Here is a 44,195-nt window from a genome sequence, read left to right as displayed (position 1 = left end):
AAAATACATCATACCACGTGGGCTCTCGGCGTCTTCCATTTTGGCGAAAGTCGAGTTCAGTGGTCGTCTTGATCGTGGTATTGGGCGCCGCGCTCCTCATCGGGACATGTCCAGCGGCCCTGGCACCGGCGCGCGAGGACGCCAGGCGCATCCGGTGCAGGAATAACCTCAACGAACTCGCGAAGGGCATGGCGACCTACTCCGAGGGCCGTTACTACTTCCCTTGGCCCACGGGCCTCGCGGGTTGCGGGACCAGCCAGAGTCCCGACTTCGGCGGGGCCGAGTGGTTGGCGACTCTCTACTGGATCAGGATCATACCGGACCCCGGCGTATACATCTGCCCCTCGACAACCGACAACAATGAGAATGGTAAGCGCCTGGGCTCTTACGGTTGCCCCGGGGGCACGCCGCTTCCGGCGGACGCTGTGAGCTACGCAGGGATGCACGACGGAAGCATGGGCATCCATATGGCCTCAAAGATGGGCAAGGGGGCGAGCTATGCCACGTCGAAGCTGCCCATCCCCGAGTACTTCCCGCACGCCGTGCCGATGGGCTCCGACGACACAGAGGAGCCGATCAACCACGGCACGAAGGACAGCGGCGGGATGAGCGTGCTGTTCTTCGACTCCCACGTCGAGTGGTGGACCCACGAGAGGGTTGACCTGGAGCGCGGCGTGGGGATGGGGGAGCTGGTCCACTTGAGGAATTGAGGCGCCACTATCCTGTCATTCCGAGCCTGTCGAGGAACCTTTCAGGGGAGTCAGCTCACGTGATGGGAGCCACCGTGTTGCCAATGCCCATCCCCTTGAAAGGTGCTTCGACAAGCTCAGCATGATAGGTTGGCGGCGCGATGCCGCCCCAAGTGACCGCTGTGCAACAGGGGGACTGCGATGGGCAAGAGGGGCACGGTGACGCTGACGGAAGTGCTCGTCATCACATTGGTCGTGGGCATTGCGCTTGCGGCTGTGCTGCACGTCGTGACGTTGCGGCGGGAGGAATCGAGGCGGATCACGTGCCGCAACCACCTGAACTGCAATGCCAAGGCCATGGCCACGTATCTGAACTCGTACGGTGACGACAAGTGGTATCCCTGGCCGATGGGCCGTGGGCTGAGGCCCGACGGCTTCACGGGCGCAGAATGGTTCGCCACCAACTACTGGCTGGGCATCCACCCCAGCCCAGCCTGCTACCTCTGTCCCTCCTCAGGGGATACGAACCACGATGGCCGCGACCTGGGCACCGACCGCGCCGTGCCCGGCCTGTTCGGCTCGCAGACCGTGAGCTACGCCGCGATGGGCAACAGGAGCGTGGGCATCTATCTGGCTTCGAGAGTGGGCAAGGGGGCGAGCTATGCCACGTCGAAGCTGCCCATCCACGACGACTTCCCGCCGAACGAGGTGATGGCCTCCGACGACACGGAGGGCACGCCCAACCACGGCGGCCAGGGCATGGCCGTGCTCTTCTTCGACAGTCATGTGGAATACTGGACGCGCGACCGGATTGATCCCGAACTCAGCGTCGGGGTGTCGGGCACGGAGCCGGTCCACTTGAGGAACTGAGAGGTGCGGGCGGTTGCGCCGGCGCATCTGCCGATGCCTTGTGGAGGCGGCGTCTCTTCTCACCGACATATGGGGAGCACGAGGGTTGCAAGCCTGCGTTTTTCCTTGACTTGATGGGGGGATTTCGTATAATTAGGGACTTGGAGTTTTCCCGCAAGGGCGGGTCCCTGTACCGTTTCAGGCCACGTGCGGCACCATGCACAACCGACGAATGCTCGTCTTCAGCGGCAACGCGCACCCGGCGTTGGCGAGGGCCATCTGCGATTACCTCGACCTGCCGTTGGGCAACGCCTCCGTCAAGGAGTTCCCCGACGGGGAGCTGGACGTCAAGATCCACGATGACGTCCGCGGGGCCGACACGTTCGTCGTCCAGCCCACCTGCCACCCGGTGAACAAGAGCCTGATGGAGCTGTTGCTCCTGATGGACTGCCTGAAGCGCGCGTCGGCGGATCGCATCACGGCGGTGCTGCCCTACTACGGCTACGCCCGCAAGGACCGCAAGGACGAGGGGCGGGTGCCGATCACGGCGAAGCTCGTGGCCAACCTGCTCACCACGGCGGGCGCGGACCGCTGTCTCGCCCTCGACCTGCATGCGTCGCAGATTCAGGGCTTCTTCGATATTCCGGTGGACCACCTGAGCGCGTCGGCCGTGTTGGCGCGCTCGTTCCTGGACCCGAAGCTGCCCGACCTGGTGGTGGTGAGCCCCGACGTGGGCTCGGTGAAGCTGGCGCTGCCCTTCGCCGAGCGGCTGGGGGCCGACCTGGCCGTGGTCGAGAAGCGCCGCATCAGCCCCGACCAGACGGAGCCCGGCTTCCTCATCGGCACGGTGGAGAACAAGAACGTGCTGATGATAGACGACATCATCGCCACGGGCGGCTCGGTGTGCGCCGCAGCCAAGCTCCTCCGCCAGCACGGCGCCAAGTCGGTGCAGGTGGCTGCCACCCACCCCGTGCTGTGCGGCCCGGCCATCGCGCGCCTGGCCGCCGCCCCCATTGACCGCCTCGTCGTCACCGACACCATCCCGCTCCAGGAGGCCGCCAAGTGCCTGCCGGTGACCGTGGTGTCGGTGGCGGGCCTGCTGGGCGAGGCCATCAAGCGCATCCACTACAACGAATCCGTCAGTTCGCTGTTCCACTAGCCGGAGCCTGGGAGTTCTGCATGCAAACGACGACCCTGCACGCCTCGAAGCGAGATAACCTCGGAACGCGCGCCGTGCGGCGCCTGCGCCGCGAGGGGCAGGTGCCCCTCGTGCTCTACGGCCGTCGCCGCGACACGGTGCATCTGAGCGCCCCCCTCAAGGAAATCGAGCACCTGCTCCATACGGGCATGCGCATGGTCAACCTGGAGGTCGGTGGCGTCGCGGAAACGGCGCTGCTCAAGGAAATCCAGTACGACGCGATGGGCGACCATCTCCTGCACGTGGACCTCGCCCGCATCGACATGAACGAGAAGGTGACCGTGCGGGTGCCGGTGACCCTGCACGGCCTCGCCAAGGGCGTGGTGGCGGGCGGCACCCTGGAGCACGTGGTGCAGGACATCGAAGTGAACTGCCTCCCGGGCGACATCCCCGAGCGGATCCGTGTGGAAGTGGCGAACCTGGACATCGGCCAGATCCTCGCCGTGCGCGACATCACGCCGCCCGCGGGCGTGGAGTTTGTCCTCGACCCCGAGACTCCGATCGCCATCGTGCACGCGCCGGCCGCCGAGAAGGAGGCCGCCCCGGCAGAGGCCGCCGAGCAACCCGCGGAGCCCGAGGTGATCGGCCGCCACGCCGCCGAGGAGGGCGAGGGCGAGGAAAGCGAGGAGTAGCGCCAGCCGATGAAGATCGCCGTCGGCATCGGGAACCCGGGCAAACGCTACGAACACACGCGGCACAACCTGGGCTTTCGAGTCATTGGCCTGGTGGCCGCCGAGCACGGGATCAGCCTGAGCCGCCGGCGCTTCGATGCCCTCGTGGGCGAGGGCACGTTTGGAACGCGGCAGGCCCTGCTGGTCCAGCCGCAGACCTATGTGAACCTGACGGGGAGCTGTGTGGCCCCCCTGCTTCGGTGGTACCACTGCCCGATCGAGGACCTCCTGGTCGTCTGCGACGACCTCAACCTGGACCTCGGCAAGCTGCGGCTGCGGCGCCAGGGCTCGGCCGGGGGCCACAAGGGCCTCCAGTCGATCATCGAATGCCTGGGCACCGACGAGTTCGCCCGGCTGCGCATCGGCATCGGGCGTGGAACCGACAATGTGGCCCACGTGCTCGGCCGCCTCGAGCCCGCCGAAGAGCCCGTGATGGCCGAGGCCGTGGCGGCAGGCGCTCGCATCGTAGACACGTGGCTCCGTGAGGGCCTCGACGCGGCACTGACCGAACTGAACCGATGACCATTAGGAGGTCGCCCTTTTGAGACTTTACGAAGGCATGTTCCTGATTGACGACGCGCGCTGGAACGACAACCCCCAGGCCGCCGCCCGCGAGGCCCGGAACATCCTGGAGAAGAACCACGCGGAGGTCTTCGTCGCCGAGAAGTGGGACGAGCGGCGGCTGTGCTACCCGATCGCCGGCCGCAACCGCGCCGTGTATTTCCTCGCCCGCTTCTCCGCCAGCGCCGAGGGCCTCGTGGGCATCGAACGCGATTGCCGCCTCAACGACACGATCCTCCGCGTCCTCATCCTGCGCGACGAGCAGAGCGAGAAGCTCCACAAGGCCGGCCTGCTGGCCCTGCGCCCCGGCGAGCCCGGCGAGCCGATCCAGTCCCTCGGCAAGCCGCCCGCGCCCGAGCGGCCCGCCGCAGACGCCCCCGACAGGCCCGGCGGCCCGCGCGCCGACGCGTCGCCGGACGAGGCCGATTCCGACTCTCACGACGGGCGCCGCCGAGGCCGCGACACCGACGCCGACTAGCGAGGGCCGCTCATGCCGAACTTCAACAAAGTCATCCTGATGGGCAACCTCACGCGCGACCCCGAGCTGCGCTACACGCCCGGCGGACAGGCGGTGGCCGACCTCCGGCTCGCCATCAACCGCCGCACGCGCACCCCCGAGGGCGAGCGCCGCGACAGCACGACCTTCGTAGACGTCACCGCCTGGGGCCGCCAGGCCGAGGTGATCAACGAGTACGTGACCAAGGGCCAGCCGATCTTCATCGAGGGCCGCCTCTCGCTCGACGAGTGGACCAGCCAGGACGGGCAGCGGCGCTCCAAGCTCCGCGTCATCCTCGAGAACTTCCAGTTCGTCAGCCCGCGCGGCGGCGCACGGGGGCCCGCGGGAGCGCCGCCCGACGATGCCCCGCCGAGCCGCGGCCCGTCTCCTCAGGCCCCCGGGCCTTCCGCCGACGAGGCGGAGCCCTTCGACGACGTGCCCTTCTAGCCAGGAGCCCAACACCCTATGGCCAAACGCAAGTTCCGCCGTCCACGCGAAAAGTCCCGCTGCCGCTTCTGTCGAGAGGGGATCACCCAGCTCGATTACAAGGACGTGGGCGTCCTGCAGAAGCTGGTCACGAGTCAGGGCAAGCTCTTCTCCCGCAAGCGCTCGGGCAACTGCGCCAAGTGCCAGCACATGGCCCGGGTCGCCATCAAGCGGGCGCGGTTCCTCGCCCTGATGCCCTACGTTGCGCGCTGAGACCGCCCCCCGTCAGAGCTCCGGAGCCAACCGATGCAGATTCTGCTGCGCAAGGACCACGAATCCCTCGGCAAGGCAGGCGAAGTCGTCAACGTGAGCACGGGCTTCGCCCGCAATTACCTGTTCCCGCGCAAGATCGCCACCCCCGTCACTGCCGACAACCTCCAGCGCCTCGAGGCCGAGAAGCGCCGCGCCCAGCGCGAGGCCGAGAAGCGGCACCAGGCCATCGTCGAGGCAGGCAAGCGGCTCGAGGCGATCTCGTGCACCATCGCCGCGCAGGCCACCGAGACGGGCACGCTCTTCGGCTCGGTCGGCGCCGCCCAGATCGCCGCCGCCCTGCGCCAGGAAGGCTTCGAGGTGCCCGAAGACGCCGTGCGCCTCGAACACCCGATCAAGGAAACCGGCGTCTACGCCATCGAAATCCAGCTCGCCCCGGATGTGGTCGCCGCGACCCGCATCTGGGTGGTGGCAGACTGAACGGCCATGGCCGAGCCCGTCGCCCCAACGAAGGACCGCCTCCCTCCGCAGAACCCGGACGCCGAAATCGCAGTCCTGGGCTCTCTGCTGATTGACAACCAGACCATTCCCGAGGTGGCGCAGATCCTGGAGCGCGGCGACTTCTACTCGCGCGACCACCAGGCGATCTACGACGCGATCGTGGAGCTCTTCGACCAGGGCAAGCCGGTGGACCTCGTGCTGCTCACCGAGGCCCTGCGCCACCGGGACGCGCTGGACCGTGTGGGGGGGGCGCCCTACCTCGTCTCGCTGCTCGAGAAGGTGCCCTCGGCCGCCAACGCCGAGTACTACGCGGGCATCGTGCGGCAGGCCTCGCTGCGCCGCAGACTCATCCACGCCTGCACCGAGATTGCGCGCGACTCCTACGACGGCACGGTGCCTACCGACGCCCTGCTCGACAGGGCCCAGGCCGAAGTCTTCGCCGTCACCCAGGGCGACCGCTCCAACGAGCCGGCCGCCGTGCGCGACGTCCTCCAGGCCATCTTCGACGACATCGAGAACATCCGCGAGAACCGCATCACGGGCCTGCGCACGTTCTTCAACGACCTGGACGACCTGACCTGCGGCCTCCAGCGTTCCGACCTCATCATCGTGGCCGGGCGCCCCTCGATGGGCAAGACCACCTTCGCCCTCAACATCGCCATGCGCGTGGCCCTGGGCGGCTGGCCGCGGCCCAACAAGGCCGAGGCCAAGCCCGTGCTGATCTTCTCGCTCGAAATGTCCAAGCCCGTCATCGCACGCAACATCTTGTGCGGCTATGCGCGCGTGGACGCCCACCGGCTCCGGCGCGGCCTGCTCCCCCGCGAGGAAATCAACGCCCTCACCATGAAGGCCGGGGACCTCTACGAGGCCCCGATCTACATAGACGACACCCCTGGCCTCTCGCTGCGCGACCTGCGCACCCGCGCCCGCCGCCTGATGCTCACCGAGCCCCGCCTGTCGCTCATCGTGGTGGACTACCTTCAGCTCATGGAAGAGCGCCAGGCCGAGAACCGCCAGCAGGAGATCAGCATCATCTCGCGCGGCATGAAGGCCCTGGCCCGCGAACTCAACGTGCCGGTCATCGCGCTCTCGCAGCTCAGCCGCGCCACCGAGGCGCGCGAGGGACACGTCCCCCGAATGTCGGACCTGCGCGAGAGCGGCTCGCTGGAGCAGGACGCCGATCTCGTGATCCTCCTCTATCGCGAGGAGCCGTACAACCCGGGCAGCCGCCCGGGCGAGGCGGACCTCATCGTCGCCAAGCAGCGCAATGGCCCCACGGGGACGGTCACGGTGACCTTCCTCAAGAACTACTTGCGTTTCGAAGACCGGTCGCAGCAGGACCAGCCTCGCTTCTGAGACTCGGGAGTCTGGCGCGCCCTGGGCGAGCAACGGGCGGCTCCCCACTTCGTAAGGCGGCCGAATGAACGACCAGCTTCGATGCCTATCCCGTCGCGGGACTCTGCTGGCGCTCGCGCTCCTGGGGCTGGCGGCCCGGCCCGCGGCCGCCGAGCAGGTGCTCGTGCGCGAGATCGTCGTCCGGGGCTACACGGGCGACGCCGCGACGATCACGGACATCATGCGGACCAAGGTCGGCATGCCCCTGGACCACAACCGCCTGAACGATGATCTCATGGCCCTCTTCCGGGCCGGCCACATGGCCACCTACCAGCTCGTCACCGTGCCCGGCGGCGTGCGCATCCTCGTTGACATCAGCGAGGGCCCCCGCGTCCGCAGAATCGAGATCCGGGGCGCCGGACGCGACTGGGGGGCCAAGATGAAGGACGAGATCGTCACCCGCCCGAACGACCCGGTCTCCGCCGCCGTCCTCCAACAGCCCGAGGACCAGCGCTACCGCGGCGACAAAGAGCGCATCCGCGCCTACTGCCAGCAGCAGGGCTACAGGGCCGTCACCGTCGTGTCCGAGACGACGCCCGTCCCCAACACCAACCAGATTGACCTCCTCTTCAAGGTCAACCTGGGCCCGAAGTACCAGGTCTGGTGGCTGCGGTTCCAGGGCAACCGCTCGATCCGCACCCGCGAGCTGCGCGCCCAGATGCAGACCAAGCGCGACACCTTCTTCACCAGCCGCCGCTACTGCGACAAGGTGTTCGAGGAAGACATCGTGCGGCTGGAGGACTACTGCCGCTACAAGGGCTTCCCGAACGCCAAGGTCACGTACCGGCGGCGGTTCCTCGGGCCGCAGGGCAACCGGGTCGAGATCACGATCCTCGTGGACGAGGGGCAGCAGTTCCCCGTGGGCACCGTGGAGATCAAGGGCGCCACGCGGTTCGGCCAGGACACGCTGCTGGCGGCCATCCCGCTGAAACCGGCGGAGATCTACTCGGACCAGAAGCTGCTCGACTCGCGCGCGATCATCGAGCGCCTGTACCACGAGAACGGCTGCCCCGACATCGCCGTCTCCTACACGCGGCAGCTCAATGCGGCCGGCGACGCTTTCGACGTGGTCATCACCCTCGACGAGGGCGAGGTCGTGCGCATCAACACCATCCGCACGCGCGGCCACCCGCGCACCCGCCGCGACGTGATCCTGCGCGAGATGGAGCTGGAACCCGGCATGCTCTACAGCATCGAGGGCCTCGAACGGAGCCAGCGCGGCGTCGAGCGCCTCCAGTTCTTCGACACCGTGACGATGAAGCTCGTGCCCGCCGACCCGCCCGCCCCGGGCGAGCGCGACATTCTGGTGGAGGTCACAGAGGGGCGCACCGGCGTCTTCCGCTTCGGCATCGGCGCCTCGTCCACCAACGGCATCGTGGGCACCATCGAGATCGTCCAGCGCAACTTCGACTGGCGCGACAGCCCGAAGAGCTGGAGCGATCTGTGGAGCGGCAACGCCTACGTCGGAGCCGGCCAGACCCTCCGCGTGTCGCTCATGCCGGGCACCGTCTACAGCAACTACGCCCTCGCCTACGACAACCCGTACTGGCGCCGCGGCGGCCCCAACGCCCGCGACTCGGAGGGCCTGGCAGGGCCCCAGAGCTTCGGCTGGAGCGTCTACCACAGGACCCGCGACCAAGGCACGTGGGACGAGTCGCGCACCGGCCTGCGCGTCTACCGCGGCCTCCGCAAGTACAAGGGCGACCCGGATACCGACGTCACCTTCCACGCCCGCCTCGAGGCCGTCAACGTCTCGATCCACGACGAAGATGACGACTTCGACCCTGATGAAGAGGCACCAGACGATGCGAAGGACGAGAAGGGCACCCACCCTGTGTTCGGCGCGGGTGTCACCGTTCGCCGCGACCGCACGGACCGCCCGACCTTCCCCACCAAAGGCTATGAGTGGGAGATCGGCAGCGAACTCGTTGTGCCCCACGGCGTCACCCTGGGCGGCGGCGGCACCAAGTTCTGGACCCTGGGCACTCACCCCAAGGGCTACGAACGGGTGATCTCCTTGCGCGGCCGGATGGACTATGAGATCGGCTCGTTCCCCATCTATGAGCGCCTGTACGCAGGCGGCCAGAACCTGCGCGGCTTCGCCTATCGGGGGGCCTCGCCCCACGACAACGACGAGCCGATTGGCGGCAAGTACCGGGCCCTGGTCAGCGCCGAATACCGTTACCCCATCGCCCCGCCGAACTTCTACGGCGTCTTCTTCACCGATGCAGGCACCGTCACCAAGGACTTCACGCTCTTTGGCGACCCGCGCCTGGCCGTCGGCTTCGGCTTCCGGATCCTTGTCCCGGCGCTGTCGAACGTGCCGATCAGCGTGGACTTCTCTGCACCGCTCATCAAGCAGAGCGACGACGACACCGAGTTCCTCTACTTCTCCCTGAGCGTCGGCCGCTGAGCCAGGGAACCCGATCTGGAGGTCACATGCGCTGTTTCACCCACACACTGGCTATCCTGGCCCTCGCCATCGGCCTCGGCCCGGCCGCCGAGCCCGACGACCACCCGCTGCGCAAGGAGCTCGAGCAGCTCAAGCAGCAGCTTGCCGCGCTGGCGGCGGCCGGCCACGGCCGCGCCCTGCGCATCGGCGCCGTGGACATCGTGCGCGTCTTCGACGAACTCGAGGAGAAGGTGGACATGAACGCCGAGCTGCGCCAGGTGGAGGAGAAGCGCACCACGCGCCTCCGCGAGTTGGGCGACCGGGTCCGCGAGCTCGAGGAGAAGGGCAAGCTCCTGCGGCCCGAGAGCGAGGAAGCCAAGGCCAACGATAAGCTCCTCGAGGAGACCTCGCGCGAATTCCGCAGCTACCGCGACGCCACCGAAGACCACCTCTACAACAAGCTCTACGACTTCACGCTCGGCATCTACAAGAAGATCCGCGACGAGGTCCAAGCCTATGCGCGCGAGGCGGGCTACGACATCGTCCTCAGAACCCGCGACACGGATGTGGGCGACCTGGATCAGACCCTGCGTCCGCGCACGCGCTACATGGAACTCAACCGCCGGATTGACGGCCAGAACGTGCTGTTCAGCAACCCGGGGCTGGACTTCACCGATGCCATCATCAAGCGCCTGAACAGCCGGTATCAGAGTGCGAAGGCCGAGCGGGAGCGGCTGCATCCCTCGAAGCCGCCCGCGAAGCCTGAGGCCGGGGCCAAGGAAGGCGGGGACAAGCCCAAGGACCCCGGCAAGTAGCCGCCTGCACGCACAGGAGACTCTCGCAGTGGCCGCCACGCTAGCCGCCCTCGCTGCCCTCACGAAGAGCACCCTCAGGGGAGACCCTGAGACAGAGATCCACGGCGTTGCGGGCCTCCACAACGCGCGGCCCGGGGAGATCGCGCTCGTGGCCGACGCTCGCCACGCGCGCCTCGCCGCACGGACGGCCGCCTCGGCGCTGGTGGTAGGCGCCGCATTCGACGCCGCCGCCACCCCCCTGCCCCTGCTGATCGCCGCGCAGCCTGCCCAAGCCTTCGAGCAGATCGCCGACCACTTCTCCCCCGCCCCCGAGCCGGCGGAGCCGGGGATTCACCCCACGGCCATCGTGGCGCCGGACGCCGAAATCGGCGCCGGCGTGGCTATCCAGGCGCACTGCGTCGTCGAGGCGGGGGCCCGCATTGGCGCCGGCACGGTCCTGCGGCCTCTGGTGTTCGTTGGCCGCAGGGCGCGCATCGGTGCCCACTGCGTGCTGCACCCCCACGTGGCCGTGTGCGATCGCTGCATCGTGGGCGATCGCGTGATTCTGCACAGCGGAGTCGTCATCGGCGCGGACGGGTACGGGTATGAGACGCGGGACGGCATCCACCGCAAGATCCCCCAGCGTGGCATCGCCGAGATCGGCAACGACGTGGAGATCGGCGCCAACTCCACCGTGGACCGCGCCCGCTACGGCCGCACCGTGGTCGGCGCGGGAACCAAAGTTGACAATCTCGTGATGGTGGCGCACAATGTAGTGGTGGGCGAGCACTGCCTGCTCGTGGGGCAGTGCGGCATCGCGGGCAGCGCTGTGCTCGGGGACCACGTGACGGTGGCCGCCCAGGCCGGTCTGGCCGGCCACATCGAGTTGGGCAGCGGGGCCGTCGTGGGGGCCCGTGCCGGCGTGATGCGCGACGTGCCTCCGGGCCGCGTGGTGCTCGGGTCGCCCGCCCAGGATGTCGAGAAGGAGCGCCTGTGCCTCGTGCTGCATCAGAAGCTCCCAGAGTTCGTGCAGCGTATCCGCCAACTCTCAGCCGCCGTGGAGCAGCTCACGGAGAAGGTCGCACACCTTGAAGCCACTGCAAAGGACGATTCAGAAGCCCGTTGAGTTCACGGGCGTCGGCGTGAACGTCGGCCGCGAGGTCACCTTACGCCTCGTGCCCGGCACGCCGGGCGGCGGCGTGGTCTTCATCCGCACCGACTTGCCGGGCTCGCCCCGCATCGCCGCGGACCCGCAACACGTCGTGCCCAAGCTGCGCCGTACGGTGCTCCGCCAGGGCGAGGCCGAGGTGCAGATGACCGAGCACGTGTTGGCCGCCGTCAGCGGCCTGGACATAGATAACCTCATCATCGAGCTCAAGGGGCCGGAACTCCCCGCCTGCGACGGGAGCGCCCGCACGTTCGCCAAACTCCTCAACGAAGCGGGCATCGTGGAGCAGGAGCAGCCACGCACCTGCCTCACGGTGCGCGAGCCGGTCACGGTCGCCGACGAGGGCAGCACGCTCACGGCGCTCCCGAGCACCGGGGGCATCACCATCTCCTACACGCTCGAATACCCTCACATGTCCTTGCCCTCTCAGCATTTCGAGATCCGGCTGAGCCCTGCCACCTTCCTCAGCGAACTGGCGCCCGCGCGCACGTTCGTCTTCCAGCGTGAGGCGCCGGCGCTGCTCGCCAGCGGCCTCGGCCGTGGGGCGTCCCTGGAAAACACCCTGGTCCTGCGCGACGACGGCACCCCCGTCTATGGCCAGCTCCGCTTCCCCGACGAGTTCGCGCGCCACAAGGTGGTGGACCTGCTCGGAGATCTGCGCCTCCTGGGGAGCGGCCTGAGCCTGCGCCTGGTGGCCGAGCGCACGGGGCACGCCCAGAACTTCCAGCTGATCGCCAAGCTCCGCGAGAGCCTTGTCGAACTCCCCCCTCACCCCTGAGGCCCGCATGCCCCCACAGATCCACCCTACCGCGCTCGTGCACCCGAAGGCCGAACTCGCCGACGACGTCGTCGTGGGCCCCTGCGTGACCGTGGACGAGAACGTGCGCATCGGGCCCGGCGTGGTGCTGAAGACGGGCACCATCATCACGGGCCACACGACCCTGGGCGCCCGCAACATCATCGGCCCGTACGCCGTTATCGGCACCTGGCCCCAGGACCTCGGCCACCGCGGCGAGCCGACCCGCGTGGAGATCGGCGACGACAACACGCTGCGCGAATACGTCACCATCAATGCCGCATCCACCAAGCAGGACTGGGTTACGCGCGTAGGCTCGAGGAACTTCCTGATGGCCTACTGCCATATCGCCCACGACTGCGAGGTCGGCAACGACATCGTCATGGCCAACTACGTGGGCCTGAGCGGGCACTGCAAGATCGAAGACAAGGCGTGGTTCGGCGGCATGGTGGGCCTGCACCAGTTCGTCACGGTGGGCACGCACTCGTTCATCGGTGGCGGCTCGCGCATCGTGCACGACTGCCCGCCGTACATGATCACGGAGGGCAGCCCCGCCAAGGTCCGTGGCGTCAACACCATCGGCCTCAAGCGGCGCGGCTTTGCCACGCCGGCCATCGAGGCGCTCAAGGAGGCCCAGCGCCTCATCTACCGCTCGCACCTCACCGCGGCCCAGGCCGTGGACCAGCTCCTCGCCGCCACCGAGCCGCTCACCCCCGAGGTCCGTTACCTCATCGAGTTCCTGCGCAAGATGCACGCGGGGCGTCAGGGCCGGGCGCGCGAGGCGCTGCGCCAGAAAGCCTGATGCCCACACCGCCGCCACACGGGGATCGCCCATGAGCCAACCCGTTCGTGTTGCCGTCGTCGGCGCCGGCCATCTGGGGCGCCATCACGCTCGCCTCTACGCGGGCCTGCCGCAGGCGGAACTCGTGGGCATTGCCGACGTGGCCTTGGACCGCGCCCAGCGTCTCGCTGCCACCTACGGTGTGGCCGCCGTGGCCGACTACCACGATCTCATCGAGCAGGTGGATGCCGCCAGCATCGCCGTGCCCACAGCGGGCCACTTCGCCGTGGCGCGCGACTTCATTGACCGCGGCCGCGCCGTCCTCATCGAGAAGCCCTTCACCCGCACGCTGCCCGAGGCCGACGAACTGCTCAGCCTCGCCGAGCGCCGCGGCGCCACCATCCAGGTCGGCCACGTCGAGCGCTTCAACCCCGCCCTCATCGCCGCCAAGGGCTACCTCCAGGACCCCCTCTACGTCGAATGCGACCGCATCAGCCCCTTCACCTTCCGCTCGATGGACATCGGAGTCGTGCTCGACCTGATGATCCACGACCTCGACATTCTGCTCGAGCTCATCCCCTCCGCCATCACGGCCATCGAGGCCGTCGGCGTGCCGGCCCTCTCGCGCCACGAGGACATCGCCAACGCCCGCCTCACCTTCGCGAGCGGCTGCGTAGCCAACCTCACGGCCAGCCGGGTGGCCACCCGCGCCGTGCGCAAGCTCCGCATCATCCAGCGCGATTCCTATCTCTCCATCAACTACGGCGAGCGCAGGGCGCTGCTCTTCCGCAAGCGGCCCGACGCCCCAGACCCTGCAACGATTGACCCGGCCACCATCCCCGACGCCAAGGCCTTCGTTTACGAGAAGCTCATCGCCGTCGAGGAGATCCCGCTGAGCATCCACGATGCCCTCGAGCAGGAGCTCATCGCCTTCCTCCACTGCGTCGCCACCGGCGCCCGGCCCGCGTGCTCGGGGGCTGACGCACGCCGGGCGCTCGAACTCGCCTGGCGCATCCTCGACAGCATCCGGGCCAACCGCGAGCGCCACACTCCCCCATGAGCCACTCGCTCTTCATCCTCGCAGGCGAAGCCTCGGGCGACTACCACGGCGCCCGCCTCGCCCTTGCCCTCCGCCAGCGCCAGCCCGACATCGCCCTCGCCGGCATGGGCGGCCACTGGATGCGCGAGGCCGGCGTCGAGGTCATCCACGACGTCACCGCCCTCGCCGCCGTCGGCATCACCGAGGTGCTCGGCATCCTTCGCCGCATCAACCGCGTCTTCCACGCGATGATCGCCGAACTCGAACGTCGCCACCCCGACGCCGTCGTGCTCATTGACTACCCCGCGTTCAACCTCCGCTTCGCCCGCTGGGCGCACGAGCGCGGCGTCCGCGTCGTCTACTACATCTGCCCCCAGGTCTGGGCCTGGCACCAGAGCCGCGTGACGAAGATCCGCCGCTACACCGACAAGCGGCTCGTCATCCTCCCCTTCGAGCCCGCCTTCTACGCCCGCCACGGCGTCGAGGCCACCTTCGTCGGCCACCCTCTGCTCGACAGCCTGGCCACGTACCGCCAGGACCGCCGCTTCGCCGCCGACTTGGGCCTGCCCGCCGACACATTCATCCTCGGCCTTCTGCCCGGCAGCCGCAAGAGCGAGGTCCACCGCCTCTTGCCCGCCATGCTCGGAGCCGCCGATCGCATCGCCCGGGAACTCGGCAACGTGACGGTCGCCACTGCCCCGGCCCCTTCGCTCGGTCCAGACGAGTACAGTGCGTGGGCTCGCCGTGCTTCGCTGCCTCTCCACATTCTTCCCGGCAAGGCCCGCGAACTGATGGCCGCCTCCGACCTCCTCCTCATCGCCTCCGGCACCGCCACCCTCGAGGCCGGCATCATCGGCACCCCGATGATCGTCACCTACAAGGTCGCCCCCTTCACCGCCTTCCTCGCCTGGCTCCTCGTGCGGGGCGTGCGCCACATCTCGCTCGCCAACCTCGTCGCCGGCCGCGAGATCGTGCCCGAACTCCTCCAGGGGAAGGCAACGCCCAGGCGAATCGCCCGCAAGGCCATCAAGCTCATCCGCAGCGGCGGGCTCGAGCAAATGGGTCGCGAACTCGTCGCCGAAGTGCGCCCTCGCCTCGGCGAACCCGGCGCCGCCGGCCGCGCGGCGGACGAGGTCCTTGCCCTCCTCCGCCGCGACGGGTGACCGAGATCGCAATCTGGCCCCTCTCGCCCCTCGGCCCAGCTTCGCCACTACAGGTAGCGCTCATCCTCCGGCACACCACAACACGTCCAGACTCTTCCAGAGTCTCCCAGACTTCCCGGTTCCTGGGGGGGGCGCGTGTGACCTTGTGGGATGACTCAGCCCTCGGTCGCGGCCCGCTCAAGGTTCAGGGCCAGGAGTTTCTCGAGGATCGCCTCGTTGCTCATCCCCGCTGCGCAGGTGATGACGGACTCCCCTGGGTCCTTGAGTAGTTGCAGAGTCGCATAGAGGGAGTTCCCCGAGCCGCAGGCGGAAGCGGTTGACGAGGGCGATGGCCGCGTCGCGGGCCGTCCTGAGGGAGGGGCCGCGGAGCGGCTTCGCGTTCGCAATGCGGCCTTCAGGCCGTTTCTTCTCCTCGGCCACTTCAGAAGACGGGCTGAAGCCCGCACTACAAACGGCCGTCTTCCCTGCCTCCTCTGCGGCCTCTGCATGCGGCTTCTTCCCCGTGGTGAGGAAGGAGTCGAGGGTGGCGCGCAGCTCGGCCCACTCGCGGCGAAGCGGCTGCATGACGACCGGCTCGACAAGGGTCACAGTGCCATCGCGGCTGCTGTAGTGGGCGCTGAGCTGCGAGCGCTTCGACGGGTCAAGTCCCTGCTCAAAGAGGGTGCCGAAGCGGGCAGACTCCCCTGCTTGGCCCTTGGCGATCCCCGCCCGATCCTGCGTTGCGGGCCGGCGATTGCAGGGATGCCTAGGAGCCTGTCCGAGAATCCGCGTGAGGCTGCGACGCCGCCGATTCGGGCCGCACGCAAGGAGCGCGGAGGAGGCGATGCAACGGAGCGCATCGCGGACGATGAGCGACACAGCGGGCGGCCAGAAGTCGCGGCGTCCCTTCGGGTTGCGGCGTCAGCGGGCCGGCTGCCGCGTTGCGGCTCCTCAGCGATGCGCTCCGTAGCATCGCCTGCGTCGCCGCGCCTCGCATCCAGCCCGCTGGCGCCGGCAACGCAGCCCACGGGGATTCGTGGACAGGCTCCTAGAGGAGCATTCCCGCGATCGTGGCGGTCATGAAGGTGGCGAGCGTGCCGCCGGCCAGGGCGCGCAGGCTCAGGCGCGACAGGTCCTGCCGCCGCTCGGGCACCAGGGCGCTCACGCCGCCGATCTGGATGGCCAGCGACCCGAAATTGGCGAAGCCGCACAGGGCATAGGTGGCGATGGTGAACGAGCGCTCGGAGAGCTCCGCGTGCATCCCCGCCAGCTTCTGGTAGGCGATCAGTTCGTTGAGGCCGATCTTCACGCCCATGAGCGAGCCGACGGCCCCCGATTCCCCCCACGGCACGCCCATCACGAAGGCCAGGGGCCGGAAGAGCCAGCCGAAGATCTCCTCCAGCCTCGCGGGGAAGCCGCCCCAACCGAGCCAACGCAACGCCGCCTCATGAACACCCGCGAGCAGGAAGTTCACGAGCGCCAGCAGGGCCACGAAGGCGACCAGCATGGTCGCCACGTTCAGCGCCAACTTCAAGCCGTCGGTCGCCCCCACCGCGGCGGCGTCAATGACGTTGTTCGTGGTGCGCTCGTAGGGGATGCGCACGCTGCCCGCCGTGTCGGGCTCTCCCGTCTCGGGAATCATGATCTTGGCGATCACCAGGGCCGCGGGAGCCGACATGACGCTCGCGCACAGCAGGTGCCCGGCGTTGATGCCGAAGCTCACGTAGAGGGCCAGCACGCTGCCCGCGATATTGGCCAGGCCGCACACCATCACCGCCATCAGCTCGCTCTCGGTGAGGCGGGCGAGATAGGGGCGGATGGCCAGCGGGGCCTCGGTCATGCCCACGAACACCTCCGTGGCCGCGACCAGCGACTCCGCGCCGCTCACCCGCATGCAGCGCTTCATCAGCCATGCCATGCCGGCCACCACCTTCTGCATCACGCCGAGGTGGTACAGGATGCTCATCAGCGCCGCGAAGAAGATGATCACCGGCAGCACCTTGAACGCCAGGAGGAAACCGATGGCGTGCGGCTTGCCCGTCACCGCATCGGTCACCTGCACCGGCACGCTCCAGTCGCCGACCACGAACCGCGCCCCGTCGTCGGCGAAACTGATCAGCCGCGCGAACGCATCGTTGGCCCACGCGAAGGCCGCCCGCCCCGCCCGGGTCTTGAGGATCAGGAGCGCGAAGGCCAGTTGCAGGCCCAGCCCCCACGCCACCACGCGGACGGGGAACCGGCGGCGGTCGCACGACAGGAGCCACGCGAGCCCGAGCAGCACGCCCAAACCCGCCACCCCGATCAGCCGCTGGCCGATGTCGCTCATCGTGGGGCTCCCGATTGCCTGGCGTGCTTGCGTCTCTTGCGCTGGTGCCGCATGTAGTCGTAAAGGCGGATGAACCACGCCCGCTTCAGCGCGATGGCGTCGTGCGGGCACAGCTCGTGGCAGCAGAAGCACCGCACGCACTTCGCGGGGTCAATCGCCAGCCCCTCGTGGCGGGCGATGGCGTCGGCGGGGCAGCTTCGCTGGCACATCCCGCACTTCTTGCACAGTTCCTGGACGATTTCCGGCTTCACCGACACGCCGCGCCCGATGAGCTTCATCAGGAAGCCCGGGATCACCTCGAAGGCGAAGTTCGACGGGCGCACGAAGTCGCGCACCGCGGCCTCTTCGATGGGGACACCGACGACCTCGATCTGTTTCAGGTCGCCGACGCCGAGGCCGCGCTCCTCGGCCTGCTCGAAGAGCTTCACCGCGCGAGGCGGATAGCCGATCACGCGGCACGCCACCGCGTCGGCCGCCACGCTGTCCTCGCTGGCGATGAGCAGGCCCAGGGGCCGCACCTTGCCGTGGCTGGGCCCCTCGCCCTCCATGGCCACGATGCCGTCTATCAACGCCAGACGCGGGCGAACCACCGCATAGATGTCCAGAAACGCCGCCCAGAGCTGGCGCGACTTGGGGGCGAGCTGGTGCACGCGAATCTTCCCGCCCCCGGGCAGGCAGCCGAGAAGGTTCTTCACGGCGCCCGAGTAGAGCGTCTGGCAGTGCGTCTTGAGCTTCGCCAGGGAGAACACGGCATCGGCCTCCCGCACCGCGCGGGCCAAGGCAAACTTCTTGAGGACCATCGCCTCGGGACACTCCATCGCCACCGTGCCACCCGCCTCGAAGTCCTTGATCTCGGCCCCTGCCTCGAGCGCGGCGGGGCCGACGCCGCTCTCCGCGAGCACCTTGTCCGTGACATTCCACTGGATGCCGCCCGGGGAGTCCCCCACCCAGGCTTGCGCCCCGGCCTCGCGCACGGCCGCCGCCATCGAGCGGATGAGGGTCGGGTGTGTTGTGACGGCGCGCTCGGGCGGCGCCGCACGCAGCAGGTTGGGCTTGAGCAGCACGCGTTGACCGGGCCTCACGATCGGGCCCAGGCCGCCGATGAGGTCCAGCGCCCGACGCACCGCATCGTCCACACGCTGCGGCTCGTAGTCCGCGCATCGCACGATGGCAACCTTGGCCACGGCACTCCTCCGCTCAATCGGCGAATGCGCTGCGTTCGGGCGGCAGGCCCAGCAGGATCTCGGCTCGGCGGCTCACGTGCGTGATGGCGTCCTCGATCCGCTTGCGCCAGACCTCCAACGTCGCCTGGGTCAGCTTGGGCGGCACCTGGATGCCCGCGCCGTAGCACAGCACGGCGCGCGACCCCGGCTTGGGTATGCGCATGCGGTCCCACGACCGGAACTGCCAGAACCACTCGGACGCGAAGCCCATAGGCACCACCGGGCAGCCGCTCTTCTGCGAGAGGATGGCAATGCCCACCTGGGCGACGCAGCGCGGGCCGCGCGGGCCGTCGGGCGTGAAGCCGAGGCTCAGCCCGCTGCGCATCGCGTGCACCAGGTCAATCAGCCCCCGCACCCCGCCGTGCGTGGTCGAGCCGCGGATGGGTGTATAGCCGAGGTGGCGCACCGCGCGGGCCACCAGCTCGGCATCGCCGTGCTCTCCGGTGAACGTGCACCCGTTGCAGTGGCGATGGTGGTACAGGGTGGGCAGCATCTCATAGTGCCACGAGGCGAAGGCGATGGCGCCGCTCTGCTTCTCGAGGTCCTCCAGGTGTTCGTCGTCATACACCTTGAGGCGCAGCGAGCGGCACACGATCGCCCACACGCGCGTGCCCACGTGCTCCGCCAGGAACCACTCGAGCCGTCGGGACCTCGCCATGACGCCTCGACCTCAGTCAGATGGCCTCGTCGCAGCGCCCGCCGTGCCGCGTCACTGTGCGACTGCCCGCCCGATGCGCCGCCGCTGGAACCAGGACGTTGGCCCCACGACCACCAGGCTTCGCCGCGACGGCTGGAAGACCTGTTGCGCCACGCGTCGGATGTCGTCCGCCGTCACGGCCTTGAGGCGTTCGGCCTCGTCGGTCGGCGTGACGAGCTTCGCGGGGGCGAGGAGCACCTCCCGGGCGCCGAGCCACTCCGCCAGGTCGGCGGGGCTGTCCTCGAGCATCTCCATCCCGCACGCAACCCGCTCCTTGACGCACTGGAGCTGGCTCTCGGCCACCCCCTCGTCGGCCAGGCGGCGGATCTCCTCGAGCGTCGCCTCGACCGTGTCGGCCAGCTTCCGGCGGCTGGTCGTCGTCGCCACGTCCACCCAGCCGCAGTCGGCGAAGAGCGTGGTGCCGGACGAGATGTCGTAGACCAGCCCCTCGCGCTCGCGCAGCCGGGCGAACAGGCGCGAGGTGACGCCGCCGCCCAGGATGTCGCTGATGAGCAGAATGGGGTACACCTGGGGGTCGTGGTACGAGCAGGCCTTGTGGCACAGCTTCACGTGCGTCAGTTGGGTAGGCGCGGAGCGGAAGAGCCAGCGGGCGCTCGACTGCTGGCCGTTGAGCTCGCGGGAGGCGGCCGTCTCGCCCACGCGGAGCCCATCGAACACCGGCCCGAGGGCATCGGCCACGTCGCGCTCGGAGAAGTTGCCGGCCACGCAGAGCACCACGTTCCCCGCGGTCAGGAAGCGGCGATAGTGCGCCTCGATGTCCTCGCGCGTGAACTGAGCCACCCGGTCCTCGGCGCCGAGGCAACTGAACCCGTAGCCCTCGTGCGGCCACATGAGCTCGTTGCACAGCTCGTCTATGCTTGCGTCCTCGCCGGCCAGATCGCGATACTGGCTCATCTCCTCGAGCACTACCCGCCGCTCGACCTCCACGTGGTCGGGCGCGAAACGCGGGTGAAGCAGGAGCTCGGCAAGGAGTTCAAGGGCGTGGCGGAAGTGGCGCGAGTGGCTGCCTGCCACCAGCTCGGTGTACTCGGGCATCGTGGCCCCGTTGAGCTCGAGGCCATAGGCGTCTATCTCGCGCGACACGGCGGCGGGGTCGGGGAACCGCCGGGTCCCCTTGAAGAGCACGTGCTCGACGAAGTGCGACAGGCCATTGTGCTCCGGCGTCTCGAAGCGGGGCCCCATCCGGAGATAGGCGATGGCGATGGCCGAGTGGAAGCTCGGCATCCGCACGTAGATCACCCTCAGGCCGTTGGGCAGGGTTTCGCGGCGGCAGTCGAGCATGGCCTCTCGTCACCTGATGTGCGACGGGTCGCGAACCGTCCTCGCCGGGGCCCCGAGCAGCCGCCCGCCGGCGTCAGAACTGCTCGAGGAACCGCACGTCGTTTTCCAGAAGAAGGCGGATGTCGGGGATACCATACTTCAGCAGGGCCACGCGGTCGATGCCCATGCCGAAGGCGAAGCCCGTGTAGCGCTCGGCGTCGTAGCCCACCGCCTCGAGCACTTTGGGGTGCACCATGCCCGCGCCCAGCAGCTCGAGCCAGCGACGCTCGCCGCCCAGTTCGCAGCACACGTCTACTTCCGCGCTCGGCTCCGTGAAGGGGAAGAAGGACGGCCGGAAGCGGGTTTCGGTGCGCGGCCCGAACAGCTCGCGCATGGCCATTGTGAGCACGGCCTTCAGGTCGGCAAAGGTTACGCCCTCGCCGACGGCGAGCCCCTCGATCTGGTGGAAGACGGGCGAATGGGTGGCATCGGCGGTGTCCGGGCGATATACCCTGCCCGGCACCACGACCCGCACGGGGGGACGCCGCTGCTCCATGACGCGAACCTGCACGGGGGACGTGTGGGAGCGCAGGAGCACATCGCCCTGGATGTAGAAGGTGTCGAAGCTGTCGTGCGACGGGTGTTCGGCCGGGATGTTGAGGGCGTCGAAGTTGTAGTACTCGAGCTCGACCTCAGGCCCCTCGACGGCCTCGAAGCCCAGGCGGGCGAAGATCTCGCGGAGCTCGGCCTCGACCAGGCGCAGCGGGTGCTCGTGCCCCACGGGCTGCCGCTGGCCCGGGAGGGTGATGTCCAGCAGGGCTTCGGCCGCCTGTGTGGCCCTCCGGGCAAGCTCCTGCTGGCGGGCGGCGATGGCGTCCTGAACCGCCGCCTTCAACTCATTGGCGAGCCGGCCGACAGCAGGCCGCTCCTCGGCAGGGAGTTGCGCCAGACCCTGGAGCAGCGCCTTGAGGGCGCCGCTGCGCCCCAGGCAGGCCACACGCGCCCGCTCCAGTTCCTCGAGCGACTGGGCGGCCTGCACCCGGGCAAGGGTTTCGGCGCGCACTTTCTGCAGGGCTTCGATCAAGCGGCACCCCCTCGAACACGGCTCAGCTCGCCTCGCCGCGCGCCAGCGCCACCAGGCGGTCGAAGCCGGCGGGGTCGGCAATGGCGATCTCGGCGAGCATCTTCCGGTTGAGTGCGACCCCCGCCTTGCCTAGCGCGTGGATGAAGCGGTTGTAGGCAATGCCCCGCTGGCGGCACGCCGCGTTCACCCGCGTGATCCACAACGCGCGGAAGTCGCGCTTGCGGGTGCGTCGATCGCGGTAGGCATAGGCCAGGGAACGGGTGACGGCCTGCTTGGCGATGCGGTACAGGCGCGAGCGCGCGCCCCAGTACCCGCTGGCGGCCTTGAGGAATCGCTTGTGCCGCCGGCGCCGCGCCGGCGACCGTGTGGCTCTGGGCATGGTCGGGTCTCCTGGGTGGCTCTAGCCACCCGTAAGGGCACGGATGAGGGTCTTCCCGATCCTCCCATCCACACCGGTGGGGCGGCTCAGGCTCCGACGCCGCTTGGCGTTCTTCGAGCTCATCAGGTGGCTCTTTCCGCTCTTGCGACGGACGATCTTCCCTCTTCGGGTGACACGCATTCGGGCCTTGAGGCCCTTGTGCGACTTGAGCTTGGGCATGGCACTGTTCCCCATTCTGGGCATGAACCACTGGCGACGCAAAGCGGCCCCGCGCGGTGGCGGAGCCAGCCGCGACTACCAAACGGGCGAGCCGCCCGACAGCCTACTTCGGCACGAGCATCATCGTCATGCGCCGCCCCTCGAGCCGGGCCTCCTGCTCGACCTTGACAACTTCGGCGAGCTGGGCGGCGAACTTCGTGAGCACCTCGTGGCCAAGCTCCCGGTGGGCCATCTCGCGGCCCTTGAAGAAGACGTTGACCTGGATCTTGTCGCCCAGGCTGAGCAGCTTGCGCGCGTGCCGGGCTTTCACCTCCAGGTCGTGGTCGCTCGTCTTCGGGTGCAGGCGAATCTCCTTCGTGTGCACCCTGTGGTGCTGGGCCTTGGCCTGATGGGCGCGCTTCCTCTGCCGGTACTTGAACTTGCCGTAGTCCATCAGCTTGCAGACGGGCGGCTTCGCCTGCGGGGCGACCTCAACGAGGTCCACCCCCGCTTCGCGCGCGATGCCCAGCGCGTCGCCGAGCGACTTGATGCCCAACTGCTCGCCTTCCAGGCCGATGAGGCGCACCTGCGGGCTGCGAATCTGCTCGTTGATCTTGGCATCCTGGGAAATTGTGACACCACCTCCTATCGGGCCTTGAGTGCGATTTCCCGACGCACACGCTCCACAAACGTGTCGAGAGGGCACGCACCGAGGTCCCCCTCGCCACGCTTCCGCACCGCCACGGTGCCAGCCTCGACCTCACGGGCGCCGAGCACGACCACGTAGGGGATCTTCTCGATCGTCGCCTCGCGGATCTTGTGGCCGATCTTCTCGCTACGGGCATCCACCGTGGCCCGGACGCCCGCCTCGGCGAGCACTTGCCGCACGCGGGCAGCCCCGTCGGCTTGGCCTTCGGAGATGGGGGCCACGCGCACCTGCTCCGGCGCCAGCCAGAGGGGAAATGCCCCGGCGAAGTGCTCGATCAGCACGGCAATGAACCGCTCGATCGCGCCGTAGACGACGCGGTGGATCATCACGGGCCGGTGCCGCTGATTGTCGGCCCCCACGTAGGTCAGGTCGAACTGCTCGGGCATGGCGAAGTCGAGCTGGATCGTCGCGCACTGCCACGTGCGATTCAGGGCATCGCGCACGTGGAAGTCGATCTTCGGCCCGTAGAACGCTCCATCGCCCTCATTGATCTTGTAGGGCAGGCCCTTGGCGTCCAGGGCCGCACGCAAGCCGTTCGTGGCCGCCTCCCAGGCCTCATCGCTGCCGATGGATTTCGCCGGCCGGGTCGAGAGCTCGAGGTGATACGGCAGGCCGAAGGTCGCGTAAACGGTGTCCACCAGGTTCATGACGCCCAGCACCTCGGCGGGGATTTGCTCCGGGGTCATGAAGATGTGGGCGTCGTCCTGGGTGAACTGGCGCACTCGCAGGAGGCCGTGGAGTTCGCCGGACTTCTCGTGCCGATGGACGATCCCCACTTCGGCCACGCGCAGCGGAAACTCGCGGTAGCTGTGGAGTCTGCTGCGGTAGTAGAGCATCGAGCCCACGCAGTTCATGGGCTTGATGGCGTATTCCTCGTTGTCAATCTCGGTCGCATACATTTTGTCGCGGTAGTGGTCCCAGTGACCCGACTGCTCCCAGCACGCCTTCCGCAGAAGGATCGGAGTGCGGAGTTGCACGTAGCCGTGTTGGGCGTGGAGCTGGTTCCAGAAGCCCATGAGCTCGTTCCACAGGATCATTCCCTTGGGGTGGAAGAGCGGGAAGCCGGGGCCCTCGTCGTGGAAACTGAAGAGATCGAGCTCCTTGCCCAGCTTGCGGTGGTCGCGACGCTTGGCCTCCTCGAGGAGACGCAGGTGCTCGTCGAGTTCCGCGCGGGTGGCGAACGCCGTGCCGTAAAGCCGGGTGAGCATGGGGTTGTGCTCGTCGCCCCGCCAGTAGGCGCCGGCGATGCTGAGGAGCTTGAAGGCGCCAACGCCGCCCGTGCTCGGCAGATGCGGACCGCGGCACAGGTCAGCGAACTCGCCCTGTTCGTAGAAGCTCACGGTGTCGTCGGGCATCTCTCGGAGGCGCTCGACCTTGTAGGGCTGCTGGGCCGCGGCCATCCGGCGAATCGCCTCGTCACGGGGCAACTCGACGCGGACAAGCGGGATGTCGGCCTCGATAATCCGCTTCATCTCGGCCTCGATGCCCGCCAAGTCGGCGTCTGACAGCGGGCGCGGGAGATCGAAATCATAGTAGAACCCGTCCGCGATGGCCGGCCCAATGTCCAGCTTCGTGCCGGGGAACAGGCGCGTGACGGCGTGCGCCATAACGTGCGCCGCCGTATGACGGAGCACATCGAGGGGCGCGGCAGGCGCCGCGTGGTCGTGGGAATCGCCCGGCTTATCGCCCATAGCGGACCATTCCTATGCACATGCCGAACGGCCGGCGCGGCAACTGCCGGCCGGCCTCGTGTGGTGGGCGATACTGGGCTCGAACCAGTGACCTTTAGCTTGTCGAGCTAACGCTCTAGCCAACTGAGCTAATCGCCCAACGGAGCCGTTCGGGCAGCAGGCGCGCTTTGCGCCGCCCTGCCGCCGTCGGACTCCCTCTACGGTTTCCCTGCGCCCGCCTCGCCGCCGGCCGCCGTTGCGACCTTGGGCGCCACGGGCTCGGCGGCTTTCTGAGCCCCGCCCGCGGCCTCGGAGACGAGTTCCAGATAGCACAGGGGCGACGCGTCGCCGACCCTGGTCTTCACGAGCCGCACGATGCGGGTGTAGCCGCCGTTGCGGGCGGCGTACAGGGGCGCCACGTTCTCGAACAGCTGCTTCACGACGCGCTTGTTCGCCAGGAGTTCGAGGGCCTGCCTCCGGGCGTGGAGCGTGCCCTTCTTGCCCAGCGTGATGGCCCGCTCGGCCACGCGCCGCGCTTCCTTGGCCTTCGGCACCGTGGTGGTCACGCGGGGCGGCATGCCGTCCTTCGCCTCCGCCGTCAGCAGGCTGCTGACGAGGTTGCGCAGCATGGCCTTGCGGTGCGCGTCGGTGCGACTGAGTTTTCTTCCGCCCTTTCGATGTCTCATGGTCAGCTCTCGCTTCGCGCTGCCTCGCCTTCGGCGGCCGGGAGAGCGTCAATGCTCATGCCGAGCGACAGGCCCAGATTGGCGAGTTTGTTCTTGATGTCCTGCAACGAGGTCTTGCCCAGGTTCCGCACGGCCAGGAGCTGGGCCTCGGTCCTCACGATGAGATCGCGCACGGTCTGGATGTTCTCCGATTCCAGGCAGTTCTGCGCGCGCACGGACAGGTCGAGTTCCTCAATCGTCATGCCGAGCCGACGGCTGAGTTCGTCGGAGATCTGTCTCGGCTCGCGGCGTTTGGCCGCCTTCTCGGTCTTCTCGGCAGGCAGCTCGCGCCCGATTTCGAAGTACAGGATGAACGGGTCGAGGTGCTTGCGGAGGATTCTCGACGCCTCCACCAGGCCGATCTCCGGGCTCACGGTGCCATCGGTCCAGATCTCGACGGTCAGGCGATCATAGTTCGTCTTCTGGCCGACACGGGTGTTCTCTGCCCTGTAGTTCACGCGGCGCACGGGAGAGAAGAGCGAGTCGACCGGGATGACCCCAATCTCCTGCTCAGGCTTGGTGTTCTCCTCGGCCGTCGCATACCCCCTGCCCCGGCGGGCCCCCATCTCGACGATGAACGGAACGTCCTCGTTGAGGGTGGCAATGTGGAGTTCGGGGTTCACGATCTCGACGTCCGGGTCGGCCTGGATATCGGCCGCCGTGACTTCGCCGCGCGTGCGGCGTTCAATCTTCAGGACCTTGGGCCCTTCGGACAAGAGGCGAAGGCGGATCTGTTTGATATTGAGGATGATATCGGTGACGTCCTCCACGACGCCCGCGATGGTGGAGTACTGGTGCTGCACGCCTTCGATGCGCACCGAGGTCACAGCCGCGCCCTCGATGGACGAGAGGAGGACGCGCCGCAGGCTGTTGCCTATGGTGGTGCCGAAGCCCCGCTCGAAGGGCTCGGCGATGAACTTGCCGTACGAGCCGGTCAACGACTCGCGCTCACACACGACGCGGGTCGGGAGCTCGAAACCTCGCCAGCGGATTCGCATTCGTTTCTCCTCCCGGCGGGGGCCGCCGTTCACGGCGTTGCGGCCGGGTTCTGGATCCGGAACCGTTCGTCCCTCAGGCTACTTGGAGCACAGCTCGACGATGAGCTGTTCCCTGACCTCGATGCCGACCTCTTCGCGGTTGGGCAGGTTGACCACACGCCCTTGCAGGGGTTCCTCGGTAACCTCGAGCCAACTGGGCACAGCACGGCCCTTCGCGGCCTCGCGCGCGTGCGCGATGAGCTTGGCGGTTGCCTCGCTGCGCCGGGGCGCAATCACGTCGCCGGGCCGCACAGGGTGCGAGGGCGAGGTGATGCTGGCCCCGTTCACCTCGATGTGCCCGTGGGTGATCAACTGCCGCGCCTGGGCGCGGGAGGCGGCCAGGCCGAGCTGGTGAAGCACGTTGTCGAGCCGGCGTTCGAGGGCGAGCAGCAGGTTCTCCCCCGTGTTCCCCGCCTGCCGCTCGGCCTCGGCGAAGTAGCGGCGGAACTGGCGCTCCAGGATCCCATAGAATCTCTTTAGCTTCTGCTTCTCGCGGAGCTGAGCCCCGTAGGCGGAGAACTTGGCGCGGCGCCACGCATGCATTCCGGGCGGGTAGTCGCGGCGGCTGACGGCGCACTTGGCGCTCTCGCACCGCGGCCCCTTGAGGAACAGCTTCATGCCTTCCCGGCGACAGAGTCTGCACTTCGGACCGGCATCTCTACCCAACGGCTGGAACTCCTCTCAAGCTCCCTCACTCATACACGCCGCTTCTTGCGCGGGCGGCAGCCATTGTGAGGCAGGGGGGTGACGTCCTCGATGGACTTGATTTCCAGGCCGGCGGCCTGGAGGGCGCGAATGGCGGATTCACGGCCGGAGCCGGGCCCTTTGACTCGGACCTCGACGGCTCGGACGCCGAGCTTCTGGGCCTGCTGCGCCACGCTCTCGGCGGCCCGCTGGGCGGCGAAGGGCGTGCTCTTGCGCGAGCCTTTGAAGCCGATGCTGCCGGACGAGGCCCAGCACAGGGCGTCGCCGTTGAGGTCGGTGATGGTGACCACCGTGTTGTTGAACGAGGCCTGGATGTGAGCGACCCCGAGCGAGACGGTGCGTCGAACGCGCCTCCGCGTCGCCTTGGGGCCTTTGGTCGGGGTAGCGGTCTTGCCCATGCGTGCTCCTGTGCTGACGGCTCAGCCGCGCTGTTCCTTGACGCTCTTCTTGCCGGCCACGGTCTTGCGCGGCCCCTTGCGCGTGCGCGCGTTGGTGCGGGTGCGCTGGCCCCGGACCGGGAGGCCCAGGCGATGCCGCAGGCCGCGGTAGCACCCGATCTCGCGCAGCCGCGAGATGTTCTGCGAGAGCAGGCGGCGAAGCTCGCCCTCGACCATGTAGTTCTTGTCCACGATCGAGGCGATGCGCGACAGCTCGTCTTCCGAGAGGTCCTTGGCGCGCACGTTTTCGTCTATGCCGGCCTGCTGAAGGATACGCTTCGCCGAGGTCGGCCCGATCCCGTAGATGTAGGTCAGCGCAACCACGCTGCGCTTGTTGGCTGGAATGTCCACGCCAGCGACTCGCGGCATGCTCGAGATTCCTTTCGTGATGCGGCCTCGCGGGGCGCTCAGCCCTGGCGCTGCTTGTGGCGCGGGTTCGTGCAGAGCACGCGCACCACGCCCCGGCGCCGCACGAGCTTGCAGTTCTCACACACCCGTCGAATCGAGGAACGCACTTTCATGGGTCGTTCGTCCTTCCGCGCCGCCCGGGGCGGCTACTCGCGGTACACAATCCGCCCCTTGCTCAGGTCGTAGGGCGACAGTTCCACGGTCACGCGGTCGCCGGGAAGGATGCGGATGAAGTGCATCCGCATCTTGCCGGAGACGTGCGCGGTCACAATGTGGCCGTTCTCCAGTTGCACCCGGAACACGGCGTTCGGGAGCGATTCTCTCACGGTGGCTTCGACACGGATCCCTTGCTCTTTGCCCATTCGCTGGCCTAGCCCTTCTGGCGAGGAGGCGTCGTCATCACTTCCACCCCGCTCGCCGTGATGCACACGGTGTGCTCGAAATGGGCCGAGAGCGAGCCGTCGGCGCTCACCACCGTCCAACGGTTCGCCAGGGTCTTCACCTGCCACTTGCCGGCGTTGATCATCGGCTCAATCGCCAGCACCATGCCCGGCCGCAACACGACGTCGCGCAGGCTCGGGCTGTAGAAATTCGGCACTTGCGGCTCTTCCCAAAGGCTCGAGCCGATGCCGTGGCCGACCAGGTCGCGCACCACCGAGAAGCCGTGCGCCTCGACGTGCCGCTGCACGCTGCGGCTGATGTCGGCAAGGCGCCGGCCCGGGCCGGCGGCCTGGATGCCTCGGTGCAGGGCCTCCAGGCAAACGTCCACCAAATGTTGCGCCGCGGGTGCCACCCGGCCGATCGGCAGCGTGACGGCGCCGTCGCCGTAGTAGCCCGCACAGCGCGCACCCACATCTACACTCAGCAGATCCCCGTCGAGCAAAACGCGCTCGCCGGGGATGCCGTGCACGACTTCTTCGTTCACCGACGTGCACAAGCTGGCCGGGAAGCCGAGCCGTCGGCCAGAGGCCCCGTGGCCTTTGAACGCGGGCTCGGCTCCGCACTCTATTATGCGTTTTTCGGCCTCTTTGTCAAGGTACGCCGTCGTCACCCCTGGCCGGGCCAGGGTGCGCACCAGTTCGAGCACGTCGGCGACTATACGACAAGCGGTCCGGATCTTCTCCAGTTCGCGCTCGGACTTCAGCGTGATCAAGCGCTGCCCTGCCCGGTTGCTGCGGCCTTTGGGGCTCTGCGGCGCGCCGTCGCCTCAATGGCCGCATTGACCGCGGCTCGCACTTCGGCGATGCTGCGGTCAGCCTGGAGCCGCACCAGGAGGCCTTGCGCCCGATAGTAGTCCAGCAGGGCAGCCGTCTGCTCCTGGTAGACCTGTAGGCGGCGGCTCACGGTCTCGGCGCGGTCGTCCTCGCGCTGGTAGAGCGCGCCTCCGCAGCGGTCGCACACGTCGCCGCGCTGGGAGGGCAGGCTCTCGACGTGGAACGTCGCTCCGCACTGGCGGCAGACGCGCCGCCCCGAGAGCCGCTTCACGACCGCGTCGCTCGAAACGTCGAAGTACAGGACGGCGTCGAGTGCTTCGCCCCGCTCGCGCAGCAGAGCGTCGAGGGCCTCGGCCTGGCCAATCGTGCGCGGGAAGCCGTCGAAGATGACCCCGGCCTCGGCTCCGGGCTGCTCGAGCAGCTCCCGAGCCAGGCCGATGATGACCTCATCGGGCACCAAGCGCCCGGTGGACGTGTAGGCTTTGGCCTGGAGGCCGAGCGGGGTGCCGGCGGCGATGGCCTTGCGCAACTCGTCGCCCGTCGCAATGTAGCGAAGACCGCGCTGCTCGGCTTGTTGCATGGCCTGGGTGCCTTTGCCGGCGCCGGGGGGGCCCAGGAAGACGAGTCTCACCATGAACTCCTGCCGTGGATGCGCCCCTTCTTCATGAAGCCCTCGTAGTGGCGCATGAGGAGGTGCGATTCGATCTTCTGAACGATCTCGAGGGCCACGCCTACGATGATGAGCAGGCTGGTGCCCCCGTAGAGGTATGCCACGTTCACGTCCACGTCGAGGCTGCTGTGGATGAGCTGCGGCAGGACGGCGATGAAGGCCAGGAAGGCGGAACCTGCCAGGGTGATGCGGGTCATGAGGCGCTCGAGGTACTGGGCGGTCATCTTGCCCGGCCGGATGCCGGGGACGAAGTGGCCGTAGTTCTTCATCTCCTCGGCCATCTTGAGCGGGTTGAAGACGACGGCGGTCCAGAAGTAGCAGAAGAACACGATCAGGAGGATGTAGACGAAGGTGTAGGTGAAGGAGCCCACCTGGAAGGCGGCGGCGATGAAGCCGAACGACGGCCAGCGGGCGCTCAGGGAGCCGAAGATGATGTTGGGGAAGGTGAGCAGCGACTGGGCGAAGATGATGGGGATCACGCCGGCCTGCCCGACCCGGAGGGGCATGTAGTGGCGCTGGCCGCCGTAGACGCGGTGGCCGCGCGTGTGTTTGGCCTGCTGCACGGTGACGCGGCGCTGGCCCTGGGTGATCATGACGACGCCCACGACGACCCCAAGATAGATGGCGAGGAAGAAGGCGAGCATGAGGACGTTCATCCGGCCGGCCTCGGGGGTGAAGGGCCGGCTCCAGTCCACCCTGTTCCAGAGCTGCTGGGCGGCGGTCGGCATGCGGTCCACGATGCCCGCCATGATGAGCACGGAGATGCCGTTGCCGATGCCGTGCTCGGTGAGGGTCTCGCCCAGCCACATGAGGAACACGCTGCCCGCCGTCAGCGCGAGCATCGTGGAGATTTCGAACCAGGGCCCGGCTTGCATGCCCGGGGTGACCAGTTGGACCTCGAAGGGCCGGCCCTCGATCCACGAGGACATGAAGAACGACTGGACCATGCACAGGACGACGGTGGCATAGCGGGTGTACTGGTTGATCTTCTTGCGGCCCGCTTCGCCCTCGCGCTGGAGCTCCTCGAGGGGCTTGATGACGGTGGTGAGGAGTTGGAAGATGATGGACGCGCTGATGTAGGGCATGATGCCGAGGGCGAAGACGGTGCACCGCCCAAGGGCGCCGCCCGTGAAGAGGTCAATGAGGCTCAGGGCGCGGCCGGCGGCGCTGCGGCCGCCCTCGCGGAACTTGTCCACGACCTGGGTGACCGCGGCCGTGTTGATGCCGGGCAGCGGCACATAGGTGCCGAGGCGGAACACCACGATCATGAAGAGGGTGACCAGCACCTTCTTGCGAAGGTCGGGCACTCGGAAGATGTTGGCGAAAGTGCGTAGCATCGCGCCGCCCCGGGCGATCCTCCTCAGAGCACCACGGCCTCGCCGCCGGCGGCCTGGATCTTCGCCAGGGCCGCGCCGCTGAAGCGGTGGGCTTTCACGGTAAGTTTGCGCTGAAGCTCTCCGTGGGCGAGAATCTTCACCCCGTCGAGCACGCGCGTGATCAGGCCGGCCTGGATCAGGGCGGCCGGGTCCACTTCCTGGCCGTCGCCGAAGCCGTTGAGGTCGCCGACGTTGACGACGGCGTAGCGGCGGGCGAACACGATGTTGTTGAATCCGCGCTTGGGCAGGCGGCGGAAGAGGGGCATCTGGCCGCCCTCGTAGATGCCGTGCCCCTTGCGGCCGGAGCGCGAACGCTGGCCCGAGGTGCCCCGCCCCGAGGTCTTGCCACTGCCCGAGCTCTCGCCACGGCCCACGCGCCTGGCGCGCTTGCGGCCGGTCGGGATACTCTTGACGTCATTGAGGTTCATTCGATCGTCACCCCACGCAGGCGCTCGACCTCGGCTCGCGTGCGCAACTGCCCGAGAGCGTCCATCGTCGCCTTGACCACGTTCTTGAGGTTTCTGGAGCCGAAGACTTTGGAGAGCACGTTTCGGACGCCGGCGGCCTCGACGACCGCGCGCACGCCCGCGCCGGCGATGACGCCTGTGCCCGGGGCGGCGGGACGGAGGAGCACCTTGGTGGAGCCGAACCGGCCCGTGACCGTGTGCGGCAGGGTGTCGCCTGCCAGCGAGACGTTGCGCAGGGAGGCCCGGGCGCCGGACATGGCCTTGTCTACGGCATTGGGCACTTCGTTGGCCTTGCCGTAGCCGTAGCCCACGCGCCCGCGGCCGTCGCCGACGACGACGAGTGCGGCGAAGCTGAAGCGGCGCCCGCCCTTGACGACGGAGGAGCTACGGAAGATCTTGACGACGTTCTCGATGAGTTCGTGGCTGGCGCCTGGTTCTTTCTCGATGCTTGGCAAGGCCATCTACCTCCTGGTGCCCGCTGGCGGACCTTTCAGAATTGGAGCCCGCCTTCCCGCGCTCCTTCGGCCAGGGCGCGGACTCGGCCGTGGTACTTGTAGCCGCTGCGGTCGAACGCCACCTTGCTTACGCCGGCCGCGAGGGCCTTGCGGGCCAGCTCCTTGCCGATGGCGGCGGCGGCGGCCACCTTCTTGACGCCGCGGCAGGCTTCGCGGACCTCGGGGCTCAGGGTGGACGCGGCCACGAGGGTGCGCCCCGTGGTGTCGTCAACCAGCTGCGCGTAGATGTGGAGCAGGCTCCGCCTGACGCACAGGCGGGGACGCTCGGGGGTTCCACTCACCTTGCGCCGCACGCGGCGATGGCGGCGTGCGCGAAGGACGTTCTTCTTGGTGTTGGCCCTCACGCTCGATCACTCCTGGGCGGCGAAGGCTTTGCCCGCCTTGCGCCGGATCTCTTCGCCTTCGTAGCGGATGCCCTTGCCGCGGTACGGCTCGGGCGGGCGGAGGCGGTGAATCATGGCGGCGAAGTCGCCGACCTTCTGCTTGTCGAGGCCGCGGACCCGCACGATGGCGCACGGGACGCTGCCGACGCCCGAGACGAAGACATTGCCGGTCTCGGGCGGGTCCACTTTGATGCCTTCGGGCACGGGGACGCGGAGGTCGTTGGCCAGGCCGACCTGGAGGACGAGCTGGCCGTCCTGGAGCTTGGCGGTGTAGCCGATGCCGACGACTTGCAGGGTCTTCAGGTAGCCGCGTGTGACGCCGACGACCATGTTGGCGATGACGTTGCGCAGGAGGCCATGCAGGGCGCGGGTCTCGCGGTCGTCGGCGGTGCGCTCGACGCGCACGGCGTTCTTCTGGGCGTCAATGGTGACGCGCAGGCGCGGGTCAATGGCCTGTTCGAGCTGCCCGAGCGGGCCGCTGACGATGATCTTGCCTTCGCCAAGCGTGGCCTTGGCGCCGCTGGCCAAGGGCACGGGTTGTCTGCCAATACGCGACATGAGGTCGCCTCCGTAGCTTCGTAGCGGTCATTCCACGGTGCAGAGGAGTTCGCCGCCCACGCGGTTGCGGCGGCACTCGCGGTCGCTCATCACGCCCTTCGAGGTGGTGAGGATGGCGATGCCGAGGCCGTTCTGCACGCGCGGGATCTCGCGGACGCCGTGGTAGACGCGCCGGCTGAGCCTGCTCTCGCGGCGGATGCGGGTGATCACCTTCTCGCCGTCCGGGCCGTACTTGAGGTAGACCCGGATCATGCGCGCCGGCGCCACGTCCAGAACCTTGGAATCCTGGATGTAGCCCTCGTCTCGGAGGACGCGGGCGATGCCGAGGTTGACCTTCGTGCAGGGCACGTCTACCTCGGCCTTGCGGGCCGTGAGCGCGTTGCGGAGGCGGGTCAGCATGTCAGCAATCGGGTCGTTCACCATGGTCAGTATCTGCCCCAGTGGCCCCGGGCCTGGGCGGCTACCAGCTCGCCTTGCGGACGCCGGGGATGTGACCTTTCAATGCGAGGGTGCGAAAGCAGATGCGGCAGAGGTGGAACTTGCGGTAGTTGCCGCGGTCGCGCCCGCAGAGCTCGCAACGGATGACTTTCCGGGTCGAGAACTTGGGCACTCGCTTGCACTTGTTGATGGCGGCCTTGCGAGCCATGTATGCCTCTCTAGCTCTTGCTGAACGGCATGCCCAGGAGCGTCAGCAGGGCCGACGCCTCTTCGTCGGTTCGCGCCGTGGTGCACACCGTGATGTCCATGCCCTGGACGACCTGGACGTCGTCCACTTTGACCTCGGGGAAGACGAGCTGTTCGCCGATGCCGAAGGAGTAGCAGCCGCGCCCGTCGAAGGAGGACGTGGAGAGGCCGCGGAAGTCGCGCAGGCGGGGGATGGCGACGGAGATCAGGCGGTCGAGGAACTCGTACATCCTGGGGCCTCGGAGGGTGACCTTGAGGCCGACCTGGACGCCTTCGCGGATTTTGAAGGCGGCGACGCTCTTGCGGGCGCACCGCACGGCGGGCTTCTGGCCGGTGATGGCGGCGAGGTCGCGCTGCCCCTGCTCGAGGCGCGTCTTGTCCTCATGGCTGTTGCCGACGCCGATGTTGAGGACCACTTTGGCGAGCCGCGGGACGGCCAGGCGGTTCTTGTAGCCGAACCGCTGCATCATCGCGGGGACGATTTCGGTTTTCCAGCGTTCGAGGAGTCTGGCCATTTGTCTTAGAGCACCACGGGGATAACGTTGCTGCACTTTGCGCACACGCGCACTTTCTTGCCCTCGGCCTGCTTGAAGCGCACGCGCACGCCGGCGTTGCACTTGTCGCAGTACAGGAGCACGTTCGAGGCGTCCACGGCCGCCTCTTTCTGGACGCGCCCGCCGCGAGGGTTGTTGCCGCCCGGCCGCACGTGCCGCCAGCGGTTGTTGGTGTTTTGCAGGATGACTTTGTTCTCTTTCGGCATGGCCGCCAGCACCTTGGTGCGCTCGCCCTTCTCGACGACGGGCGTGCCCTCGGCGTTGCGGCACGAGGTGATGTCCTTGATGAGCACGACGGTGTCGTTCTTGCGGATGACCACGGAACAGGGCTCCTGCGGCTAGACCACCTCGGCGGCGAGCGAGATGATCTTCATGAAATTCTTCTGGCGGAGCTCGCGCGCCACGGCCCCGAAGATGCGGGTGCCGCGCGGGTTCCGCTCGTTATCAATCAGCACGACGGCGTTGCGGTCGAACTTCACGTAGGACCCGTCCTCGCGGCGCAGGCCGCGCTTCGAGCGGACGATGACGCCGCGCACGACCTCGTGCTCTTTGACGGTGCCGGCGGGGATGGCCTTCTTGACGCTGCAGACGACGATGTCGCCGATGTTGGCGTACCGGTGCTTGGAGCCGCCGAGGACCTTGATGCAGGAGACGACTTTGGCGCCGGTGTTGTCGGCCACGTCGAGGATCGTTCGCATCTGGATCATGGCTGTTCCACTCCGCGGGCCCGCTCGACGATCTCGACCAGCCGCCAGTTCTTCGTCTTGCTCAGGGGCCGGGTCTGCATGATGCGCACCTTGTCGCCCACGTGCGCGTCGTTGGCCTCGTCGTGGGCCTTGTAGCGCGTGGTGGCCCGCACGTATTTGCGGAAGCGGGGGTGCATGACCCGCCGCTCGGCTTCGACGGTGATGGTCTTCTGCATCCTGTCGCTGGTGACCCGGCCGACGACGGTCTTGGGTTGGGTGCGGTTCACTCTTTCTTCTCCAGCTCACGCTCGCGCAGGATGGTCTTGATCCGGGCGATTTCACGCCGCGTTTCGCGCATGAGCGCGGGGTTCTCGAGTTGTTCGGTGCCGGCCTGGTAGCGGAGGTTGAAGAGCTCCTTCATCCGGTCGTCGCTCTCGCGGAGGAGCTCCTGGTCGGTCAGGCGGCGCAGCTCGTTGAGCTTCATACCCTGTGCCTCCGAAGTACGAATCGCGTGCGCACGGGCAGCTTGCGGGCGGCGCGGTTGAAGGCCTGCTTCGCCACGTCCTCGGGCACGCCGCCGAGCTCGTAGAGCACCATGCCGGGCTTGATCACGGCGGCCCAGTATTCGGTTTCGCCCTTCCCCTTGCCCATGCGGGTCTCGAGCGGCTTGGCCGAGACGGGCTTGGTGGGGAAGATGCGCATGAACAGCTTGCCTTCCCGGTGGAGGAAGTGGGTCGCGGCGACGCGCGCGGCCTCGATCTGGCGGGCGGTGAGCCACGCCGGCTCGAGGGCCTGGAGGCCGTATTCGCCGAAGGCCACGAAGTTGCCCCGGCTCGCCTCGCCTCTAACGCGTCCCCGCTGGCTCTTGCGGTACTTGACCCGCTTCGGCATGAGCGGCACTGCGCTTCTCCTTCAGGGGCTTCGGGCCCCTGTAGATCCACACCTTGACCCCGATGCGGCCGTAATTGGTCTTGCACTCGGCGAAGCCGTAGCTGATGTCGGCCCGCAGGGTGTGCAGGGGCACGGAGCCAATCACGACGCGCTCGCTGCGGGCGATTTCGGCGCCGCCGAGGCGCCCGCCCGCCTGTATCTTGATGCCCTTGGCGCCCGCCTGCATGGCCGTTTCGGCGGCCCGCTTCATCACGCGGCGGAAGGGCGTGCGCTTCTCGAGTTGCTCGACGATGTTCTCGGCGACGAGCTGGGCCTCGAACTCGGGCTTGGTGATCTCCTCGATCTTGATCTGGACCTCGCGGCCGGCCATGGCCTGGAGGTCGTCCTTCAGCTTGTCAATCTCGCTGCCTTTGCGGCCGATGACGATGCCGGGCCGCGCGGTGTAGAGGATCACCTTGAGTTGCTCGCGGGTGCGCTCGATGTCCACCCGCGGGATGCCGGCGAAGTGGTAGGCCGATTTCACGTGGCGCCGGACGAGTTCGTCCTGGACGACGTATTTCCCGAAGTTCGCCTTGTCGGCGCACCAGCGCGAGCGCCAGTCCTCGGTGATGCCGATGCGGAACCCGATGGGATGTGTCTTATGCCCCATGCCCTTTTGGCCTACCTCTCTGTTTCCTGCGAGTCGCTGAGGACCACGGTGATGTGCGCGTACCGGCGCAGGATGATGTTGGCGCGGCCCATGCTGCGGGCCCGCATGCGGCGCAGCCGCGGGCCGGTGTTGACCACGGCGCTCTTGACGAAGAAGGATTCCTCGTCGTTGGCCGGGTCCTTCTCCTGGGCGTTGGCCCATGCCGCGCGCAGGACCTTGTGCAACAGTGCCGCTCCCCGGCGCTTTTCGAGGCGCAGGACGGTCAGAGCCTGGTTCAGCGGCATGTCTTTCACGAGCCGGGCGAGCGGGCGGACCTTGGTCGGGGCGATCCGCGCGAATTTCCAAGTGGCCCTGAAGTCCATGTCTTCCTCTGAACTCTGTTATTTCTTCCGCCCGCCGTGACCGCGGAAGGTGCGGGTGGGCGAGAACTCGCCGAGCTTGTGCCCCACCATGTTCTCGGTCACGAAGATGCGAAGGAAGTTCTTGCCGTTGTGGACGAGGAACGTGTGGCCGACGAACTCCGGCACGATGGTGCAGGAGCGCGCCCAGGTGCGGAGCGGTTCGCCGCCCCCTTGCTGCTTCTGGGCCATCACTTTGGCCAGAAGCTTGGCGTTGATGTTCGGGCCTTTGCGAATCGAACGGGACACGGCCGCATTCCCCTACCTAACGTCGCGACTTCTTCTGCCGGCGACGGATGATCATGGAGCTGGTCGGATTGCGCCGCTTGCGGGTCTTGCCGCCCTTGGACAACTTGCCCCAGGGCGAGCAGGGGTGGCGCCCGCCGGAGGAGCGGCCCTCGCCGCCGCCCATCGGGTGCGACACGGGGTTCTGGGCCACGCCGCGCGGGCAGGGCCGGAAGCCCAGCCAGCGGTGGCGGCCGGCCTTGCCGAGGGAGATCGAGCTGTGCTCGAGGTTGCTCACCTGGCCGATCGTGGCGCGGCAGCGGATGTGAACCTTGCGCACCTCGCCCGAGGGGAGGATGATGTGGGCGTAGTCGCCCTCCTTGGCCGAGATGGTGGCGCCGAGGCCCGCGGAGCGGACCAGCTTGGCGCCCCGGCCGGGCCGGACCTCGATATTGTGGATGGGCAGGCCGCTGGGGATGTTGGCCAGCGGCATGCAGTTGCCGGTGTTGGGCTCGACTTTCTCGCCGGACTCGACCTTCTGGCCGACGCCGAGGCCACGCGGGGCGAGGATGTAGCGCTTCTCGCCGTCGGCGTAGTGCAGGAGGGCGATGCGCGCGGTGCGGTTGGGGTCGTACTCGATGGCGGCCACCTTTGCGGGCACGCCGTCCTTGTCGCGGCGGAAGTCAATGGTGCGGAAGCGCCGCTTGTTGCCGCCGCCCTGGCGGCGCGCGGTCACGCGGCCGTAGTTGTTGCGGCCGCCGCTCTTCTTGATGGGCTCGAGGAGCGAGGGCTCGGGGCGGTGCCGCGTCACGTCGGCGAAGTCGTCGAGCGCCGTGTGCCGCTGGCTCGGGGTCGTGGGCTTGCGCTGTCGGATGGCCATACGGGTTTCCTGTCGGAGCCTACATATCGATGGTGCTGTCGGGCGAGAGGAACACGAGCGCGCGTTTCCAGTGGCGCGTGCGCCCCGTCTTGTAGCGGAGGCGGCGCATCTTGCCCTTGCGCATCATCGTGCGGACGGCGACAACCTTGACGTTGTCGAAGATCTGCTCGATGGCGTTGCGGATCTCGATTTTCGTGGCGTTGACGGCCACTTCGAACGGGTAGGCGCGCACCTTCTGCTTGAGGAGTTCGCCCTTCTCGTTGAGGAGCGGCCGCAGCACGATCTGCCGGGGGTCGCGCATGGCAACACCTAGTCCTGCACCCCGACCGCCGGGACGGCCCCGGCGACGGGCTGCTCGCTGGCGGGCCGCCGGGCCTGGCGCATTCGGGCGACCAGGCTCTCGAGGGCCCGCTGGGTGATCACGAGTTGCCGGTGGCGAAGCAGGTCGTACGCGTTGACTTCGGCCACGGCTTTCATGAAAACGCCCGGGAGGTTCCGGGCGGATTTCCACAGGTTGACGTCGTGTTTCTCGATGGCGATGAGGCACCCGCGCGCGACGCCCAGGTTGCTCAGGGCGGCGGCCATCTCCTTGGTCCGCGGCTGCGCCGCCTCGAGGGCGTCCACCACCACGGTCTCGCCGTCCTGGAACTTGGCCAGGTAGGCGGAGCGGGTGGCGCCCAGGACGGCCTTGCGGGGCATGGCGAAGCGGTACTCGCGGGGGTGGGGTCCGAAGACGATGCCGCCGCCGCGCCACAGGGGCGAGCGCTTGCAGCCGGCGCGGGCGCGGCCGGTGCCCTTCTGGCGCCAGGGCTTGGTGCCGGAGCCCTTCACCTCGCCCCGCCGCAGCGTGGAGTGGGTGCCCACGCGCTGGGCGGCTTCGTACATGCGGACGACGTCGCGGAGGAGCTTCGGGCGCACGGTGCCGCCGAAGTCGGCCTCGTCAATCTCCATTCGGCCAACGACCTGGCCTTCGCGGTTGCGGATCAGCAGTTCGATCATGTCTCTGTCCTGGTCTTCATCAGGCTCAGGGCCCGATGGGCCTGGCTCTTCTTGCTGGCCAGCCGCTGGGCGGGGGTCACGATGACGTATCCGTCGGCCGCGCCGGGCACGGCGCCGCAGACGAGGAGAAGGTTGCGCTGGGGGTCGGTGCCGAGCACGCGGAGGTTCTGCTCGGTCTGGCGCCGGTCGCCCATGTGGCCGGCCATCCGGCGGCCCGGGATGACGCGCGAGGGGGCGGCGGAGGAGCCGATGGAGCCCGGCTGGCGCACGTTCATCGAGCCGTGGGTGACCGGGCCTCGGCTGAAGTGGTGTCGCTTGACGGTGCCCTGGAAGCCCTTGCCCTTGCTGGTCCCCACGATATCCACGTGGGTCACGTCGGCGAACATTTCGACGGTGAGTTCCTGGCCGGGCTGGTACGGGTGGCCGGGCTCGACGGGGACTTCGCGGACGAAGCGCCGCGGGGTGGTGCCGGCGGCGCGGGCATGGCCGATCTCGGCGCGGTTGGCGCCGCGGCGCTCGATGGCCTTGCGGCGCTCGCCCTTGCCGTGCTTGCGGCGCGTCTTCTTCGTGTCGAACCCGAGCTGGAGGGCCGAGTAGCCGTCGCGCTCCGGGGTCTTCACCTGGAGCACGACGCAGGGCCCCAGCTCCAGCACGGTGGCGGCGCGCGCAACCTCGTCCTTGTCCCACAGTTGCGTCATGCCGAGCTTCTTGCCGAGGAGTCCGGGAACCATGTGCGGTTACGCCTTGATTTTGATGTCAACGCCGGCCGGCATCACGAGGCGGTGGAGGGCGTCCACCGTCTGCGCCGTCGGCTCTTCGATGTCAATGATCCGCTTGTGCGTGCGGATCTCGAATTGCTCGCGCGACTTCTTGTCCACGTGAGGCGAGCGCAGCACAGTGTACCGCTCGATCTTGGTGGGCAGCGGGATCGGTCCGTAGACGCGCGCCCCGCTGCGCTTGACCGCTTCGACGATCTCGCGCGCGGACTCGTCGAGGACCTCGTGGTCGTAGGCTTCCATCCGGATCCGCACACGTTGCTCAGCCATCGCGTTATCCTCAGGGCGACTCGAAAGCATGCTGCCTGGTCGCGCATTAGTGCCAGAAGCTCAGATTATACGCAGATTCGGGGGACGTGTCAAGCGCAAAAATCATTGCGAAGCGATCATTCCGCCAGATTCTCCGCTGCCGCGGCGGCTCACTTCCCGGCCGCTTCGGGGCCCGGCGCGCTAGAGCATCATCTTGCGCGCGACGTCGTCGGGCACGGGCAGGTAGGCCACGGGCTCCATCGTGAACATGGCCCGGCCCTGGGTGAGCGACCGCAGGGCCGTGGCATAGCCGAACATTTCTGAAAGGGGCACTTTGCCTGCGATCACGTGCACTCCCGCCTGCAACTGCTGCTCGGCGATCTGCGCGCGCCGGGCGTTCAGGTCGGCCAGCACGTCGCCCAGGTGGGCCTCGGGGGTGATCACCTCGAACCGCATCCAGGGCTCGAGGAGGACCATGCCGGCCTGCTCGGCGGCCAGGCGGAAGGCGCGCGCCGCGGCCGCGGCGAAGGCGCCCTCGGTGGAGTCGGTGGCATGCGCCGAGCCGCCGACGACCTTCGCGCGCACGCCGACCATCGGGTAGCCGGCGAAGACGCCGGAGCTGGCGCTGCTCTCGATGCCGTCCTTCACCGCGGCGTGGAAGGCGCGCGGGATTTCGTCCTCGCTCGCCTGGAGCCACACCTCGACGCTGGGCAGGGCCGGCTCGGGCTCCAGGCGCACCTTCACGCGTGCGAACTGGGGGCGGCTGCCCATCGGCTGCACGTAGTCGGCTTCGGCTTCGGCGGCCTGGGCGATGGTCTCCTTGTACGAGACGCGCGGCTTGCCCACGTTGGCCGCCACGTGGAAGTCGCTGAGCATCCGGTGCTTGAGCACCTCGAGGTGGAGCTCGCCCATGCCGGAGACGATGGTCTGCCCTGTCTCGGGGTCCACGCGGCGGCGGAAGGTGGGGTCCTCGCGTTCGAGGCGGGCGAGCACGCTGTCGAGGCGCGCGCGCTCGGCGCTGGTCTTGGGCTCGATGGCCATGGAGATGACGGTGTCGGGGAAGCTCATGCGCTCGAGGACCACCACGTGGCGCGGGTCGCACAGGGTGTCGCCGGTGCTGGAGTTGCGCAGGCCCGAGACGGCCACGATGTCGCCGGCCACGGCCTCGTCAATCGCGGTGCGCGCGTTGGCGTACATGCGGAAGAGCGTGGTCACGCGCTCGCGGGCCTCGGTGCGGGGGTTGAAGACCTGCTGGCGGGCCGTGAGCCTGCCGGCGTAGAGGCGCAGGTAGAAGAGGTCGCCGTGCTCGTCCGAGGCGATCTTGAACACAAGGGCGAGAAAGTGGCCTTTCTCGCTCGCCTGCCGCTCGATGGGCTGCTCGGTCTTGGGGTGGACGCCGCGCACGGGCGGCACGTCGAGCGGCGAGGGGAGGTAGTCGCACACGGCGTCGAGGAGGCGCTGGATGCCGGTGTTGCGGAGCGCGGAGCCGCACAGGACGGGGACGAGGCGGCCGGCGAGCGTGGCCTCGCGGATGGCGGCGCGCAGGTCGTCCTCGCCGATCGGCTGGTCCTCGAGGTACTTCTCCATGAGGGCGTCGGAGTGCTCGGCGAGCAGGTGCACCATCTCCTCGCGGTGGAGCTGGGCCAGGTCGTGCGCCTCGGGCGGCACGGGGCCGTCGGTGTAGCGCGAGCCGTCGGTGCCCGGCTCGTAGGTGCGCGCGACCATGCGGAGGAGGTCCACGGCCCCCACGAAGTCCTGCCCGGCGCCCAGGGGCATCTGGATGGCGAGCGGGGTGGCGCCCAGGCGGCTGCGGATCATCGCGAGGCACTTCTCGAAGTCGGCGCCCGGGCGGTCCATCTTGTTCACGAAGACCAGGCGGGGCACGCGGTAGTGGTCGGCCTGGCGCCACACGGTCTCGCTCTGGGCCTGCACGCCGGCCACGGCGTCGAGCACCACGATGGCGCCGTCGAGCACGCGGAGCGAGCGCTCGACTTCGGCCGTGAAGTCCACGTGGCCGGGGGTGTCAATGAGGTTGATCTCGCAGTCGCGCCAGGGGCAGGTCACCGCGGCCGCGGTGATCGTGATGCCGCGCTTGCGCTCCTCCTCCATCCAGTCGGTCACCGTCGTCCCATCGTCCACGTTGCCCAGACGATGCTCGGCGCCGGTGTAGTAGAGGATGCGTTCGGTGGTGGTGGTCTTGCCGGCATCAATGTGCGCGATGATGCCGATGTTGCGCTTGCGTTCGAGCGGAACCGCCATGTGACACTCGTAACCTGCGGCCGAAGGGGACGATGCGCCGCCCGGCCCCGCGCGGGCGGGACGCATAGTATACCCGCCAGCCGCCCGTCGGATCAAGCACCGATGAGGCTGCACGTCCCCGATTTCCGCGGTTCGCAGCCTCTAGCGCGGCAAGGGCGTGATGGGATGCCCCGAAGATCGAAACCGGCGGCACGTCAGCCGATGAGGCCCGGGACACGGCCCGGCAAGGAGGCCCCAGACGCCTCCGCCTCGAGCCCGAGGGGCTTCGGCGGGCTGGCGCAGCCTTGTTGCGACACAAAAGTATGCTGTGATTGCACTTACGCCGATTTACAACTTTTTACACATTTGGACCCAACAGTTTCGGGGGGGATTGCCATTGTACATAGGGAGGGATTGTTCCACCCACACCTCCAAGACGTCCCCTCACCCGCTCGCGCGAAAGGAGCAACCGCGATGGCCGAAGCCACAAGTCGTTCGCTCATAAGGGATTGCAGCGAAGAAGTCCCCGCCGGCAGCCCAGGGGCGGCCGCTGGGGACCCGTTCGGGCCGGTGCCGACGCCGGTGCACCCCACCCTGCCGCCTGCGACCCGGGTGTGCCGCCGCTGTGGGGTGGAGAAGGCCATCGCGGAGTTCTACCTGCTGCGCGCGTCGGGGCGCCGCGAGCAGCCGTGCCGGGCGTGCCAGCGGGCCTATCGCCGGCGCTACTACGCGGAGAACCGCGAGCGGCTGGTCGCGGTGCAGAGGCGCTACGTCAGGGAGCGCGAGGACCCCGAGCGCCGCCGGGCGCGGAACGCGCGCATCGCCCGGCGCCAGCGCGCGAAGGTGGCCACGCGCCGCCAGCGCGAGGAGAGCGCCGTCCGCCGCCGCACCCAGCGGCTGCGCTATCTCGGCCTGCTGAGCCTGGCCGAGAAGTGCGAGGACTGCGGGGCGCCGGCCGTGCTGGTGCACCACGAGACGTATGACGACGTGTGCGCCCTGGTGTCGTTGTGCCGCGCGTGCCACATGGTCCGGCACTACCGCGTGTGGCGCAGGACCGGGGGCGGGCCGGTGAAGTATCCGCATGAGTATCCGGAGGAGGAAGGGTAGGGACCGCGAATCGGGCGAATCGAGCGAATCCGCGAAGGAGTCTCATGCAGAGTCCGCCGAGGCGGGCCGCCGCACAGAGAGAGCACGCGAAGGGGGGGCGACCGCGAGTGGCGCACACCTGCGCGAGGGTCGGAACCGTAGGCCGAACCCCGCTTGCATCCGCGGCCGGACTTCGCTAGACTGCCTCCCGACGCGTGTAGGCGGCGCATCCCTGCCCCGCGTGCCGGAGGACAAGCCACATGGCCGAGCTGATCTGGGACGGCAAGTACGACAAGGCCGGGCGCAAGACCGCCCCGCTGCGCGTCGCGCTGCCGTTTCAGGACGTCGAGACCGTCAACGAGTCCCGCCAGGAGCGCCTCAAGGGCCTGCTCGACTTCTCCCAGGGCCGCAAGGCCGAATGGCGCAACCGCCTCATCTGGGGCGACAAAAAATACGTCCTCCCCTCCCTCCTCCCCGAGTTCGCGGGCAAGGTCAACCTCATCTACATTGACCCGCCCTTCGACACCGGCGCCGACTTCTCCTTCACCGCCACGCTCCCCGACCTCCCCGAAACCGACGAGGACGATTCCGCCTCCTTCACCAAAGAACCCTCCATCATCGAGCAGAAGGCATATCGGGATACGTGGGGG

General features: G+C 68.2%; 59 protein-coding genes and 1 tRNA gene. 19 read left to right on the top strand and 41 right to left on the bottom strand.

Going from position 1 to position 44,195, the window contains the following annotated elements; translation table 11 throughout:
* Positions 1–59 precede the first annotated feature (59 nt).
* From PLE19_17285 to lpxB, 17 genes are all read left to right on the top strand, one after another.
* Positions 60–710 carry a DUF1559 domain-containing protein gene (locus PLE19_17285; protein HPD16710.1) on the top strand — a complete coding sequence of 217 codons (651 nt, stop codon included), beginning with the start codon at positions 60–62 and terminating at the stop codon, positions 708–710.
* Between the two features lie 180 nt (positions 711–890).
* Positions 891–1,559: a hypothetical protein gene (locus PLE19_17280; GenBank protein HPD16709.1), complete on the top strand. Its 669-nt coding sequence runs from the start codon at positions 891–893 to the stop codon at positions 1,557–1,559.
* A gap of 196 nt (positions 1,560–1,755) precedes the next feature.
* The gene (locus PLE19_17275) at positions 1,756–2,697 is read left to right on the top strand and encodes a ribose-phosphate pyrophosphokinase (GenBank protein HPD16708.1); all 942 of its coding nucleotides are present in this window, start codon (positions 1,756–1,758) and stop codon (positions 2,695–2,697) included.
* Positions 2,698–2,717: 20 nt separating this feature from the next.
* Positions 2,718–3,368 (top strand): 50S ribosomal protein L25, encoded by a 651-nt coding sequence (locus PLE19_17270; protein ID HPD16707.1) that lies wholly within the window; start codon positions 2,718–2,720, stop codon positions 3,366–3,368.
* Positions 3,369–3,377: 9 nt separating this feature from the next.
* Complete coding sequence (gene pth, locus PLE19_17265) at positions 3,378–3,929, top strand: aminoacyl-tRNA hydrolase (protein HPD16706.1); 552 nt, start codon at positions 3,378–3,380, stop codon at positions 3,927–3,929.
* A gap of 19 nt (positions 3,930–3,948) precedes the next feature.
* On the top strand, positions 3,949–4,446 hold the full coding sequence (rpsF, locus tag PLE19_17260) for a 30S ribosomal protein S6 (protein ID HPD16705.1): 498 nt from the start codon (positions 3,949–3,951) through the stop codon (positions 4,444–4,446).
* A gap of 12 nt (positions 4,447–4,458) precedes the next feature.
* Positions 4,459–4,911, top strand: a complete 453-nt coding sequence (locus tag PLE19_17255) for a single-stranded DNA-binding protein (GenBank protein ID HPD16704.1) — start codon at positions 4,459–4,461, stop codon at positions 4,909–4,911.
* An 18-nt stretch (positions 4,912–4,929) separates the two neighbouring features.
* Entirely contained in the window at positions 4,930–5,163 is a 234-nt protein-coding gene (gene rpsR, locus PLE19_17250) for a 30S ribosomal protein S18 (protein HPD16703.1), read from the top strand.
* Positions 5,164–5,196: 33 nt separating this feature from the next.
* Positions 5,197–5,640 (top strand): 50S ribosomal protein L9, encoded by a 444-nt coding sequence (gene rplI / locus PLE19_17245; GenBank protein ID HPD16702.1) that lies wholly within the window; start codon positions 5,197–5,199, stop codon positions 5,638–5,640.
* A 6-nt stretch (positions 5,641–5,646) separates the two neighbouring features.
* A complete protein-coding gene (dnaB, locus tag PLE19_17240; protein ID HPD16701.1) occupies positions 5,647–7,017 on the top strand; it encodes a replicative DNA helicase in 1,371 nt (456 codons plus the stop codon).
* A 64-nt stretch (positions 7,018–7,081) separates the two neighbouring features.
* A complete protein-coding gene (bamA, locus tag PLE19_17235; GenBank protein ID HPD16700.1) occupies positions 7,082–9,469 on the top strand; it encodes an outer membrane protein assembly factor BamA in 2,388 nt (795 codons plus the stop codon).
* A 26-nt stretch (positions 9,470–9,495) separates the two neighbouring features.
* Positions 9,496–10,263 (top strand): OmpH family outer membrane protein, encoded by a 768-nt coding sequence (locus PLE19_17230; GenBank protein ID HPD16699.1) that lies wholly within the window; start codon positions 9,496–9,498, stop codon positions 10,261–10,263.
* Positions 10,264–10,291: 28 nt separating this feature from the next.
* Complete coding sequence (gene lpxD, locus PLE19_17225) at positions 10,292–11,368, top strand: UDP-3-O-(3-hydroxymyristoyl)glucosamine N-acyltransferase (protein ID HPD16698.1); 1,077 nt, start codon at positions 10,292–10,294, stop codon at positions 11,366–11,368.
* Positions 11,331–12,188: a UDP-3-O-acyl-N-acetylglucosamine deacetylase gene (gene lpxC, locus PLE19_17220; GenBank protein ID HPD16697.1), complete on the top strand. Its 858-nt coding sequence runs from the start codon at positions 11,331–11,333 to the stop codon at positions 12,186–12,188. Before lpxD ends, lpxC begins: the two co-directional genes overlap by 38 nt.
* A gap of 7 nt (positions 12,189–12,195) precedes the next feature.
* Entirely contained in the window at positions 12,196–13,008 is an 813-nt protein-coding gene (gene lpxA / locus PLE19_17215; protein HPD16696.1) for an acyl-ACP--UDP-N-acetylglucosamine O-acyltransferase, read from the top strand.
* Between the two features lie 31 nt (positions 13,009–13,039).
* Positions 13,040–14,047 (top strand): Gfo/Idh/MocA family oxidoreductase, encoded by a 1,008-nt coding sequence (locus PLE19_17210; GenBank protein HPD16695.1) that lies wholly within the window; start codon positions 13,040–13,042, stop codon positions 14,045–14,047.
* Positions 14,044–15,189 carry a lipid-A-disaccharide synthase gene (gene lpxB / locus PLE19_17205; protein ID HPD16694.1) on the top strand — a complete coding sequence of 382 codons (1,146 nt, stop codon included), beginning with the start codon at positions 14,044–14,046 and terminating at the stop codon, positions 15,187–15,189. The genes PLE19_17210 and lpxB overlap by 4 nt, the downstream gene beginning before the upstream one ends.
* A gap of 1,027 nt (positions 15,190–16,216) precedes the next feature.
* On the opposite strand, the gene PLE19_17200 is transcribed toward lpxB, so the two are convergent.
* The 41 genes from PLE19_17200 to fusA all read right to left on the bottom strand — a co-directional run bounded on the left by PLE19_17200 (position 16,217) and on the right by fusA (position 42,480).
* Positions 16,217–17,494: a nucleoside transporter C-terminal domain-containing protein gene (locus tag PLE19_17200; GenBank protein HPD16693.1), complete on the bottom strand. Its 1,278-nt coding sequence runs from the start codon at positions 17,492–17,494 to the stop codon at positions 16,217–16,219.
* Entirely contained in the window at positions 17,491–18,678 is a 1,188-nt protein-coding gene (locus tag PLE19_17195) for a DUF362 domain-containing protein (protein ID HPD16692.1), read from the bottom strand. Before PLE19_17195 ends, PLE19_17200 begins: the two co-directional genes overlap by 4 nt.
* A 13-nt stretch (positions 18,679–18,691) precedes the next feature.
* Positions 18,692–19,375: a lysophospholipid acyltransferase family protein gene (locus PLE19_17190; protein HPD16691.1), complete on the bottom strand. Its 684-nt coding sequence runs from the start codon at positions 19,373–19,375 to the stop codon at positions 18,692–18,694.
* Between the two features lie 51 nt (positions 19,376–19,426).
* Positions 19,427–20,716 (bottom strand): pitrilysin family protein, encoded by a 1,290-nt coding sequence (locus PLE19_17185; GenBank protein ID HPD16690.1) that lies wholly within the window; start codon positions 20,714–20,716, stop codon positions 19,427–19,429.
* Positions 20,717–20,789: 73 nt separating this feature from the next.
* Positions 20,790–21,779 (bottom strand): phenylalanine--tRNA ligase subunit alpha, encoded by a 990-nt coding sequence (locus tag PLE19_17180; GenBank protein HPD16689.1) that lies wholly within the window; start codon positions 21,777–21,779, stop codon positions 20,790–20,792.
* A 22-nt stretch (positions 21,780–21,801) separates the two neighbouring features.
* Positions 21,802–22,158, bottom strand: coding sequence for a 50S ribosomal protein L20 (gene rplT, locus PLE19_17175; GenBank protein HPD16688.1), 357 nt, complete (start codon positions 22,156–22,158; stop codon positions 21,802–21,804).
* A 21-nt stretch (positions 22,159–22,179) separates the two neighbouring features.
* On the bottom strand, positions 22,180–22,377 hold the full coding sequence (gene rpmI / locus PLE19_17170; GenBank protein HPD16687.1) for a 50S ribosomal protein L35: 198 nt from the start codon (positions 22,375–22,377) through the stop codon (positions 22,180–22,182).
* Positions 22,378–22,480: 103 nt separating this feature from the next.
* Positions 22,481–22,987, bottom strand: coding sequence for a translation initiation factor IF-3 (gene infC / locus PLE19_17165; GenBank protein ID HPD16686.1), 507 nt, complete (start codon positions 22,985–22,987; stop codon positions 22,481–22,483).
* A 14-nt stretch (positions 22,988–23,001) separates the two neighbouring features.
* The gene (gene thrS, locus PLE19_17160; GenBank protein ID HPD16685.1) at positions 23,002–24,756 is read right to left on the bottom strand and encodes a threonine--tRNA ligase; all 1,755 of its coding nucleotides are present in this window, start codon (positions 24,754–24,756) and stop codon (positions 23,002–23,004) included.
* 61 nt (positions 24,757–24,817) lie between these two features.
* Positions 24,818–24,894 (bottom strand) — tRNA-Val (locus tag PLE19_17155).
* Positions 24,895–24,953: 59 nt separating this feature from the next.
* A complete protein-coding gene (gene rplQ / locus PLE19_17150; GenBank protein ID HPD16684.1) occupies positions 24,954–25,421 on the bottom strand; it encodes a 50S ribosomal protein L17 in 468 nt (155 codons plus the stop codon).
* 2 nt (positions 25,422–25,423) lie between these two features.
* Entirely contained in the window at positions 25,424–26,458 is a 1,035-nt protein-coding gene (locus PLE19_17145) for a DNA-directed RNA polymerase subunit alpha (protein HPD16683.1), read from the bottom strand.
* A gap of 78 nt (positions 26,459–26,536) precedes the next feature.
* Positions 26,537–27,163 (bottom strand): 30S ribosomal protein S4, encoded by a 627-nt coding sequence (gene rpsD / locus PLE19_17140; GenBank protein ID HPD16682.1) that lies wholly within the window; start codon positions 27,161–27,163, stop codon positions 26,537–26,539.
* Positions 27,164–27,192: 29 nt separating this feature from the next.
* On the bottom strand, positions 27,193–27,600 hold the full coding sequence (gene rpsK, locus PLE19_17135) for a 30S ribosomal protein S11 (GenBank protein HPD16681.1): 408 nt from the start codon (positions 27,598–27,600) through the stop codon (positions 27,193–27,195).
* Positions 27,601–27,621: 21 nt separating this feature from the next.
* Complete coding sequence (gene rpsM / locus PLE19_17130) at positions 27,622–28,008, bottom strand: 30S ribosomal protein S13 (protein ID HPD16680.1); 387 nt, start codon at positions 28,006–28,008, stop codon at positions 27,622–27,624.
* Between the two features lie 38 nt (positions 28,009–28,046).
* The gene (rpmJ, locus tag PLE19_17125; GenBank protein ID HPD16679.1) at positions 28,047–28,160 is read right to left on the bottom strand and encodes a 50S ribosomal protein L36; all 114 of its coding nucleotides are present in this window, start codon (positions 28,158–28,160) and stop codon (positions 28,047–28,049) included.
* Between the two features lie 33 nt (positions 28,161–28,193).
* Positions 28,194–28,409, bottom strand: a complete 216-nt coding sequence (gene infA / locus PLE19_17120; protein ID HPD16678.1) for a translation initiation factor IF-1 — start codon at positions 28,407–28,409, stop codon at positions 28,194–28,196.
* 8 nt (positions 28,410–28,417) lie between these two features.
* Positions 28,418–29,200 carry a type I methionyl aminopeptidase gene (gene map / locus PLE19_17115; GenBank protein HPD16677.1) on the bottom strand — a complete coding sequence of 261 codons (783 nt, stop codon included), beginning with the start codon at positions 29,198–29,200 and terminating at the stop codon, positions 28,418–28,420.
* Positions 29,197–29,892 (bottom strand): adenylate kinase, encoded by a 696-nt coding sequence (locus PLE19_17110; protein HPD16676.1) that lies wholly within the window; start codon positions 29,890–29,892, stop codon positions 29,197–29,199. The genes map and PLE19_17110 overlap by 4 nt, the downstream gene beginning before the upstream one ends.
* Complete coding sequence (gene secY, locus PLE19_17105) at positions 29,889–31,268, bottom strand: preprotein translocase subunit SecY (GenBank protein ID HPD16675.1); 1,380 nt, start codon at positions 31,266–31,268, stop codon at positions 29,889–29,891. The genes PLE19_17110 and secY overlap by 4 nt, the downstream gene beginning before the upstream one ends.
* A gap of 23 nt (positions 31,269–31,291) precedes the next feature.
* Complete coding sequence (rplO, locus tag PLE19_17100; GenBank protein HPD16674.1) at positions 31,292–31,735, bottom strand: 50S ribosomal protein L15; 444 nt, start codon at positions 31,733–31,735, stop codon at positions 31,292–31,294.
* On the bottom strand, positions 31,732–32,235 hold the full coding sequence (rpsE, locus tag PLE19_17095; protein HPD16673.1) for a 30S ribosomal protein S5: 504 nt from the start codon (positions 32,233–32,235) through the stop codon (positions 31,732–31,734). The genes rplO and rpsE overlap by 4 nt, the downstream gene beginning before the upstream one ends.
* Before the next feature lie 29 nt (positions 32,236–32,264).
* The gene (gene rplR / locus PLE19_17090; GenBank protein ID HPD16672.1) at positions 32,265–32,633 is read right to left on the bottom strand and encodes a 50S ribosomal protein L18; all 369 of its coding nucleotides are present in this window, start codon (positions 32,631–32,633) and stop codon (positions 32,265–32,267) included.
* 6 nt (positions 32,634–32,639) lie between these two features.
* A complete protein-coding gene (gene rplF / locus PLE19_17085; GenBank protein HPD16671.1) occupies positions 32,640–33,230 on the bottom strand; it encodes a 50S ribosomal protein L6 in 591 nt (196 codons plus the stop codon).
* A gap of 27 nt (positions 33,231–33,257) precedes the next feature.
* A complete protein-coding gene (gene rpsH / locus PLE19_17080; protein HPD16670.1) occupies positions 33,258–33,653 on the bottom strand; it encodes a 30S ribosomal protein S8 in 396 nt (131 codons plus the stop codon).
* A gap of 37 nt (positions 33,654–33,690) precedes the next feature.
* Positions 33,691–33,876 (bottom strand): type Z 30S ribosomal protein S14, encoded by a 186-nt coding sequence (locus tag PLE19_17075; GenBank protein HPD16669.1) that lies wholly within the window; start codon positions 33,874–33,876, stop codon positions 33,691–33,693.
* Positions 33,877–33,886: 10 nt separating this feature from the next.
* Positions 33,887–34,429, bottom strand: coding sequence for a 50S ribosomal protein L5 (gene rplE, locus PLE19_17070; GenBank protein HPD16668.1), 543 nt, complete (start codon positions 34,427–34,429; stop codon positions 33,887–33,889).
* A 5-nt stretch (positions 34,430–34,434) separates the two neighbouring features.
* On the bottom strand, positions 34,435–34,788 hold the full coding sequence (gene rplX / locus PLE19_17065; protein HPD16667.1) for a 50S ribosomal protein L24: 354 nt from the start codon (positions 34,786–34,788) through the stop codon (positions 34,435–34,437).
* 18 nt (positions 34,789–34,806) lie between these two features.
* Positions 34,807–35,175 carry a 50S ribosomal protein L14 gene (gene rplN / locus PLE19_17060; GenBank protein HPD16666.1) on the bottom strand — a complete coding sequence of 123 codons (369 nt, stop codon included), beginning with the start codon at positions 35,173–35,175 and terminating at the stop codon, positions 34,807–34,809.
* Positions 35,172–35,441: a 30S ribosomal protein S17 gene (gene rpsQ / locus PLE19_17055; protein ID HPD16665.1), complete on the bottom strand. Its 270-nt coding sequence runs from the start codon at positions 35,439–35,441 to the stop codon at positions 35,172–35,174. Before rpsQ ends, rplN begins: the two co-directional genes overlap by 4 nt.
* A complete protein-coding gene (gene rpmC / locus PLE19_17050; GenBank protein HPD16664.1) occupies positions 35,438–35,638 on the bottom strand; it encodes a 50S ribosomal protein L29 in 201 nt (66 codons plus the stop codon). Before rpmC ends, rpsQ begins: the two co-directional genes overlap by 4 nt.
* Positions 35,635–36,045 (bottom strand): 50S ribosomal protein L16, encoded by a 411-nt coding sequence (gene rplP, locus PLE19_17045; GenBank protein ID HPD16663.1) that lies wholly within the window; start codon positions 36,043–36,045, stop codon positions 35,635–35,637. Before rplP ends, rpmC begins: the two co-directional genes overlap by 4 nt.
* Entirely contained in the window at positions 35,999–36,694 is a 696-nt protein-coding gene (rpsC, locus tag PLE19_17040) for a 30S ribosomal protein S3 (protein ID HPD16662.1), read from the bottom strand. The genes rplP and rpsC overlap by 47 nt, the downstream gene beginning before the upstream one ends.
* Before the next feature lie 11 nt (positions 36,695–36,705).
* Positions 36,706–37,056, bottom strand: a complete 351-nt coding sequence (gene rplV / locus PLE19_17035; protein HPD16661.1) for a 50S ribosomal protein L22 — start codon at positions 37,054–37,056, stop codon at positions 36,706–36,708.
* An 18-nt stretch (positions 37,057–37,074) separates the two neighbouring features.
* Positions 37,075–37,341, bottom strand: coding sequence for a 30S ribosomal protein S19 (gene rpsS / locus PLE19_17030; GenBank protein HPD16660.1), 267 nt, complete (start codon positions 37,339–37,341; stop codon positions 37,075–37,077).
* Positions 37,342–37,357: 16 nt separating this feature from the next.
* Positions 37,358–38,197: a 50S ribosomal protein L2 gene (gene rplB, locus PLE19_17025; protein HPD16659.1), complete on the bottom strand. Its 840-nt coding sequence runs from the start codon at positions 38,195–38,197 to the stop codon at positions 37,358–37,360.
* 19 nt (positions 38,198–38,216) lie between these two features.
* Positions 38,217–38,498 (bottom strand): 50S ribosomal protein L23, encoded by a 282-nt coding sequence (rplW, locus tag PLE19_17020; protein HPD16658.1) that lies wholly within the window; start codon positions 38,496–38,498, stop codon positions 38,217–38,219.
* A gap of 8 nt (positions 38,499–38,506) precedes the next feature.
* Entirely contained in the window at positions 38,507–39,196 is a 690-nt protein-coding gene (rplD, locus tag PLE19_17015) for a 50S ribosomal protein L4 (GenBank protein HPD16657.1), read from the bottom strand.
* Positions 39,193–39,927, bottom strand: a complete 735-nt coding sequence (rplC, locus tag PLE19_17010) for a 50S ribosomal protein L3 (GenBank protein ID HPD16656.1) — start codon at positions 39,925–39,927, stop codon at positions 39,193–39,195. The genes rplD and rplC overlap by 4 nt, the downstream gene beginning before the upstream one ends.
* 6 nt (positions 39,928–39,933) lie before the next feature.
* A complete protein-coding gene (gene rpsJ, locus PLE19_17005) occupies positions 39,934–40,242 on the bottom strand; it encodes a 30S ribosomal protein S10 (GenBank protein ID HPD16655.1) in 309 nt (102 codons plus the stop codon).
* 180 nt (positions 40,243–40,422) lie between these two features.
* Positions 40,423–42,480 (bottom strand): elongation factor G, encoded by a 2,058-nt coding sequence (gene fusA / locus PLE19_17000; protein HPD16654.1) that lies wholly within the window; start codon positions 42,478–42,480, stop codon positions 40,423–40,425.
* 453 nt (positions 42,481–42,933) lie between these two features.
* On the opposite strand from fusA, the gene PLE19_16995 reads away from it, so the two are divergent.
* Together PLE19_16995 and PLE19_16990 are read left to right on the top strand one after the other, a co-directional pair.
* Entirely contained in the window at positions 42,934–43,566 is a 633-nt protein-coding gene (locus PLE19_16995; protein ID HPD16653.1) for a hypothetical protein, read from the top strand.
* A gap of 239 nt (positions 43,567–43,805) precedes the next feature.
* The coding region (locus tag PLE19_16990) for a site-specific DNA-methyltransferase (GenBank protein HPD16652.1) at positions 43,806–44,195 on the top strand (390 nt) is incomplete at its 3' end.

The sequence above is a fragment of the Planctomycetota bacterium genome (assembly GCA_035384565.1).
In the GTDB taxonomy this organism is placed as follows: Bacteria; Planctomycetota; PUPC01; order DSUN01; family DSUN01; genus DAOOIT01.
The sequence above is the reverse complement of the archived record's forward strand: the minus strand, read 5'-3'. Positions and strand labels throughout refer to the sequence as shown.

What these genes read in the sequence shown, in the direction of transcription:
- PLE19_17280 (HPD16709.1), top strand. Translation starts at nt 891, where the DNA reads ATGGGCAAGAGGGGCACGGTGACGCTGACGGAAGTGCTCGTCATCACA.
- PLE19_17275 (HPD16708.1), top strand. Translation starts at nt 1,756, where the DNA reads ATGCACAACCGACGAATGCTCGTCTTCAGCGGCAACGCGCACCCGGCG.
- PLE19_17270 (HPD16707.1), top strand. Translation starts at nt 2,718, where the DNA reads ATGCAAACGACGACCCTGCACGCCTCGAAGCGAGATAACCTCGGAACG.
- pth (HPD16706.1), top strand. Translation starts at nt 3,378, where the DNA reads ATGAAGATCGCCGTCGGCATCGGGAACCCGGGCAAACGCTACGAACAC.
- PLE19_17255 (HPD16704.1), top strand. Translation starts at nt 4,459, where the DNA reads ATGCCGAACTTCAACAAAGTCATCCTGATGGGCAACCTCACGCGCGAC.
- rpsR (HPD16703.1), top strand. Translation starts at nt 4,930, where the DNA reads ATGGCCAAACGCAAGTTCCGCCGTCCACGCGAAAAGTCCCGCTGCCGC.
- rplI (HPD16702.1), top strand. Translation starts at nt 5,197, where the DNA reads ATGCAGATTCTGCTGCGCAAGGACCACGAATCCCTCGGCAAGGCAGGC.
- dnaB (HPD16701.1), top strand. Translation starts at nt 5,647, where the DNA reads ATGGCCGAGCCCGTCGCCCCAACGAAGGACCGCCTCCCTCCGCAGAAC.
- bamA (HPD16700.1), top strand. Translation starts at nt 7,082, where the DNA reads ATGAACGACCAGCTTCGATGCCTATCCCGTCGCGGGACTCTGCTGGCG.
- PLE19_17230 (HPD16699.1), top strand. Translation starts at nt 9,496, where the DNA reads ATGCGCTGTTTCACCCACACACTGGCTATCCTGGCCCTCGCCATCGGC.
- lpxA (HPD16696.1), top strand. Translation starts at nt 12,196, where the DNA reads ATGCCCCCACAGATCCACCCTACCGCGCTCGTGCACCCGAAGGCCGAA.
- PLE19_17210 (HPD16695.1), top strand. Translation starts at nt 13,040, where the DNA reads ATGAGCCAACCCGTTCGTGTTGCCGTCGTCGGCGCCGGCCATCTGGGG.
- lpxB (HPD16694.1), top strand. Translation starts at nt 14,044, where the DNA reads ATGAGCCACTCGCTCTTCATCCTCGCAGGCGAAGCCTCGGGCGACTAC.
- PLE19_17200 (HPD16693.1), bottom strand. Translation starts at nt 17,494, where the DNA reads ATGAGCGACATCGGCCAGCGGCTGATCGGGGTGGCGGGTTTGGGCGTG.
- PLE19_17190 (HPD16691.1), bottom strand. Translation starts at nt 19,375, where the DNA reads ATGGCGAGGTCCCGACGGCTCGAGTGGTTCCTGGCGGAGCACGTGGGC.
- PLE19_17185 (HPD16690.1), bottom strand. Translation starts at nt 20,716, where the DNA reads ATGCTCGACTGCCGCCGCGAAACCCTGCCCAACGGCCTGAGGGTGATC.
- rplT (HPD16688.1), bottom strand. Translation starts at nt 22,158, where the DNA reads ATGCCCAGAGCCACACGGTCGCCGGCGCGGCGCCGGCGGCACAAGCGA.
- rpmI (HPD16687.1), bottom strand. Translation starts at nt 22,377, where the DNA reads ATGCCCAAGCTCAAGTCGCACAAGGGCCTCAAGGCCCGAATGCGTGTC.
- thrS (HPD16685.1), bottom strand. Translation starts at nt 24,756, where the DNA reads ATGGGCGATAAGCCGGGCGATTCCCACGACCACGCGGCGCCTGCCGCG.
- rplQ (HPD16684.1), bottom strand. Translation starts at nt 25,421, where the DNA reads ATGAGACATCGAAAGGGCGGAAGAAAACTCAGTCGCACCGACGCGCAC.
- PLE19_17145 (HPD16683.1), bottom strand. Translation starts at nt 26,458, where the DNA reads ATGCGAATCCGCTGGCGAGGTTTCGAGCTCCCGACCCGCGTCGTGTGT.
- rpsK (HPD16681.1), bottom strand. Translation starts at nt 27,600, where the DNA reads ATGGGCAAGACCGCTACCCCGACCAAAGGCCCCAAGGCGACGCGGAGG.
- rpsM (HPD16680.1), bottom strand. Translation starts at nt 28,008, where the DNA reads ATGCCGCGAGTCGCTGGCGTGGACATTCCAGCCAACAAGCGCAGCGTG.
- rpmJ (HPD16679.1), bottom strand. Translation starts at nt 28,160, where the DNA reads ATGAAAGTGCGTTCCTCGATTCGACGGGTGTGTGAGAACTGCAAGCTC.
- infA (HPD16678.1), bottom strand. Translation starts at nt 28,409, where the DNA reads ATGGGCAAAGAGCAAGGGATCCGTGTCGAAGCCACCGTGAGAGAATCG.
- secY (HPD16675.1), bottom strand. Translation starts at nt 31,268, where the DNA reads ATGCTACGCACTTTCGCCAACATCTTCCGAGTGCCCGACCTTCGCAAG.
- rplO (HPD16674.1), bottom strand. Translation starts at nt 31,735, where the DNA reads ATGAACCTCAATGACGTCAAGAGTATCCCGACCGGCCGCAAGCGCGCC.
- rpsE (HPD16673.1), bottom strand. Translation starts at nt 32,235, where the DNA reads ATGGCCTTGCCAAGCATCGAGAAAGAACCAGGCGCCAGCCACGAACTC.
- rplF (HPD16671.1), bottom strand. Translation starts at nt 33,230, where the DNA reads ATGTCGCGTATTGGCAGACAACCCGTGCCCTTGGCCAGCGGCGCCAAG.
- rpsH (HPD16670.1), bottom strand. Translation starts at nt 33,653, where the DNA reads ATGGTGAACGACCCGATTGCTGACATGCTGACCCGCCTCCGCAACGCG.
- PLE19_17075 (HPD16669.1), bottom strand. Translation starts at nt 33,876, where the DNA reads ATGGCTCGCAAGGCCGCCATCAACAAGTGCAAGCGAGTGCCCAAGTTC.
- rplE (HPD16668.1), bottom strand. Translation starts at nt 34,429, where the DNA reads ATGGCCAGACTCCTCGAACGCTGGAAAACCGAAATCGTCCCCGCGATG.
- rplN (HPD16666.1), bottom strand. Translation starts at nt 35,175, where the DNA reads ATGATCCAGATGCGAACGATCCTCGACGTGGCCGACAACACCGGCGCC.
- rpmC (HPD16664.1), bottom strand. Translation starts at nt 35,638, where the DNA reads ATGAAGCTCAACGAGCTGCGCCGCCTGACCGACCAGGAGCTCCTCCGC.
- rplP (HPD16663.1), bottom strand. Translation starts at nt 36,045, where the DNA reads ATGCCGAAGCGGGTCAAGTACCGCAAGAGCCAGCGGGGACGCGTTAGA.
- rpsC (HPD16662.1), bottom strand. Translation starts at nt 36,694, where the DNA reads ATGGGGCATAAGACACATCCCATCGGGTTCCGCATCGGCATCACCGAG.
- rplV (HPD16661.1), bottom strand. Translation starts at nt 37,056, where the DNA reads ATGGACTTCAGGGCCACTTGGAAATTCGCGCGGATCGCCCCGACCAAG.
- rplB (HPD16659.1), bottom strand. Translation starts at nt 38,197, where the DNA reads ATGGCCATCCGACAGCGCAAGCCCACGACCCCGAGCCAGCGGCACACG.
- rplW (HPD16658.1), bottom strand. Translation starts at nt 38,498, where the DNA reads ATGCGCGACCCCCGGCAGATCGTGCTGCGGCCGCTCCTCAACGAGAAG.
- rplD (HPD16657.1), bottom strand. Translation starts at nt 39,196, where the DNA reads ATGATCGAACTGCTGATCCGCAACCGCGAAGGCCAGGTCGTTGGCCGA.
- rplC (HPD16656.1), bottom strand. Translation starts at nt 39,927, where the DNA reads ATGGTTCCCGGACTCCTCGGCAAGAAGCTCGGCATGACGCAACTGTGG.
- rpsJ (HPD16655.1), bottom strand. Translation starts at nt 40,242, where the DNA reads ATGGCTGAGCAACGTGTGCGGATCCGGATGGAAGCCTACGACCACGAG.
- fusA (HPD16654.1), bottom strand. Translation starts at nt 42,480, where the DNA reads ATGGCGGTTCCGCTCGAACGCAAGCGCAACATCGGCATCATCGCGCAC.
- PLE19_16995 (HPD16653.1), top strand. Translation starts at nt 42,934, where the DNA reads ATGGCCGAAGCCACAAGTCGTTCGCTCATAAGGGATTGCAGCGAAGAA.